The sequence below is a fragment of the Spirosoma endbachense genome (assembly GCF_010233585.1).
Lineage (GTDB): Bacteria > Bacteroidota > Bacteroidia > Cytophagales > Spirosomataceae > Spirosoma > Spirosoma endbachense.
In genome coordinates this window covers 8,751,696-8,809,366 of record NZ_CP045997.1, presented here as the reverse complement: position 1 = coordinate 8,809,366, position 57,671 = coordinate 8,751,696, and the positions used below count along the sequence as shown (strand labels likewise).

Here is a 57,671-nt window from a genome sequence, read left to right as displayed (position 1 = left end):
AGCTTCCGGAACATAGGAAATGGTTTGGTCAGTAAAGACGGGCAACCACTTACTGGCTTTACGGTTGCCGGGGCCAATGGCGTTTTTGTACCCGCACAGGCACGAATCGACGGCAGACACGTGCTCGTTTCGGCGGCTTCTGTGTCGAATCCGGTGGCTGTTCGCTTTGCCTGGGACGAAGCGGCCCAACCGAATCTGTTCAATAACGAAGGGCTGCCTGCCCGCCCGTTTCGAACCGATAATCCATTGAAGAATCAGCAGTATGAACTAGTACAACTTCCTGAACGCTCAAAATAGCCATGAAAAAAATTGTCAATACCTGTTTGTTCATAGCTGGCGTCCTGTCGGCAGCGCCTGTATTCAGCCAGACTCAATCCGTCATGCCAGTAGCCTCTGCCGAGACCAAAGCGAAAGCCGATGCTGAACAGGAGAAAAAAGCCGCCGAGTGGATTAGTTCACTGAACCTGAATGATCCGGATAAGGAAAAACGCCTGACCGGAGTGGTTGCTACGCACCTGAATGCCATACGCGACTGGCACAATGAACATCCCGTTGCTTCAGTTCCGGCCGGGATCAATCCCGTAACGGGCAAACCGCTGTCAGAGCTGGACCGCCAACTCATAGCCGACTCGGCCATTCCCAAAACCGTACACGAGGATCTGATGACTGGGCTGCAAAAAGACCTCGATAAAAAGCAGGTTGACGCCGTGCTGAATAAATACACGATTGGAAAAGTCGCGTTCACGATGAACGGTTACAGGGCCATCGTCCCCAACATAACCGCTCAGGAAGAAGAAACCATTCTGGGATTTCTGGAGCAGGCTCGGGAACAGGCTGTCGATTATAAAAGCATGAAAGAGATTTCGGCCATTTTCGAGATCTACAAAACCAAATCAGAGCAGTATCTCAATGCCAATGGCCGCAATTGGCGAGAAATGTACAATACCTATACGGCTGCAATCAAAGCAAAAAAAGCCGCTGAGAAGAAACAGGCGACAAATTGATAGTTCCGAATCAGCTTCTCGAAAGGGTAAAACCGTTGATCGGCTCCGTTTCGGAAAATTCTCCCGAAGAATGAAAAACAAACCCCTATACCTGACCCTGCTGACCAGTCTGACACTCTTCAGTACAACATTCGCCCAGTTGCCGAAATGGCAATCCGGATTGGTAGTCGATGAATTTGTGGTTGAAAAACCACCATTTCCGGAAAGCCATGCCGCCACCATTACCGAAACGCCGACCGGGTTGGTATCGGCTTGGTTTGGAGGGACTAAAGAACGGAACCCGGACGTATGCATCTGGATAAGCCGCCAGGAAAACGGCAAATGGATGGCTCCGCAAAACGTGGCCAATGGAATTATCAACGATACGCTCCGGTACGCCTGCTGGAATCCGGTTTTGTATCAGATTCCGAAGGGTGATCTGATGCTTTTCTACAAAGTTGGCCCAAGTCCGTCCAAATGGAAAGGCTGGCTGAAAACATCCTCAGATGGTGGTCGCATATGGTCGAAGGCCAAAGCTTTACCCGAAGGGTATATAGGACCAGTGAAAAACAAACCGGTATTGCTGGCCAATGGAAATCTGGTTTGCCCGTCCAGCACGGAGGGCGACGGCTGGAAACTGCATTTCGAAGTGACTCCGGATTTTGGAAAAACCTGGCGGATGGTCGGCCCGATCAATGACGGCAAAACGATCAATGCCATTCAGCCGAGCATTCTGAGTTACGGGAAGGGAAAACTCCAGATTCTGGCACGTAGTAGAGATCGCGCAATTGTCGAATCCTGGTCGACAGATAATGGAGAAACGTGGTCGCCATTGGCCAAATCGTCATTGCCCAATAACAATTCAGGAACCGATGCCGTAACGCTCAGCGATGGTCGGCAGGTGCTGGTCTATAACCACGTACTGCCACCGGGGGATCTGGCCAAAGGGCCGCGAACACCGCTGAATCTGGCCGTGTCGAACGATGGTAAAAACTGGTCGGCAGCGGTCATCCTGGAAGATTCACCCATCAGTCAGTATTCGTATCCATCCGTGATTCAAACGAGCGATGGGTTGATTCATGTGATTTATACATGGCGTCGGCAAAAGATCAAACACGCGGTCATTGATCCGAAGAAACTGAAGTTGAAACCTATTGAAAACGGCGTTTGGCCCACTCTGGCAGGCTATACGGCACCAATAGCAAAAGAAATAACGAAGGATTGAAACTGTTTTTTGTCATGCATTCGCTCCGGCGATCAGGCTACATCAGCAGGACAAAAACACTTTAGAAACAATGACTCAGGCTTTAAAAATACATTTTCCCGGCAAACTGGTTTTTGGTAAAGGCTCTCTGGGGAGCTTAGCTGATGAAATCAGTCAACTGTTTCCCCAACGGGTACTACTCATAACCATTAGCCCACTTCTGGGACAGTTGAAAAGCCTGATTGATAGCCTGGAAAGCAATGGAATTGCTGTTCGGGTCGATACCAGTATTGTTCAGGAGCCAACCTTCGATGATTTCGACGCATTACTACAAGCTGTCGCTCCGTTTAATCCCGACCTGGTGGTGGGTATTGGCGGAGGAAGCGTGCTGGATATTGCCAAACTGGTAGCGGCCCAACTCGACAATGACCAGGCTCTGGCTGAAATCGTTGGCATTGGAAACCTGAGCAGTAGGCGTAAAAAACTTATTTGTGTGCCTGCCACATCGGGAACGGGCAGTGAAGCGTCGCCAAACGCCATTTTAGTCGATACGGCCGATAATCAGAAGAAAGGCATCATCAGTCCGTTTCTGGTGCCCGACATCGTTTATGTCGATCCATTGTTGACCCTGAGTGTTCCTTCGGCCATTACCGCAGCTACCGGTATTGATGCACTAACGCATTGCCTGGAGGCTTACACCAACAAATTTGCCCAACCGTTCATCGACATGTACGCCTTTGAAGGCATGCGCCTGATTGCGGCCAATATCGTGCAGGCCGTACGGGATGGATCGGACGAAGAAGCGCGTACACAGGTCGCAATGGGTAGTTTGCTGGGTGGGTTTTGTCTGGGGCCTGTCAACACGGCCGGTGTTCATGCCCTGTCGTATCCGCTGGGGAGTATGTTTCATCTGGCCCACGGGCTCTCCAATGCCTTATTGCTGCCTTATGTGATGGAGTTCAACGCGTCGGCGTCGCTTTGCCGGCATGCACAGGTGGCCATCGCACTGGGGTGCGAGCGGGGTAGCACTGATGCCGAAACGGCAGCCCGCGGAGTGGCGAAAATCAATGAACTGATTCGCGATTGTGGCATTCCGGCCCGCCTTCGCGATGTGAATATTCCCCGAGAAGCCATTCCACAAATGGCAGAGGATGCTATGAAAATTACCCGGTTACTGAAAAATAATCCTCGTGAAATTACCCGTGAGGATGCCATTGCCATTTATACAGCCGCCTACTAATTATGAACCTAAAAAAGAAGTATCAGGGTGTTGTTGTTCCGCTTGTTACGCCCCTGACCGAAGCATACCAATTGGATAGGCCGGCGGTTGAGAAGATAGTGAGCAATCTTCAGGCGAATGAGGCTATGCCGTTTATTTTAGGAACAACAGGAGAGTCTGCTTCGCTGCCTACACCGATAAAAAAGGATTATGTGCGGGCGGTAGTACAGCTAAAATCAGCCGATATGATGGTATACGCCGGTATTTCGTCAAACTGTCTGGAAGAAACGATCGATTTTGCGAACTACTGTTTTGACTCGGGTATCGATGCGGTTGCGGCTACACTCCCTTCCTACTACAGCCTCTCAGAAAGTCAGATGAAGCGGTATTTCGAGCAACTGGCTAATCAGTTGAACGGACCGCTGATCATCTATAACATCTTTGCAACCACCCACATGTCGATTCCGCTGGCGGTGATTGACGAATTAAGTTACCACCCCAATATTGTCGGTACGAAGGACTCGGAGCGAAGCAGTGAACGACTGAACGAATCACTGTCTTTATGGGCAAATCGGGCTGATTTCAGCCATTTTATGGGATGGGCAGCAAAGTCGGCGCAGGCACTTTTGTATGGTTCCGATGGGCTGGTTCCCAGCACCGGCAATCTGTTTCCGGGTATCTACCGGGATATGATGAAGGCGGTTCGGGCTGGCGACGCCGATAAAGCCTATGGGTATCAAAATCAATCGGATGTATTTGGCCAGTTGTACCAATCGGGTCGGACACTGGGCGAATCATTATGGGCACTGAAAGTGTTGATGCAGGAATATGGTCTTTGTGATCCAACAATGATGCCTCCCCTGCAATCGCTTTCTGAGCGCGAAGCCACCGAACTGAAAACGACCCTGGCCGAACTGGTCGAAAAAGAAGAAATACAACTGTAAGCGAGCAGATGATGTATAAAGATGATAAACCAATTGTTGGCATCACGATGGGTGATCCGGCAAGCATTGGCCCCGAAATAGCGGTTAAAGCACTGCTCAATCCGGCCATCTACGAACTGTGCAAGCCTATTCTGGTGGGCGATGCGCATGTTTTTGCCGATATTGTTGCCCGGCTGAATCTGAACGCAGTGATCAGGCCGGTCAGATCAGTTCGGGACGCACACTATCAACTGGGTACAATTGATGTGTATGACCTCAACAATGTAGACATTGATCAGTTAAAGTTTGGTGAAATTTCGGCAATGGCCGGAGAAGCCGCTTTTGCAGCCGTAAAAACGGTGATCGAACTGGCCCTGGCCGATGAGATTGACGCTACGGTGACCGGCCCGATCAACAAGAAATCGATTAACGAAGCGGGTCATCATTTCGCAGGACACACCGAAATCTACGCCCATTATACCAATACCAAAAAGTATGGTATGTTGCTGGTTGAAGATCAGATGAAGGTCATTCATGTATCGACGCATGTGTCGCTTCGGCAGGCCTGCGATCTGGTCAAGAAAGACCGGATTCTGGAAGTAATTGAACTGCTGCATAATGGCTTGATTTCTCTGGGAGAAACCAATCTGAAAATTGGCGTAGCGGGCCTGAATCCGCACGCAGGCGATTCCGGTTTGTTCGGAACCGAAGATGATCAGGAAATCCTGCCTGCGGTTGAAGAGGCTAAACGACGGGGTTTCGACGTTGAAGGACCAGTACCGGCCGACACGCTCTTTGCGAAAGCAGCGACGGGTTATTATGGAGGAATTGTTGCCATGTATCACGATCAGGGCCACATTCCATTTAAGCTGACCGGTTTTAAATGGAATGCTGAAAAGAAACAGATGGATAGTGTGAAGGGCGTGAACATTACTATGGGCCTGCCAATCATTCGTACGTCTGTCGACCACGGAACGGCTTTTGAAATAGCGGGCAAAGGGGTTGCCAGCGCCGACGCGATGGTATTGGCGATTGAGTCGGCAGTCCAATTAGCGAAAAATAAAGAACTATTGAATGCATGATTGAATGATTGAGTTGTTGATTGCATAGGCAAGAACAACTCAATCATCCGATAATTAAAAAATGATCGCGGTTATTGCAGACGATTTAACGGGAGCCGCTGAGCTTGGAGGCATTGGTCTGACGTATGGGCTTCGTGTCGAAATTGCCATGTCGGTCAATCCACAATCTACCGCCGATTTGCTGGTAATCGCTACCGATGCCCGGTCGGTTTCGGAGCCGGACGCTGTGCAGGAAATGACCTGTTCCAGCAAAGCGTTACTTCCGATGAAGCCGCAATTGATTTTCAAGAAAGTCGATTCGGTGTTGCGAGGGTATGTTATTGCCGAAACACAGGCACAGCTGGCAGTTTTTGGGGTAGAAAAAGCCCTGATCGTTCCGGCTAATCCGGCGCTGGGCAGAACATTGATCAACGGTACGTATTATGTAAATGGCCAACCGATTGACCAGACGCATTTTTCTGAAGATCCGGAATTTCCGATAACCGATTCGGATGTATTGAGACGGCTCAGCGTTAATGTTGCCCAACTAACCGTGCAGCCGCATACCACAGCGTTGCCGAAGCAGGGAATTGTTATCGGTGAAGTCGCAACAACGGACGATTTACGGGCATGGGTAAAACGGGTCGATACCGAAACCATGATTGGGGGAGGTTCCGGATTTTTTACAGCCATACTCGATTCATTGCAACTGCCAGAATCAGGGAGACAAGAGCCTGCGAAATTGGGTGAAAACAGGCTTTATGTATGTGGAAGCGCATTTGGTGAGCGGGTTGCGCTGGTAAAGAAAGCGGCCGATGCTGGTCAGGCCGTCAGTTATATGCCGAATGCACTGACGCACATTTCCCGATTTAATGAGTCCGATCTGGCTGGTTGGGTGGCCGAAATCGTCGGGTGTTTTCAGCACCACAGTCAGGTCATTATCGCTATTGAGCCAGGTTTGATTGATGACAATAAGCGGGCGGCTATTCACCTGCGAACGGTAATGGCCAAGGCTGTGAGCCGGGTGCTGGCACAAACAAAAACCGATGAGCTGATTATTGAAGGAGGGTCAACCGCTTCGGCTGTGCTTCGGGCCATTGGTGTCACGCGGCTGGTTCCGGTTCAGGAGTTGGCCCCCGGTGTGGTCAGGAGCGATGCTATTGAAAAAGACAGCTTGCATATCACTGTAAAACCGGGAAGCTATCGATGGCCAGCGGACTTATGGACATGTTGATTAATTTCTAAACCTAATGCCAAACCCAACCCTGAGCGTACTCGATTATCTGATAATTGGTACGGTTTTATTCATCAACCTGTATTTTGGGTTGCGGTATGCCCGAAAACAGCAAACCACAGAATTATATTTTGCCGCTAAAGGTCGGGTTCCTGCCTGGGCCATCGGCATGTCATTGCTGGCGACATTAATCAGCAGCGTTACCTTTTTAGGATACCCCAGTGAAGGCTATTCGTCGAACTGGATCTTGCTGGTACAGGGCTTAATGGTACCTATTGTTTTGTTGGGAACGATCTGGTTTATTGTCCCTCTCTACCGGAAAGTAATTGGCCTGAGTACCTACGAATATTTTGAAAAACGCTTTGGCCGTTTTGCCCGCTATTACAGCTCAATCGCGTTCGTTCTCCGGCAATTTTCGTCCATGGGAACTGTTTTTTTCCTACTGGCGGTAGCCTTGACCAACATGACCGGTGTTGAAACATTCTACATCATTGTTGTCGTTGGGGCGATCATCATCACGGTCAACCTGTTAGGGGGTATTGAAGCCGTTATCTGGTTAGATGTTTTTCAGGGATTCATGCTGTTTGCCAGTGGTATTCTTTGCGTTACGGTCATCATTTTTTCGGTTAAGGGTGGCCTGCCGGAGATTCTGGATATTGCTTCAGTCAATGGTCGCACCGGATTTGGCCCTTACGATCTGGATTTTACCAAACTTACGTTCATCGTGATGGTCATCAATGGTGCCTTCTACGCCATTCAGAAATATGGTACCGACCAGACCGTTGTGCAGCGTTATCTGACCGCCAAAACGGATAAAGCAGCTATCAAAGCCTCAATTCTGGGCATCTCGCTAACGGTGCCGGTATGGGCACTATTCATGTTTATTGGTACGGCCCTGTTTGTCTATTACAAACAACAACCTTTACCGCCAACATTGCGGCCGGATGCGGTTTTCCCGTATTTCATCATGACCCGCTTCCCGACGGGCGTTGTTGGGTTTATTCTGGCAGCCATGATCTCGGCGGCTATCTGTAGTCTGAGTGCCGATCTGAATTCGCTGGCCGCTGTTGGATTAGAGGATTTCTATAAAAAAGCGCGCCCGGCAAGAACCGATAAAGAATACCTGACCGTCAGCAAGCTGATTGTCGTTTTTTCTGGTGTCATTGCCATTCTTATTGGAGCCATCTACCTGCAGGCGGGTAATGAAGGGGTTTTAGGAATCGTATTCACCTTATACGCTATTTTTTCGGGCGGGATCGTCGGTATTTTTCTGCTGGGTATTTTCAGCGCCCGAGCCAATAAAGAAGGGGTAAATATTGCCATCGTAATCTGTATTCTGTTTACGGCCTATGCGTTTCTGACGTCGACCAAAATCGGATACGGTGATAACAAAAAGCTGTTGCTCGACATGGGTGCCTACAATTTCACTCACCACAAACTGATGCTTGGTGTCTATAGCCACCTGATCGTTATTGGTGTCGGTTACATTGCCAGCCTTTTCTTCCCAAAGCCCGTGCTGGATACCAATCTGTTGTACAGCGGCTGGCGAAACGCATCCAGATCATCGGCAAAAGAGGAAACATCCACTTCCCGGAAATTCGAGGCAATGGGGAAGTTACAGGGAAAAGTATAACAAGATTGACTCGGTTAAGGCAGGCCCTTCGGTTAGAGCCGTGCACGGTTTTTAGGAACATCATTAGTAACCGTGCACGGCTCTAACCGAAAGGCCTGCCTTAACCGAAACCTGGTTCCTGGCTCAGATGAATACGAGATACCGTTACATTCTTTTCTTTCTACTCATTTCGGCAACGGGATTTTCGCAGGCGCTGACAGTTACGAACCTGCGTTGTGAATACCGTTCCAATCCACTTGGTGTACAGACCGCGAAGCCTGCGTTGAGCTGGCAGCTGGTTGCTCAGCAGCGTAATACGCTTCAGAAAGCCTATCAGATTCTGGTTGCCGATTCGCCGGAAGCGCTTGGTCAGAACAAAGGGAACATCTGGAATTCGGGCAGGGTTAATTCCGATGCCTCTATTCAGGTCAGCTATCAGGGTAAAGTACTGGAGCCAACCAAGTTCTACTACTGGAAAATTAAAGTCTGGGATACAAAAGATACCGAGTCGCCCTGGAGCCCGGTAGCGTCCTGGCAAATGGGCTTATTGACCAAAGTCGACTGGAAAGGTGCCGCCTGGATTGGCTACGAAAAACTACCCGATTCATTGGTCAATACGCTGCCGACCGATGGGAAGAAAGATAAGGTGCAGGGCGGGAATGTGTTGCCTTTAGTGCGAAAGAGCCTGACGATCACAAAATCGGTGCGAAAGGCTACCTTGTTTATATCGGGCCTGGGGCAATTCGATGCCCACCTGAATGGGCAAAAAATAGGTGACCATTTTCTGGACCCCGGCTGGACAAAATATGACAAACAGGCCCAGTACGTCACCTTCGATTTGACCGATAAGCTAAAGTCGGGTGAAAATGTCATCGGTGTCATGCTGGGTAATGGATTTTATTACGTGCCACCCGTTAAGGAGCGATACCGCAAATTGAAAGTCATGTTTGGCTATCCGAAGATGATTTGCCGGTTGTTTATCACCTATACAGACGGCTCAACGGATAACGTTGTCAGTGACGCATCCTGGAAAACGGCCCCTTCCCCAATTACGTTTTCGAGCATTTACGGGGGTGAAAATTACAACGCTACCCGCGAACAACCGGGTTGGGATGGCCCGGCTTTTACGGACAAATCCTGGAAAAATGCATTGATAGTCGATGGACCGCCCGTTTTAACGTCACAAATGCAGGAACCGCTGAAGGTGTTCGATACGTTTGCGCCAATCAGCAAAAAACGACTCGATTCCGGTGACTGGGTTTATGATTTAGGGCAAAATGCGTCGGGGATAATTAGCCTGACTGTCAACGGAAAGCAGGGCGATACAATCCGGATTTACCCGGCAGAATTGCTGAAAGCTGATGGATCGGTCAATCAGAAGGCGTCAGGAAGTCCGTTTTATTTTGAATACGTTCTGAAGGGAGGGAGAGCCGAAACCTGGCAACCCCGGTTCACGTATTATGGCTTCCGCTATTTGCAGCTAAAAGGTGGGGTGCCTCAGGGTGAGCAAAATCCAGTCCAAAAGCCACAGGTCATTGATCTTAAGGGCTTACACACGCGCAATGCGGCTGCAAGCGCTGGCCAGTTTTCGTGCTCGAATGAACTGTTCAATAAAGCGAGTACACTCATCGACTGGGGAATCAAAAGCAACATGGCGAGTGTGTTCACCGACTGTCCGCACCGCGAGAAGCTGGGCTGGCTGGAGGAGTTGCACTTGATGGGCGGCTCTGTTCGCTACCAGTACGATATAGCCAGTCTGCTCAAAAAAGTAATTCAGGATATGAAAGACTCGCAACTCGACAATCAATCTGCCGATGCGGGACTGGTTCCTGAGATTGCGCCGGAATATGTGAAATTTGACTGGGGAGGAGGCATCTTTCGTGATTCGCCCGAGTGGGGGAGCAGTGCGATTATTGTGCCCTGGTATCTGTATCAGTGGTATGGCGAGAAAGACGAACTGGCCGCTAGTTACACCATGATGCAGCGTTACATTGCCTATCTGGGGACGAAAGCGAAGAGCCATATCCTGGCTCAGGGGCTGGGCGATTGGTATGATCTGGGTCCGAAACCGCCGGGCGTATCGCAGTTGACGCCGATGGGCGTTACGGGTACGGCAATGTATTACTATGACCTGACCATTCTGGCAAAAATTGCCCGGATGCTAAACAAGTCTGATGATGCCTTGCAGTACGATAAACTCGCTGGTGAAGTCAAAGTCGCTTTTAATCAGGCGTTTTTCAACCACCAGACAAAGCAGTACGCAACCAATAGCCAGACCGCCAATGCAATGGCCCTCTACCTGAATTTGGTAGAACCGCAATACCGGGAAGCCGTTGTCGAAAACATCGTTCAGGATATTCGGAGCCGGAACAACAGCCTGACAGCCGGTGATATTGGGTATCGGTATCTGCTTCGGGCGTTGGAAGATGCCGGACGGTCGGATGTGATTTTTGATATGAATAGCCGCTCCGATGTGCCGGGTTATGGCTACCAGTTGGCTAAAGGAGCAACCGCCCTGACCGAATCGTGGCAGGCGTTGCCATCGGTGTCGAACAATCATTTCATGCTGGGGCATTTGCTTGAGTGGCTTTATGCCGGTCTGGCGGGAATCAAGCAGGCCGACACGTCAATTGCGTTCCGGAACAGCGTCATTTACCCGCAACCCGTTGGCGATGTTATGCAGGCAAAAGCTTCCTACGATTCACCTTACGGCCTGATTTCGAGTGATTGGAAAAAGGTAGGAACCCGCTTTGACTTAACCGTTCAGATTCCACCGAATACGTCGTCGGAGATCTACCTGCCTGCGTCGATAAGCAGCCCGATCACCGAAGGAGGGCAGCCAGTCGGTAAGCGCAAAGAAATAAAAGTGCTTGGTTTTGAGAAGGATAGAGCCAGGATTCTGGTTGGCTCTGGAACGTATCGATTTACGGTACAGGACTAAATTTTCTATATTATCCTGCTTCCGGCGAAATCTTCAGGAAGCTGAGATCGGGAAGCTGCTTCGGCCATCGATACGCGATAATTGGCTCACGCTAACATCATACAAACTTTAGGAAAAATAATAGATAGGTATAGGCTTTATCGCGGATAGATTTGCACTCAATGTTTCCAGATGCATTAATTAATCCGTGTAATGATTTCCCCGATCGTTCGAATTGTACTCTTTTGTCTTCTGGTTTTACCCCTATTTGCTCAATCCGTCCGTGTTTCTGACGCGCAGATGAAGCAGATTTATGAGGAAGTGAAAACGCCTTTCAAGTATGGTTTAGTCATAACACCGGCTGATAACTCGCAGAAGCTGGACTGCCCGACGGTTTTTCGAAAAGGCAAAAAATGGTACATGACCTACATCATCTATGGCGGCCGGGGCTACGAAACCTGGCTGGCCAATAGCAATGATTTATTGCACTGGGAAACGCAGGGCCGAATAATGTCCTTCTCTGATACAACACAGTGGGATGGCAATCAGAAAGCAGGCTATAATGCTTTGCAGGATTTTCAGTGGGGTGGGAGTTATGAACTGAAAAAATATCAGAATAAGTACTGGATGTCGTATATCGGCGGGGCCGCTCGCGGATACGAAGCCGGTGATTTGTCAATTGGGATTGCTTATACGGATCAGAACCCCACAAACGTGCACGAATGGCAACGTAAACCAACGCCTGTTCTAACCGCTAAAGACGCTGATACCCGCTGGTGGGAAAACCGAAAGCTTTATAAAAGTTCAGTCATCCACGATCCGAAAAAACGAACCGGTCATCCCTTTGTGATGTACTACAACGCCAATGGCGATACGACGGGCGTGAATAAAACGCGTTGGTTCGAGCGAATTGGTATGGCTGTTTCGGACGATATGCTGAACTGGAAACGTTTTGGAAACGAGCCGATTCTGCAACATCCGGTCGGCATTACAGGCGACGCCGTCATTCAGAAACTAGGCGACACCTGGGTGATGTTCTATTTTGGGGCTTTTTGGCAGGATCGGAAAGGAGCCTTCAACCGATTTGCCGCATCAACCGATCTGGTCAGCTGGACCGACTGGACAGGCGAAAACCTGATCGAACCGTCAGAGCCTTATGATGAACTGTATGCTCATAAGTCGTTCGTTGTCAAGCATAAAGGCGTCGTTTATCACTTCTATTGTGCTGTTAATAAGCAGGATCAACGGGGTATTGCAGTGGCTACGTCGGCCGATTTAGGAAAAAGTAAGAAGAATTTTGTCGCCATCAGCAAGAAGCAATGAGGAATGCATATACCTATATCAGCTTGTTGCTGGCCTTAGTAACCTCGCCCATTTTCGCGCAGAATGAGCCCCGAACAGCAGTTGATTTTAACCACAGCTGGAAGTTTTTTCCGGGCGATGAACCAACCGCGAAGGCCCCCGATTTTGCTGATGCCGACTGGCGAACGCTCAATCTGCCGCACGACTGGAGCATTGAAGGACAGTTTAGTGAACAACACCTGAGCACAACCCAGGAAGGAGCCCTGCCTACCGGAATTGGCTGGTATCGCAAAGCCTTTCTGATCCCGGTTTCATCAAAAACCAAACGTGTTTTTATTGAATTCGACGGTGTTTACCGAAACAGCGAAGTCTGGATTAACGGCCACCGGCTGGGCATTCGGCCGTACGGGTATAGTTCGTTTCGGTATGAACTTACGAAGCATCTGAAGTTCGGAAGTGAAAAAAATAGCATTGCCGTACGAGTCGATAATGCGGCCCAGCCCAATTCACGCTGGTATACGGGTTCGGGTATTTATCGGAATGTACGGTTAGTAACGACGTCAAAAATGGCGGTCGCCCAATGGGGAACCTTCGTGACAACCCCAACCGTAACGAGCCAGAAAGCGCAGGTTTTAGCCCAGATAAGCATCCAGAATCCGCTGGGGCGGGTAAAGGACGGTCGGCGCTCCGACGGAAAACCGGAAACGGTCGATGTGATCAGTACGGTCCTGGATGCGGCCGGAAATAAAGTAGCCACACAAACGTCATCGTCGGTCCAATTAACGGATACGCTGACTACGATAGCTCAGCAATTCGATCTTCAGAACCCAATACTTTGGTCGATTGAAAAACCCTACCTCTATAAAATTATAACCCGGATTTACAGCCAGAACCGTCTGGAAGACACTTACGAAACGCCATTCGGTATTCGGTATTTTAAGTTCGACTCTGCCACTGGATTTTCGTTGAATGGGCAGCCGATGAAGATTCTGGGAGTTTGTCTGCACCACGATTTAGGCGCTTTAGGCGCTGCCGTAAACCGACGGGCTATGCAGCGTCAGCTTGAACTGCTGAAGGCAATGGGTTGTAACGCGATCCGAACAGCCCACAACCCTCCCGCACCCGAGTTTCTGGACTTGTGTGATGAGATGGGCTTCCTCGTGATGGATGAAGCGTTCGACATGTGGAAAAAAAAGAAGTCGAAGCAGGATTACGGCCTCAACTGGGATGCCTGGCACAAAACCGACCTCGAAGACATGGTCCGTCGCGACCGAAATCATCCATCCATTTTTATGTGGAGCATTGGTAATGAGATTCGCGAACAGTTTGACTCAACGGGCATTACGATCACGAAAGAGTTAGCCGATATCGTTAAAAAGCTGGATTCAACCCGGCCTGTTACCTCGGCACTTACCGAGAATATCCCGGAGAAAAACTTCATTTATCGGTCAGGTGCGCTGGATATTTTAGGTTTCAATTATAAACACGAAGCTTACGGCGATTTCCCAAAAACGTTCCCGAATCAGTCTGTGATTGCCTCCGAAACAGGCTCGTCGCTGCAAACACGCGGGCATTATGACATGCCTTCTGACTCGGTGCGTATGTGGGGAAAGGGTGGGCCTGCCAAATTCAGGGATGGCAACCCCGACTGGACCGCTTCGGCCTATGATAACGAAGCGGCTTATTGGGGTTCAACGCACGAACAGACCTGGAAAGTTATCAGGAAATACCCGCATATGGCAGGGCTGTTCATCTGGACGGGTTTCGACTATCTCGGTGAACCCCATCCTTATCCGTGGCCTGCCCGAAGCTCGTATTTTGGCATTCTCGATCTGGCTGGTTTCCCGAAAGATGTGTATTATCTGTATCAGTCCGAGTGGACAGACAAGCCCGTGCTGCATCTGTTCCCCCACTGGAACTGGCCCAAAGGTGAAACCGTCGATGTCTGGGCCTATTACAGCCAGGCCGATGAAGTTGAGCTGTTTCTGAACGATAAATCGCTGGGAATCCGCCGGAAAAATGGTGATGATCTGCACGTCATGTGGCGCGTCAGTTACGAACCCGGTACGCTCAGGATAGTGTCTCGAAAGGGAGGTAAATCAGTACTTACCCGTACCGTTTCGACGGCAGGGAAGCCCGCTAAAATTCAACTGATCGCTGATAGAAACACGCTGAAAGCCGATGGAAAGGATCTGTCTTTTGTAACGGTAAATGTGCTCGATGAACAGGGTAATCTGGTACCCGATGCCAATCATTTGATCACGTTTGGTTTGAAAGGCTCCGGAACGCTGGCAGGAGTCGATAATGGCTATCAGGCTAGCCTTGAGCCGTTTAAAGCCAATTATCGAAAGGCGTATAATGGAAAATGCCTGGCCATTATTCAGACAACCGACAATACCGGTACGATTAGCCTGAAAGCTACTGCCGAAGGTTTGCAAAGTGCTGTTGTTGAGCTGATTAGTAAATAAGTTTGAGGTCTCCCTATAACTCGTCGCTCCGCGATACATAACCTGCACACTCCGGTTTGGGCATGATAAACGCTAACTATTGCTTACGATTTTTTGCTTTCCTGATTCCACTTTCACTATGGCTGGCTGGTGAAAAATCATTGGCGCAGTCGTCGGGTGGATTGGCAAAAATCGTTCCTCTGGCTAAACAGTCGGCTGATGCCAAACCGTGGGTGTTCTGGTACTGGATGCAGGGTGGCGTTTCGAAAGAGGGCATCACGGCCGATCTGGAAGCGATGAAAGAGGCTGGTATCGGTGGCGCTTACCTTATGCCTATAAAGGGTGTTACAGACCCGCCCCTGTATACGCCCGCTACCGCGCAACTTAGCCCGCGCTGGTGGGACATGGTGCGGTTTACGATGCAGGAGGCTAAACGGCTTGGACTGGAGATGGGCATGCACGTGAGCGATGGCTTTGCGCTGGCTGGCGGCCCCTGGATAACGCCCGCTTTGTCGATGCAGAAAGTAGTGTATTCATCGATGCAGGTTCGGGGCAATCAACCCGTTTCGGTTAAGCTCCCCCAACCACCGGCTAATGAAGGCTATTACAAAGACATTACCGTACTGGCTTTTCCATCGTTCAAGGGGTCGACCGATGGCCCGAACGGAAGCCCACAACCTAAAATAACATCGAGCAAGCCCGGTGTAAATCCGCAGTTTTTGATTGACCGAGCCAGTAAGGAAAGCTTTAAAAGTGACACTGCCTGCTGGATTCAATATGCGTATGATCAGCCATTTACGGGCCGTTCGATCCTCATCCGAACGGGTGGGAATAACTACCAGGCGCAGCGGTTACAGATCGAGGTCAGCAATGATGGCAAACTGTTTAGGCCAATACCTCGCCTTGAACCACCGCGTCATGGCTGGCAGGATACCGATGCCGACGTAACCCATGCCATCACACCGACCACTGCCCGCTATTTCCGATTTGTGTACGATAAAGCCGGTTCAGAACCGGGAGCTGAAGATCTGGATGCCGCCAAGTGGAAACCGGGGCTGAAACTCGTCGGTCTGGAACTCTCCGATGAACCCCGAATTAATCAGTTTGAAGGGAAGTCGGCAGTTGTTTGGCGGGTTGGCCAGCGAGCAATGCCTGCGATGAACGTCCCTAAGCAGGGTGGCCCCGCGAATTTGGCAAATCAGGACATTGACAGGTTAGCCATACCCCTCAACAACGTGATCAATCTGACCGACAAACTAACGGCAGACGGCCACCTGAACTGGGATGCGCCCGCTGGCTCCTGGACCATCATGCGCATCGGTCATACCTCTACGGGACACACGAATGCTACGGCCGGGGCGGGTAAAGGACTGGAGTGCGATAAGTTTAATCCTGAAGCAATTACCCTTCAGTTTACAAGCTGGTTTGGCGAAGCGCAGCGGCAAATGGGTCCTGACCTGAGCAAAAACGTTCTGAAAGTCTTCCATGTAGACAGTTGGGAGTGTGGTAGCCAGAACTGGTCAGCCAACTTTGCCCGCGAATTCAAAAAACGGCGGGGCTATGAATTAACACCTTATCTGCCGGTTATGGCGGGTATTCCCATCGAGAGCGTTGAGGTGTCGGAACAGGTGTTATATGATATTCGCCGGACGGTGGCCGATCTAATTGTCGATGTATTTTATAAAACACTGGCGGATTTGGCTCATGAAAAAGGAGTTACGTTCACTGCCGAGAGCGTAGCCCCAACCATGACCAGCGATGGACTGGCGCATTACAAACGGGTCGATGTGCCGATGGGTGAATTCTGGCTGAACAGCCCAACGCACGACAAACCGAACGACATGCTCGATGCGGTGTCGGCGGCTCATATCTATGGGAAAAATATCGTACAGGCCGAAGGATTTACCACCGTTCGGATGGCCTGGGACGAGCATCCGGGTATGTTGAAAACGCTTCAGGATCGTAACTACGCGTTGGGAATAAACAAGTTAGTTTACCACGTTTTCACTCATAACCCCTGGCTCGACCGCAAACCTGGCATGACACTCGACGGTGTTGGACTTTATTTTCAACGGGATCAGACCTGGTGGAAGTCAGCCCGCGCCTGGGTCGATTATGCCCGTCGATGTCAGACCCTCCTGCAAATCGGGAAACCAGTAGCGGATATTGCCGTTTTTACGGGCGAAGACATTCCCCGACGGGCCGTTCTACCGGATCGGCTGGTTTCGACCCTGCCCGGTATTTTCGGAAAAGAAGTCGTTGAAAAAGAAGCAAAGCGATTGGCCAATATCGGCGAACCCTTACGGCAGAAACCAGCAGGCGTAACGCATTCAGCGAATATGGCCGATCCTGAAAATTGGGTGGACCCCTTACGAGGGTATGCCTATGATTCGTTCAGCCCCGATGCGCTGAACACGCTGGCGACTGTGCAGGGAGGTAGCGTATCATTTGCACCGGGCGCGGCCTATGCGTTGCTTGTGCTGCCGGATAAGCACCCGCTAAACTTGAATAATCGGTTCATGACTCCCGAAACGGCCGGCAGGTTTCTCAAACTGGTGACTGAGGGTGCTACGGTACTCGTTGGTGAAAAACCTATTTTCTCGGCGGGTAAAGGCGCTGATAAACAAATTACTGCGTTGACCGATCAGCTGTGGGGCGGGTCATTTGACCAGGTATCTGACGGGAAGAGCTCCTTTCGGATGAAGCGACTTGGGAAAGGTAGGGTTATTCAAACACCTTTTCCGGTTGGTTCCTTTGAAAAGCTTGGCCTTTCACGGGATATGGATTTCACCGAAACGACCGGCGAGTACGCCCGCGATATTGCCTGGACACATCGAACCGATGGGCAGATGGATTTTTATTTCATTGCCAATCAGGAGGACCGACAACGCGACATCACGGTTTCGTTTCGACAAATGGGGAAAATACCAGAGCTTTACAACGCCGTTACGGATGAGCTAACCGAAGCGAAACAGTGGCGCAATCAACAGGGGCGAACGCAATTATCGGTACGGTTAGAACCCAACGCATCGCTGTTCGTACTCTTTCGAAAACCAGCTCAACAAGCTGCCTGTTCGGGTAAGAACTGGACCGATTTTCGGCCAGTAAAAACGCTGGAAGGTTCGTGGCAAGTGCAGTTTGATACGGCATATGGCGGCCCAAAACAACCCCAGACTTTCGCTCAACTCACCGACTGGAGCCAATTGGCTGACTCTGCTATCCGGTATTATTCCGGGACGGCAACGTATTCGAAAGTCGTTAACTGGTCTCCTCCATCAACGTCTTCTAAACAGCGTATCTGGCTCGATTTAGGCAAAATTGCCAACATCGCCGATGTCAAACTAAACGGTGTTTCCTGTGGTGTCGCATGGACGGCTCCGTATCGGGTTGAGATCACGCACGTACTCAAAACCGGCGAAAACAGGCTAACCATCGACGTTAGCAACACCTGGGCCAATCGCCTGATCGGCGATCAGTTGCGGCCCGAATCCAGGCGCATCACCCGCACCACAGCGCCTTTCCGATTACAGGGAAAACCGCTTCTGGAAGCGGGCATACTGGGGCCGGTACAGATTTTAGTGGATGCTCCTGATCAATCCCTTAAATAAGCTAAGATCCTACAATGGCTTGGGAAAATAGCATATTTTGTAGCGGTTTATTGCTATTAATTTTGAGCTTTCCGCTGAACCCTCCGATCCGATATGCTTTATAAGGTAATCGCTTTTTGTCTGCTTATTCCGGTCATTGGCAATGCCCAGTTAGTTGACAAGACTCCGGCGGCTATACCCAACCAACCGCGTATCTATCAGACTGAGCCATATGAAGATCCACTGGTTAGTGGTATCAATCGCGATGCCTCGCGGGCCACAGCTTATTCATTTGCTACGGTAAACGATGCGCTCAGCGTCAACCGGGATAAAACATCCCGATACCTCTCCCTGAACGGTGAATGGGATTTTGCATTTTCGCTAAAACCCGCCGATGCTCCATCTGATTTTTATACAAAACGGGTTAGTGGCTGGAAGAAAATTCCGGTGCCGTCGAGTTGGGAAATGCAGGGATATGATAAACCCATTTATAAAAGCGCCGTATATCCGTTTCGGCCCGTCAACCCGCCACACGTACCGCAGGATTACAACGGCGTAGGCTGTTACCAGCGCACCTTTACGGTCCCCGCCGATTGGAGCAACATGAATGTTACGCTTCATTTCGGGGGTGTCAGTTCGGCTTATAAGGTGTGGCTGAACGGGAAGTTCGTCGGCTATGCTGAAGATAGCTTTCTGTCGTCTGAATTTAATATCACCCCCTATTTACAGAAAGGCGAGAACGTGTTGTCGGTCTGGGTCATTCGCTGGAGCGACGGTTCGTTTCTGGAAGATCAGGATCAATGGCGCATGAGTGGTATTCACCGGGAAGTCATGCTGATGGCTGAACCTAAACTGCGGATTGCCGACTTCTTTTATCAGACCAAACTAGACGGCGATTACAAAGATGCGTTGCTCAGCATTCGGCCCCGCATCGAGAACCTGACCGGGAACGAAGTGCCTGGTTACCAGCTCAAAGCCCAACTGTACACCAAACAAAACGAACCTGTTTTTGAGAAGCCGCTACAGACTAGTGTTGAGTCGATTATCAATGAAATTTACCCACGGCTCGATAACGCCAAGTTCGGGATTCTGGAAGCCAAACTAAAAAATCCGGCCAAATGGAGCGATGAGGAACCGAACTTATACACGCTGGTTTTATCTCTGGAAGACAGTACCGGAAAACTGCTGGAAGCTAAAAGCTGTAAGCTCGGCTTTCGATCGATCGAGTTCTCCAAAGCCGATAGCAAGCTGTTGATCAATGGGAAAAAGACGTACCTCTACGGGGTCAATCGCCCCGATCATCATCCGACAAAAGGCAAAGCCCTGACTCGGGAGGATCTCCTGCAGGATGTGCTGACCATCAAACGGTTCAACTTCAACTGCATTCGCACCAGCCATTACCCCAGCGACCCTTACCTCTACGATCTCTGCGATGAATTTGGCATTCTGGTCATCGATGAGGCTAATCTCGAAACGCACGGCCTGGGCTCGAAACTCAGCAATGACGCCTTGTGGACAGGCGCGTATCTGGAACGAAGCAGCCGAATGGCATTGCGGGACAAAAACCATCCGTCGATCATTTTCTGGAGTTTAGGTAATGAAGCGGGCCGGGGGCCGAATCACGCGGCTATGGCGGCCTGGATTCATGATTTTGATATCACTCGCCCCGTTCATTACGAACCGGCAATGGGAAGCCCGGCTATGGCCGGCTATATGGATAACAAAGATCCACGTTATCTGAAACCAAATGACCATTCTCACCGTATTCAAAATCCGCAGGATCAGTATTATGTGGATATGGTAAGTCGGATGTATCCGGCAATGTACACGCCCGAATTATTAGCCAATCAGGCTAATGGCGATACCCGACCGATTTTCTTTTGTGAGTACGCCCACGCAATGGGTAACTCCGTCGGAAACATCAGGGAGTTCTGGGATTTATTCCGCCAGACGAAACGCATTATTGGCGGCTGTATCTGGGAGTTCAAAGATCAGGGATTGTTGAAAAAAGATGAGCAGGGAATGCCCTTTTTTGCCTATGGTGGCGACTTCGGAGAGAAATATTTCGACAACTTCACCATTAAGGGCGTTGTAGCAGCCGATGGTCGTCCTAAAGCGGCCATGTACGAATGCAAACGCGTTTTTCAGGGTATCGAATCCGAATGGCAGGATGCGCAAAAGGGGTTGATGCACATCACGAATCGTCATGCGGTGAAAAATGCCAGCGCCTATTCAGGCCAGATCAGTATTCGCGAAGATGGTCGTGTTATCGTAACGCAGCCACTGCCCATTCTGAATCTGGCTGCGGGTCACGACACGGTTATCAATATTTCGGCCTTCTTGCCGAAGCAGAAAAACGGTTCCGAATACCTGGCTGATATTCAGTTTTCGCTGGCGGCTGATGAGTCCTGGGCTGTGAAAGGATTTGACGTTGCCTCAAACCAGTTGCCAATTCCTCAAACGAGTACAGAACCCACCAGAAAACCATCGGGGGCAGTTGTTTCGCTGAGCGAAGATGGGAAAATTTATACCGTAAAAGGAGACGGTTTCGCCGTTGAAATCAATAAAATAAACGGTGCCTTAACGTCTTATAAAGTCGCCGGGAAAGAACAGATTTTTTCGCCGTTATTGCCCCATTTCTCGCGCCCATTGACCGATAATGACAAACGCGGCTGGAAGCCCCAGCGGAAGCTGAAACCGTGGTATGATCCTCAGTTGACGCTAAAAACACTCACCGCGCAGACAATCGACAAGGGCTCGATTAAGCTGACCAGTACGTACTCGCTCATGAACGACAGCGCCCAAGTTGAGGTCAATTATCTGGTTCGGGGCAATGGTGTCGTTGGCGTTGATTTTGCGATAAAACCAGCGTTCCCACTACCGAATATGCCTAAAGTCGGCATGCAGGGGGGCATCGAACGGAGCTATGAATCCATTACGTGGTATGGGCGTGGGCCGCTGGAAAATTATGTGGACCGGCGGTATGGTTTTGATGCGGGTGTTTATTCGAAAACGCTGACTGACTTTATGGAACCCTATGTTGTACCTCAGGAAAATGGGAACCGAACCGACGTAAGGTGGATGTATTTGAGTAATTCAGGCACTAAAAATGGCTTACTGGTAGTAGCGGATAGTTTGCTGAGCATGAGTGCGTGGCCATACACAGAAGCTAACATTCAGTCGGCGAAGCATACCAACAAACTACAGGATGCCGGTTATATTACTCTGAATATCGATTTGGTGCAGATGGGGGTAGGCGGTAATGACAGCTGGAGCGATGTGGCTGCCCCACTCGATCAGTATCAGATCAAGGCAAAACCATATCAGTATCGTTTTTACCTGTTACCGCTCACGAAGCCGAAAGAAGAACCGGGAGCAATAGCAAGGAAGATCAAAGACGTTCATAGAACATCCAGGACACAACTTCCTGATCGTTCTACACTAACAGGAAGTTTGAAATAATAGGCCCAATGAACCTGAAAAGAAAATTTCTGATAAACGCATTCGTGGGGCTGACCGCACTGACCGTCAGCCTGACCGTCTGTGCTCAACCCAAGGGATTGGTGAATACATCGCAGAGTAAGTTTGCCCGGTTGCAGGGGGTAAACATGAGCGATGTGACCTGGACAACGGGCTTCTGGGCGGATCGTTTTAAGGTGTGTCGCGACTCGATGGTGCCGCATCTGTGGCAAACCTATACCGACCCGAACCTTAGCCATTCGTTCGAGAACTTTAAAGTAGCGGCTGGCCTTAGCGCGGGCAACTTTAAAGGACCGTCGTTTCACGATGGCGATTTTTATAAAACACTGGAATCGCTGGCGGGCATGTATGCCCTGACCCGAGACAAAAAACTCGATGCGATGATGGACGAGGCCATTGCCGTTATCGGTAAGGCACAAACGCCCGATGGCTACATTTATACCAAAGCCATTATCCAGCAAAAGAAAACGGGTGAGAAAAAGATGTTCGATGATAAGCTCAGTTTCGAAGCCTATAATTTCGGCCATCTGATGACAGCCGCCTGTGTTCACTACCGGGCAACGGGAAAGACGTCATTGCTGGATATCGCAAAGAAGGCAACGAATTTCCTGATTGGCTTTTACAACAATGCAAGCCCCGAGCAGGCTCGGAACGCGATTTGTCCGTCACACTACATGGGCGTTATTGAAATGTATCGCACCACCCGCGATCCCGCTTATCTGGCGCTGGCTCAAAAGCTGATCGATATTCGCGGACTTTCGGAAGGTACTGACGATAATTCCGACCGGGTGCCATTCCGTAAAATGACAAAAGTGATCGGTCACGCAGTACGGGCGAATTACCTGTTTGCGGGCGCTGCCGATGTGTTTGCCGAAACAGGTGATAGTACGCTGCTGTCTACACTCGATCTGATGTGGGACGATGTGGTCAATCACAAAATGTACGTGACGGGCGGATGCGGTGCTTTGTACGATGGCGTTTCGCCGGAAGGCACTTCGTATAAACCCGATACCGTGCAGAAAATTCACCAGGCTTATGGGAAAGCGTATCAGTTGCCGAACCACTCGGCCCATAATGAAACCTGCGCCAACATTGGTAATCTGCTCTGGAATTACCGGATGCTACAAATTACCGGCAATGCCAAATATGCTGATGTGATGGAATTGGCGCTCTACAACAGCATTTTGTCGGGCATAAGCCTGGATGGGAACAAGTTCTTTTATACCAACCCACTAAGTGCATCAGACGATTATCCGTACCATATGCGCTGGATGGGAGGGCGGCAGAAATACATCCGATTGTCGAACTGTTGTCCGCCCAACACCGTGCGTACCCTTGCCGAAGTGAGCAACTATGCCTACAGCGTGTCGGACAAGGGGCTATGGCTGAATATATTCGGTGCTAACCAGTTGACAACTACCCTTGAAGATGGCTCACCCATTCGGTTGACGCAGGAAACGGCTTACCCCTGGGATGGAGCCATCAAACTCAGTCTGGAGCAAGTACCCGCTAAATCGTTTTCGCTGTTTGTCCGGATACCGGGCTGGTGTCAGGGCGCAACAATAAAAATAAATGGTTCTCCGGCATCGACAATGATCAAATCGGGCGACTATGCTGAGCTAAACCGGAGCTGGAAGGCGGGCGATAAGGTAGAAATCAACCTGCCGATGCCGGTAAAACTGATTGAAGCGAATCCGCTGGTCGAGGAGACCCGCAATCAGGTGGCGGTTAAACGGGGCCCGGTTGTGTATTGCCTGGAATCGGTTGACAATCAGAATAAAAAGATAACCGGACTCGCTTTGTCGACCAGAAATAAGTTGAAGCCAACCCGCATCGTTATCGAAAATAGTGAGGTGATGGCACTGGAAGGCGAAGCCCAGCAGGTCGAAAATGGAGCCTGGTCGAACCAGCTTTACCGCGAAGTATCGGACAAAACACCGGCTTCAACGAACGTCCGGCTGATTCCATATTATGCCTGGAGCAACCGGGGCCGTTCCGAAATGTCGGTCTGGATTCCGTTGATTCGGTAGCAGATTGTGTGGGTTAATTCCCAATTTAGCATTAATCACCTTCCCGAAACGACCGCCAATGGCTTGTTGCTTTCGGGAAACAACAGCCATCAATGAAGTCAATTCAGCATTACATAGTCATCCTGACCCTATGCCTCCTGCAAACAACCCTTTGCCGGGCACAGTCGGCCAATGTGCTGTCTACAGATAATCTCAGGCAATACGTCAGCCTGTTTAACACCATCGATCAGGAAGAGGCCGTAAAAAACTACGTGCCAAATGACCAGTCATTTGAGTGGCTTGCCAAAAATATTCCACTTTTCGACTGTCCCGATTCGGCCTTGCGGGAGATCTACTACTACCGCTGGTGGGCCTTTCGGAAGCATCTGAAAGAAACGCCGGAGGGGTATATCTTCACGGAGTTTATTACGAAAATGAACCATGCTGGTAAATACAACGCCATCAGCAGTGCATTGGGTCATCATATTTACGAAGGTCGCTGGCTACACAATCCGCAGTATATCGACGATTACATTTCGTTCTGGCTCTATGTCGATCCGAAACATACGGTCCAGCGATTTCATGCGTTCAGCAGCTGGGTAGACGATGCGGTCTATAACCGCTACCTCGTCAATCTGGACAAGCCTTTTATCCAGAAAAACCTGCTGGCTTTAGACGCTGACTACCGCAAATGGCAGCAGGAAAAACAGCTATCGGAAGGTCTGTTCTGGCAATTTGACGTACGCGATGCGATGGAAGAATCAATCAGCGGATCGCGGAAAGAGAAAAACCGCCGACCTACCATTAACAGCTACATGTACGGCAATGCCAAAGCGTTAGCGGAAATGGCTGCGTTGGTTAAGAACGATACGCTTCAACGGCGGTATCAACGGCAGGCTGCTGAACTGAAAAAGCTGACACTCGACAGTTTGTGGAACAAGGACGACCTTTTTTTTGAAGTAAAGCATGAAAATGGCAGCTTTGCCAAAGCCCGCGAAGCCATTGGATTTATTCCCTGGTATTTTAACCTGCCCGACGACAAAGCGGAGTATGCCCGTCAATGGGATCAACTGACCGATACAACGGGTTTCGATGCTCCCTGGGGCATCACGACGGCCGAACGAAGGCACCCGCTTTTCCGAACACATGGGTCTGGGCATGGGTGCGAGTGGGATGGACCTGTCTGGCCGTTTGCCACCACGCAAACCCTGAAAGGACTGGCCAACCTGCTCACGGATTACAGAAACCAGGGCCGAATGACAAATTCCGTTTTTTACGATGAGTTGCAGAAATACACCCGGTCGCATACCATGAACGGCCATTTGTATCTGGGCGAATATCAGGACGAAAAAACGGGTGAATGGCTCAAAGGCGATAACCCAAGGAGTAAATTTTACAATCATTCGGGCTTTGCCGATTTAATTATCAGTGACCTGATCGGTTTGAAACCACGCGCCGACAATGCGCTGGAAATCCATCCGCTAATTCCTGAGGGTAAATGGGATTGGTTTTGCCTCGACAATGTTCTGTATCACGGAAAAATTCTAACCATCCTGTTCGATAAAACCGGAACCCATTACGGAAAAGGCAAAGGCTTCATAGTCTTTTCTGATGGGAAACCAGTACTAAAGAGAGAAAAGCCAGCGCCAGTAACGATTCGAAAGTTCTAGAGAACGCCCGTGCGTTTGCCATTCGACCCCGTGTTCTGATTGGAATGGTAAAAAAATAAACCCATGAAAAACCTGCCCTTATTTGATCTTGCCATTATTGCCGCTTACCTCGTAGCGATGGTTTTAGTTGGGCTTTATTTCGCCCGCAAAAACCACAGTGCCGCTCAATTCACGAAAGCATCGGGCCTGATTCCGGGTTGGGCGACGGGTCTGTCCATCTACGCTACGTTCCTGAGCAGCAATACGTTTCTTGGCGTTCCGGGCAAAGCATTTGGTGGCAACTGGAATTCATTTGTCTTTAGTTTATCGATGCCATTGGCCGCTTACATGGCCGCCCGCTTTTTTGTGCCGTTCTACCGTCGTACCGGCGAAATTTCGGCCTATACGCACCTCGAGCATCGATTTGGCCCCTGGGCCAGAACCTACGCCGTTGTTTGTTTTCTGCTCACCCAACTGGCCCGGATGGGGTCGATTTTTCTGGGAATTGCTCTGAGTTTACAGGCCCTGACGGGTTATTCGATGCAAATGATCATGATCGTGATGGGCGTTTGCATTATCTTCTACACCGTTTTGGGCGGCATGGAAGCCGTTATCTGGACGGAGGTTGTGCAGGCGGTCATTAAAACCTTTGGCGCACTCCTGATCCTTTACCTGATTGTTGAGGAAATGCCGGGAGGAGTGTCCGAGATCGTAACCATCGGCAAAGCCAACGACAAATTCAGCCTGGGTAGTTATTCCCTCGATTTTACCCAGTCGACGTTCTGGGTCGTGTTGCTCTATGGCTTCTTCATCAACCTGAATAATTTTGGTATGGATCAGAATTATATCCAGCGTTATCATACAACGGCTTCCGAGAAAGAAGCATCGAAGTCGCTGTGGCTCTGCGTGTGGTTGTATGTACCGGCCTCGTTGCTGTTTTTTGTGATTGGCTCCTGTCTGTTTGCCTACTACCAGCTGCACCCCGAATTTATTGAAGCCATTAAGCAAAAAGTGGCGCTGGATCGTTTGCCCGCAACGGCGTCGGCGGCCGAAGTTTCCCGATTGATAGCGACCTTACAACCCGCTGATTATGGCGATAAAGTGATGCCTCATTTTATGGTGACCAAAGTGCCGCCGGGCCTGATGGGACTGATCGTGTCAGCAATTCTGTCGGCAGCCATGAGTACGATCAGTTCGGGAATGAACGCATCGGCCACCGTATTTACCGAAGATATTTACAAACGATACGTCAATGCTCACGTATCGGATCGGAAACTGCTCACCCTGTTGCACCTGACAACGGTAGTGGTTGGTTTACTGGGCCTGGGAACAGGGCTGGCCATGATCGGTGTCAAAAGCATTCTGGACGCCTGGTGGACCTTATCCGGCATTTTTGCGGCTGGCATGCTTGGCCTCTTTTTGCTGGGTCTGATCAGCCGACAGACCAAAAGCCACGAAGCCCTGACGGCCACCGCTATTGGCGTTCTGGTCATTCTCTGGATGACCTTTTCGAGTAATCTCCCCGATGAATACAGCTACCTCCGCAATCCGCTTCACAGTAACATGATTATTGTGGTGGGTACGCTTACCATATTTCTGACGGGATTAGTATTGACAAAACGTAAAGGCCATCGGCCCGAATCAACCCGCAAAATTTCGTCTGTACCCCAATGACCAATACCATCGTGAAAACATCTTCGAAAGGCTTTATTCCTGTCATGCTTACGCCATTTACCGACAGTGGCGCTATTGATTTCGATACCCTTACCCGGCTGACAGAGTTTTATCTGGAAGCGGGCGCGGCTGGTCTCTTTGCCAATTGCCTGTCGAGCGAAATGTTTGAATTGACCGAAGCCGAGCGACTGGCGATCATTGCTCATGTAATAAAAACCACGAATGGCGCGGTGCCCGTTGTGGCTACGGGCACTTTCGGCGGACCTATTCAGCAACAGGCTGATTTTGTTAAGCGCGTAAACGATACGGGTACTGACGCCGTCATTCTGATCACGGGCCTGCTGGCCGATGAAACCGATTCCGACGATGTATTCAATGAGCGGGTTTATCAGCTATTAGATCAGACTGACAGCATTCCGGTTGGTTTTTATGAATGCCCTGTTCCCTACAAGCGCCTGCTTTCGCCCCGGCAGCTTCAGCAATTTGTGGCGACCGGACGTGTTATTTACCATAAGGATACCTGTCTGGACCTGCAACAGATCAAGGAAAAACTGCGACTGGCATCCGGCCCCGGTTTCGGGCTTTATGATGCCTACATGGTTCATGCTGTAGAGTCGCTGAAAGCCGGTTCGGCGGGCCTTTCCTGTATTCAGGGTAATTACTTTCCGGAACTCATCGTCTGGATCTGCCAAAACTACGATAATGCCGATCAACAGGAGGAAGTCGCTATGGTTCAGCAGTTTCTGATCGATCATATGGATGTCATGCACAATGTCTATCCGATTGTCTCAAAATACTTTTTGCAGCTCCGGGGATTCGATATTTCGACCTTTACCCGGCGGAATGTGGGCACGTTTACGCCGGATATAGCCCAGCAGGTCGACGGCTTATTTGCGGCCTATACGCGTTTGCAGGAGCAACTGGCGTTGCGAGTTGCCTAGGGTTGGGTCATGCATTCGTAAGCTGTTGGCGGTTGTCTCCGGCCGAGGCTGAATAGTGCAGAACCGTTCGCCAAACTCCCTGCCACGGTTAACTACACAAAAGAGCCGTGGTACGACGTTTGGCGAACGGCCTGAGTTCCAGAATTTGAATACAATGACGTATAGATTTTTAACTGCATTCCTGTTGTTGGTTTTACCTGGGCTACCCGTAGTAGCGCAGCAAACCGAAAAGCGCTATCTGTCGGGTACGGGAAATGACAACACTGTGAACTGGCAGTTTTACTGTACCGCAGGCCAGAATTCGGGCAAATGGACGACCATTCCGGTACCCTCGAACTGGGAATTACAGGGTTTTGGGAAGTACAATTATGGCTTTGCCAAAGATAGTGCCCGCGGGAAAGAGCAGGGTTTATACAAGCACGAATTTCAGGTTCCGGCGTCGTGGAAAGGTAAACGAATAAACCTTGTCTTTGAAGGGGCCATGACCGATACAGACGTCAAAATAAACGGCAAGTCGGCGGGCCAAACGCATCAGGGCTCGTACTATGCCTTCAAATACGATGTTTCAGCTTTGCTCAACTATGGTTCGGGTAATTTGCTGGAAGCTACCGTATCGAAACATTCAGCGAATGCGTCCGTAAATGAAGCCGAGCGTAAAGGCGATTTCTGGATTTTTGGCGGCATTTTTCGCCCTGTTTATCTCGAAATTCTCCCCGCCGACCATATTGCCCACGTCGCAATAGATGCGAAAGCAAACGGTACGTTTTCGGCTCAGGTTCAGCTTAACACGGAGGGCAAAGCAACTGACGTTTTAGCGCAGATTTATACCCTGTCCGGTCAAAAAGTTGGAACGCCATTTACGGCAAAAACTGGGAACGAAAACCAGTCCGTTACATTGGCGAAAACGATTCAGAACCCGTTGCTCTGGACGTCGGAAACACCCAATCGATACAAGGTAGAGTTCAGGCTATTGCAGGCAGGGAAACCCGTTCATGTACTAAGCCGGTATTTCGGTTTCCGAACCGTTGAGGTGAAGCAACGGGATGGCATCTACGTCAATGGCACGAAGATTAAACTCAAGGGCGTCAATCGTCATTCGTTCTGGCCGGCATCGGGTCGGGCGCTCAGCAAAAAGCTGAGTGTGCTCGATGTGAATCTGATGAAAGACATGAACATGAATGCGGTTCGGATGTCGCACTATCCACCCGATGATCATTTTCTGGACGTCTGCGATTCGCTGGGACTGTATGTATTCGATGAGCTGGCAGGCTGGCACGGCCACTACGACACGCCAACGGGCACTAAACTGCTTAAGGAACTCATCACGCACGACGTCAATCACCCGTCGGTTATTTTCTGGATCAACGGCAACGAGGGTGGTCATAACTACGACCTCGACCCGCTGTTTGCCAAAGAAGACATTCAGAAACGGCATGTGATTCATGCCTGGGAAGATTTTGGCGGTTTCGATACGCAGCATTACCGGGAGTACAACTACGGCATCGGCAACTACAATCACGGCCATTCGATGACGCTGCCAACTGAATTCCTGCATGGTCTTTACGACGGCGGGCATGGTGCCGGTCTGGAAGATTATTGGGAAGCTATGTGGCATGATCCGCTGGCGGCTGGTGGCTTCCTGTGGGATTTCTCAGACGAAGGTGTGGTCCGTACGGATCGAAACGGCGCTATCGATACCGATGGCAATCGCGGAGCCGATGGTATTGTAGGGCCATACCGCGAAAAAGAAGGGAGCTTTTTTACCGTCAAGGAAGTATGGTCGCCGATTAAGCTGGAGCGTCGCGAAATTACGCCAACCTTCGACGGGAATTTTCCGATTGAGAACCGTTATTATTTTACCAACACCACCCAATGCTCTTTTACAGGAAAACTGACCCGTGTTAACGGTCCCTATACCCTAGCAAAGCCGCTCGAAAAGACATTCACCGTGTCGGCACCGAATCTGAAACCGTCCGAGAAAGGGGCCTTGAAAGCAATCTTCCCCGCCGACTGGAAAGACTACGATTTTCTGTACATAACCGCCATCGATCCGCATAAACGGGAGCTGTTTACGTGGAGTTTTCCGATTTCGTTACCGAACAAAATTGCGTCGTCGCTCATCAAAACAGAGGGCGCCAATGAGGTAGTTTTAACCGAAGCCGATTCGCTCTATACCATAACAGCGAACAACATTCATCTGTCATTCAGCAAACAAACTGGTATCTTAAAACAGGTCGCGAACAGCGCTGGAACAATTCCGTTTACGAATGGCCCCATTTTACAGGAGGGTGTCAATAATTTCAAAAACGTCACACATCGTAATGACGGTAAGGCTGTCATCCTCGAATCGACCTTCGACCGGAAAACGAGCTATAATACATTGCAATGGACTATTTACCCGTCAGGCTGGGTCAAAATGCGGGTTCGCTATTTCCCCGACGGTTATTTTACCATGATGGATGGCGTTAATTTCTCGTTTCCGGAAGCGAGCATAAAGGGTGTGAAATGGATGGGAAAAGGCCCGTATCGGGTCTGGAAAAATCGGATGAAAGGGGGCGCGTTGGGGGTTTGGAACAAAGCCTATAACAACACAGAAACGGGCGAGGCTCCCTTTGTTTATCCCGAATTCAAGGGATACCACGCCAATATGTACTGGTGCCGGTTTGAGGTAACGGGTAATCCATTTACCGTTGTAACCGAAAATGAGGACGTTTTCTTTCGCCTGTTCACCCCCGCCTGGAAAACCGATCAGTGGCACAATTACGAACCGATTTTTCCATCCGGCGACATTTCCTTCATGCAGGGAATCAGTAGTATTGGCACCAAAACGCAGCGCAACGAAACGACTGGCCCAATGGGCATGAAAAACATTTTTTACGACTATGAAAAAGAACCAGCTCGTGCCAAAGAGCTGACGTTGTTTTTTGATTTTTCGGGGCGGTGAAACTGTTTTTGAAATTTCTCTTTTGACAGTATGACAAAAATGTGCTCAACCGCCACTTGTTAATGCAAACCGGATTTTCGCCTGGAGATGTGCCACCGCACGGCGGACCGCGGTTTCTATTTGTGGGCAGCAACCGTGGCACATCTCCAGGCGAAAATCCTGGCAAATAATCTCTGCATGAATCGAGCCTTAACTACGTTTTTACTCTCCTGCCTGTCTCCGCTCATTTTCGCACAACAGACCGAAATCTGGGTTGCACCGGGTGGGTCGGATGCGAACGCCGGAACGAAAGAAAAACCGTTGGCCAGTTTGCCGATGGCGCTTCGCAAGGTTCGTGAACTACGTCGGCTTGCCGATCCGGGTATTGCGGATGGGGCACACATCTATTTGAAAAACGGTCTGTACGCGTTGGCCGAGCCAGTTTTTATTCGTCCGGAAGATTCTGGCACAGCCGCTAGTCCAACGATCATAGAAGCGGCTCCGAATGAAAGCCCCATTTTAAGCGGTGGAATACCAATTACAAACTGGCAAAAGGGTAAGGGCAACGTGACTGGTTTGCCAAAAGAAGCTGTCGGAAAGGTATGGGTAGCCGATGCGCCGAGAGTTGGAGGGCGATTGGTCGAATTCCGGCAGCTCTGGGTAAACGGAGAGAAAGCAACTCGGGCAAAAGACACGCCTTACCCATTGATGAACCGCATCTTATCGTGGAACAAACAGGAACAAACCTGCTGGATTCCGGCTCCTAAATTTGGTGATTTGTCGAAAGCCGATGGCCTTGAGATGCTCATTCATCAATGGTGGGCAGTTGCCAGTTTGCGCGTCAAACGAATTGAGGTACAGGAAGATAGCGCTAAGTTAAGTTTTCATCAGCCCGAAAGTCGCATTCAATCCGAGCACCCCTGGCCCGCCCCCTGGATGTCGAAAGAAACCGGGAATTCGGCATTTTACCTTAGCAATGCGATCCAGTTTCTGGATCAGGCGGGGGAGTGGTTTTTAGATACCAAAGCCGAAAAGATCTACTATATTCCTGATCCTACCGACAACCTGGCTACTGCCCAGGTCATGGTGCCTGTACTCGAAACGCTGGTGCGTATCGCAGGAACGGTCGATAGTCCGGTGTCAAATGTAATTTTTAAGGGTATCGCATTTCAGCATACGGGCTGGCTCAGGCCCTCGCAGCAGGGGCACGTTCCGCACCAGGCAGGGTTGTATATGCTGGACGCCTACAAACTGAAAATTCCGGGTACACCCGACAAAAAGTCGTTGGAAAACCAAGCATGGGTGGGCCGTCCGGCAGCGGCTGTGGAGGTGTCATTTGCCAACCATACCAGTTTCGACAATTGCCGGTTTGAGCATCTGGCGGCAACCGGGCTGGATTACAACAAAGGCGTACAGGACAATGCCATTCGCGGGAATCTCTTCAAAGACATTGGTGGTACCGGCATTATGGCAGGTGTTTTTGCGGACGAAGCGACGGAGATCCATCGCCCTTATAACCCCACCGATGAGCGGGAAGTGTGTAGCAATATGCTCATTAGCAACAACCTGATTACCAATGTAACGAATGAAGATTGGGGTTGCGTCGGCATTGGGGCGGGCTATGTTCGGGGAATCACCATCAAACATAACGAAATCAGTGATGTCGCCTACAGTGGTATCAGCATGGGGTGGGGGTGGACTAAAACCATTAATGCCATGCGGAATAATAAAGTGGTAGCGAACAGGATTCATCACTTCGCCAAACACATGTACGATGCCGCGGCCATTTATACGTTGTCGGCACAACCGGGTTCAACCATTACCGAAAACTACATTGACAGTGTCTACAAAGCGCCGTATGCCCATCTGCCTGCTCACTGGTTTTACCTGTATACCGACGAAGGTTCGTCTTATTTTACGATAAAAGAAAACTGGACACCCTCGGAAAAATACCTGCAAAACGCCAATGGCCCGAACAATGTCTGGGAGCACAATGGTCCGCAGGTCGCCGATAGCTTAAAGACAAAAGCTGGCATTCAGCCGCCCTATCAGTATTTGATCAAGGACAGGGTTAAGCCAGATTCGAAGTGGGGTATCAATAAAGAAAATCCGGTCATCGTCGAGTTGGTTGCGAACCCCGACAAGCCAATTGATAAACAACGGCTCCGGGAAGTGCTGATTCGGGCTAAAGTAAATCCCAATGCGCTGTATCAGTGGGAGAACCACTACGTTATTTTCGATAAAGTGCAGGACGTTTTCGTATTGAGTGAACGGCTGAAGTCGGCCTTCCCAACCACGAAGGTTAAGACCTATTATGATCTATTTTACGAATTCAACCGCAAACGATGCGATGGTGGCCAGAAAACGGGCGAGTTGGAGCATACAATTTTAACCACTAATCTGGTCGCTGACCCTGTCCTTCAGAACGATTACCTGGCCTATCATGCAAACCAGTTTGAGCAATGGCCCGAAGTTGCCAGAGGATTCTGCAATGCGCAGTTTCAACAAGTGTTGCTATACAGGAACGGGCGGCAATTGATGCTGGTGATCAGTCTTCCCAAAGGCGAACGTTTAGACAAACTCAACCCGAAAACCACCGAAAATAACCCCCGCGTCGAGGAGTGGAACGCCCGGATGAAAAAGTATCAGGAAGGGATTTCGGGTACAAAGCCGGGCGAGGTATGGGTTGAATTGAAAGCGATTCGATAGTTGTCCCGATGCCGCAGAGATGCCAAACCACGAACAAACCATGGTACGAGTAAGCACCTTATTATTAATGACTATCCTGGCCGCTCAGGCTCAGCCTCCAGTTCGTCAGCCGCTTACGCTCTGGTACCGGCAACCTGCCCGTCAGTGGGTGGAAGCACTTCCTATTGGCAATGGGCGACTGGGTGGTATGGTATTTGGCGGTGTTGAAACGGACCATATTCAGTTCAATGAAGAAACGCTCTGGACGGGCGGTCCGCGTGAGTATCAGCGGGAAGGAGCGGCTCAATACCTGCCCCAGATTCGTCAGCTACTTGTCGATGGCAAACAGGCTGAAGCGGAAAAAGTGGCCCAGGAGCATTTTATGGGCAAACAAAGCAACGAAGAAGGATACGAACAGAAGAAAACGGCATGGTTGGCAAGCGTCCGTAATCTGACCAGTGCCCGTGCGAACCCGGCAGCTACTGCGTTTGATGATCGTGCCTGGAAAACAATGACCGTTCCAACAGCTGATGGTTGGGAAAAGGCCGGATTGGAAGGGCTGGACGGTGCCCTTTGGTTCCGGACCTCATTTGACTTACCACAGGCCTGGGTAGGGAAAGATGTGGTATTGGATATGGGGCGTATTCGTGATCAGGATTTTACCTATCTCAATGGAGAGCTGGTCGGCTCCGACGAAGGCATCGCCAAGAACCGACGTTACAAAATTCCGGCGGCTAAGCTGCACGCTGGTAAAAATCAACTAGCGATTCAGGTCATTAATCTGTTCGATAAAGGAGGCTTTATTGGCGTCAAAACCAGCCAGCCGACATTTGTTGTTTATCCGGAAGGGCAACAACCGGCTGAGGGTGTTCCGCTGGCAAAACCGTTTAAATACTGGGTTCAGGATGAGACTCCCCCGGCTTCGCCCCGTTACCAGGCCGATTATCAGCCATTTGGTGATTTGTGGCTACAGTTTAAAAACACGGCACCAGCCACAGATTATCATCGGGAACTGGACCTAATGACCGCGATTTCCCGCGTTACGTACGCTGCCAATGGCGTGAATTTTACCCGTGAATACCTGGTGAATGCACCTGATCAGGTTATGGCTGTTCATCTGACGGCCAGCCAGCCGGGTAAAATCGGCTTCGAGGCTACACTGAATAGTCCACATCGGGGAGCGTCCGTTCGGAAAATTGATGACCAGACCATTGCGTTGGCGGTTCAGGTACGAGATGGTGCGTTAAAAGGCGAAAGCTTACTTCATATCCAAACGAAGAAGGGAAAAATAGCCGTGGTTGGCAATAAACTGACTGTGTCGGGCGCTGACGAAGCAACTCTGTACCTAACGGCGGGGACTAATTTTAAAAACTACAATGACGTTTCGGGCGATCCCGCCACCCTGAGCCAGCGACCGTTGGAGGCCATCCGTACCAAAGGCTTCGATGCGATCAAAGCGGCTCATAGCCGGGAGTATCAGACGTACTTCAATACCCTGACACTCGATTTGGGCCACTCGGCCAACGAACAGCTTCCAACCGACGAACGGCTTCAGCGTTTCGAGAAATCACCGGACCCGGCACTGGCTGCGCTTTATCTCCAATATGGTCGGTATTTGCTGATTTCGAGTTCGCGACCCGGTACACGTCCGGGCAATTTGCAGGGTATCTGGAACGATCTGCTTACTCCGCCCTGGGGTAGTAAATACACCACGAACATCAACCTGGAGATGAACTACTGGCCCGCCGAAATGCTGAATCTATCGGCCTGTCATGAACCGATGTTTGCTGCCATCGAAGAGCTGGCCGAAGCCGGGCGAAAAACGGCTAAAGCGCACTACAACGCCCGTGGTTGGGTGCTGCACCACAATACCGATCTCTGGCGCGGTACGGCTCCCATCAACGCATCGAATCACGGTATCTGGGTGAGTGGTGGAGCCTGGGTGTCGCACCATCTCTGGGAACATTATCGCTACACACAGGACCGAATTTTTCTGCATGATCGTGCCTATCCGATCATGAAAGAAGCCGCTCGTTTTTTCGTGGATTTTCTTGTTAAAGATCCCAAAACCGGCTGGCTCATCAGTACCCCTTCCAACTCGCCGGAGCATGGTGGTTTAGTCGCGGGGCCGACGATGGATCACCAGCTAATCCGCGATCTGGTTAAAAACTGCATTGCGGCTAGTGAAATCCTCGGTACCGATGCTGCGTTCCGCGACACACTTCAGACAATGTATCGCCAGATTGCCCCGAACCAGATTGGTAAACGTGGGCAATTGCAGGAGTGGTTACAGGACGTCGATGATCCTAAAGACACCCATCGACACGTTTCTCACCTCTGGGGTGTTCATCCCGGCACGGATATCACCTGGGATGAGACGCCCGATCTGATGAAAGCTGCCCGGCAGTCGCTTTTGGAGCGTGGCGATGAAGGGACGGGTTGGAGCCTGGCCTGGAAAATTAACTTCTGGGCACGTTTTCGTGATGGAAATCATTCGTACAACATGCTCAAGTTGCTGTTTCGTCCCGCCATTTCGCCGGAAGGAACAACGGGTGGAGGGTCTTACCCGAACCTCTTCGATGCGCACCCGCCCTTTCAGATCGATGGAAATTTTGGCGGTTCCAGCGGCATTGCTGAAATGCTGTTACAGAGTCAGGGGAAAACGATTGATCTGCTCCCGGCGCTTCCAACGGCACTCCCGACCGGATTTGTCAACGGTATCTGTGCACAGGGCGGTTTTGTATTGAACATCCGCTGGCAAAATGGGCGTCTGAGCGGGGTTGAGGTTACCTCCAAAGCTGGGCAACCCTGCGTACTTCGCTACGGTGATAAGGAAGCTCGCTTTACAACCGAAAAAGGGAAAACGTACCGATTGAATCAGGATTTGAACGTATTGTAACGTTTAATTTAGTTACGTCAATGTAGGCCGAAACCAATGCTTTAATGCGTATCTGGATCTGGCCAGATGCGGTTGGTTTATAGCTGTTAGGCCTGGCGGGTAACTGGGTTATTATCTGGCAAATTGCCCCATTGGAATGGCAAAATCCGGGTGGACGTTTACCTGACATCCGGGGCTGATCGGGTGACGAGAATAGCCGTAAATAGGGTCGTTTACTCCTGCAATTCTGGCGGTAAAATGGGTGGAAAATAATGTCGCAAATCACCCTTTTTTTGCCGGTTATACCCCCTGTCGAAGTCGGTTGTGGGTGGTAAATTTGTTCTGTTAATCAACGGAACAACATCTACAAAATGACACAACTCCATTCAGTAAACGCAACGCAAAAAACCATGAAAAAGACAAAAATCACGTACTGGGTATTGACAGGATTATTCGCTTTTGTTATGGCGGGCTCGGCCATTCCCAATATTATGGTCAATCCAATGTCGGTGCAGGGTTTTCATGAAATGGGTTATCCGACCTATATAATCCCGTTTCTGGGCTGGGCCAAACTTCTTGGTGTGGTGGCCATACTGGTTCCGGGCTTTCCGCGTATTAAAGAATGGGCGTATGCCGGACTCATTTTTGATTTGCTGGGTGCTACCTATTCCGTCGCGAATAGCGGTAAGACTCTCGGCGAATGGTCGCCTATTTTTATCTTTGTTGCGCTGGGTTTTGGTTCGTATTTTTTCTATCATAAACGGCTGAAAGAATCCGCTTTGCGAACCTCTGAAACCGTTCAGAACGACTTTCGAATAGCTGTGTAGGCTGAATCAAAAACGAAGATTAACGTCCCGGAAGGTCAACCCTTTCGGGACGTTTCGTTGGTAGCTAGTACTCTTTCAGTTTATATTTTATACATAATAGTCATGGATGTGCTTGATTATAAATCTATAAGGTTTTTGACACCGCATCGGCGGCCCGGCGCATCGGCGGCCCGGCTTATGGGTTTAAATTGGCCGGGCACTAGTTCGGGTCAATTTTCAGACTTTCGAGCTTGTCATCTTTCTGTACGGGCGTTTTAACGTGCCGAAAGTTGTTGCCACTCACCGTGATATTCTGGGTTTTCCCGCCGTTAAGTTTCAAAAATACATCGGTGCCCACTTTCGGAAAACAGTCGTAAATGAAGGCATCGTCTACGTCGTTTAACGCCACCACAGGCGTGTTGGCGTGCGGGGTGCGGCTTGTTACACCGTCGATTTCCAGATCATGCACGTTGTCAGCTTTGATAGACGGCCCACTCGCCGTATTGACTGTTACGTTATGAAACGCCACCTGCCGGGATTGATTGATCACAAATCCCGTTTTCGCCCGGAATTCCAGCCCGCTGAAGCTAATGTTTTCGATGGGCATTTCCTCCAGGCCGTTCAGAAAACCAGCCTGATTGGTTTCGGCGGTGATGTTGCTGAAATGAATATTCCGAAAGGCCGGTGTCCGCTCTGAAACGGGTTCAGGGTTTGTTTTTGCATACTGCATATCGAGCACAATAGCCTGTTCGCGGATGTTTTTCATGATGATGTTGTCCACCCGAATATCCTCAACGACGCCACCGCGGCCACGTGCGGTTTTGATGCGAATCCCGCGATCGGTACCGTCGAAAACACAGTTCGAAATCACTATTTTTTTAACACCCCCCGACATCTCACTACCAATCACTACGCCCCCGTGTCCGGCCAGCATGGTACAGTTCGTGATGGTGTAATTTTCTGCCGGTGCGTTCATTTTTCGACCCGCCCGATCCTTACCCGATTTGATGGTGATGCAATCGTCGCCCACGCTGATGTGACAGTTGGAAATATGCACGTATCGGCACGATTCGGGGTTAATGCCGTCGGTATTGGGCGAATGCGGGTTGTTGATGGTCACACCGGTCACGGTCACGTTTTCGCAGAACTCCGGATTGACCGTCCAAAAGGGCGAATTGCGAATCGTAATGCCTTCGATGAGCACGTTTTTGCAATGCATTGGCTGAATGAAGGGTGGCCGAAGAAACCCTTTTTCGACCCAGCCCGGCAAATCGGGACGCAGAATGTCTTTGTTCAGGCGATAAAATTCATCCTGCCATCTTGAACCGGGCGATGTCTTGACGGTAACTTCTGAATAACCCCACCATTTTTTGCCGTGTCCATCAATGATTCCTCGTCCCCGAATGGCAATATTTTCGGCTTTATAGGCATAAAACAAGGGCGAAAAATTCGTCACATCGGTTCCTTCCCAGCGTGAGGGAACCATCGGCAGGTAATCGTCGAAATTGTCGCTAAAATGCAGTTCGGCACCCGCGTCGATCAGGATGGTAATGTTGCTTTTGAGGTGAATGGGTCCCGTCAGATACTTGCCCGGTGGGAAATAGATCGTCCCTCCGCCTACTTTCACGGCCGCATCAATGGCCTTTTTGATGGATGCTGTCGCGATTTTGCTGCTATCGTTCTTCGCTCCATACTGCAGGACATTGAAATAGAGTGATTGTTGTCCTGATGCAGTGATCGTTCCAAAGGCAGTCAGACAAAATACAAGTAATAGCGAATAGATCGTAGTGGTTTTCATGCGGTTGCTTCGTTGAACTTTCGGAATGATGCATTCCGGCTGGGGTTACTGCAATCCGGCAAGTATTTCTTCCGAGACCGGAAAGGCGGTACCATGCCGAACACCCACCGGAAAATGAATTTTATCGGAAATGTCTTCCCAATGTTCCAGATCTTTCGATTGGATGGCACCGTATCGATGGTCCCGATAGCGATCGAAATAAACCATCCAGTTGCCGTTGATTTTCAGAACAGTGGGTCCTTCAGCCCAGAAATTGCCGGTAATCGATGCCGATGGCGCACTATAGGGTCCTTCTGCTTTATCGCTAAAGGCTAAATGCAGGTTCTTTTGGGGCGTAAACGGCTTGTCGGTTTCATCCTTCAGAAACAGTAGATAGCGTTTGCCATCTTTCAGGAGCGTAGCGTCAATAACGCTGAACCCATGATTATAGAATAGCCGGGCTTTGCTAAATGTCTTCAGGTCTTTACTGGCCACGTAATAAATGCGATGATTCCGGTTCGATTCTGTAGAACCCGGCTGGCGATCATTGTCTGTTTCTGGATACCGGCCAGGAATGCTGGTTGCCCAGAAAATGAAAAACTGACGACTGGCATCATCATAGAAGATTTCAGGAGCCCAGCAGTTTTTTGCGTTCGGCTCATGCGCCATCACAGGAAGGTTCTGTTGGTCCGACCAGTGAATCAAGTCTTTGGATGAAGCATAACCTATGCTTTTCTCCTTCCAGCTCACCGTCCACACCATATGGAATGTACCATCAGGCCCCTGGGTAATACACGGGTCGCGCATTAGTTTATCCTGTCCAACGGCGGGTTTTAGAAACGACTGATCGTTTCTAAGAGTCTTCCAGGTTAATCCGTCGGAACTGCTCGCGAAATGCAGCCCATCTTCGCCATTACCCTTGAAATAGGAAAATAAATAAGCAGTTTTCTTTTCTGGCTCTGGATTGGGCGGAACTGGTTTCATGCCCGTAAACAGGCAGATAATAGCGAATATGAGTAGCGTTTTTGACATGATTGAGGAGAAATCAGCCAAGTTCTACCATTGCTTTGATAACGCCGGTAGTTGGATTGAGCCAGGTTTCGAAACTGTCTTTAGCCTGACCAAAATCAACCCGATGCGTAATGTAGGTTGTGGGATTAACCAGTCCTTTTTGCATACAGGTAATGACGTGTTCGAAGTCGGCACGGGTTGCATTCCGACTGCTCATGAGCGTTGCTTCACGCTTGTGAAACTCCGGATGGCTAAAGGAGATATCGCCCTTCTGGAGGCCGACCAGCACATAACGTGCTCCATGTGCCATGAACCGAAAGGAATTATTGATCGCATGTCGGCTCCCGGTCGCGTCAATGACTACAGTCGGCATATCACCATCAGTAATGAGCTGAAGTTGTTCCATAATTGTTTCCGAACTGGCATTGACGGTATAGTTAATGTGAAGCCTATCGCGGCAAAAAGCGAGTCTGGATTCGTTAATATCCATGGCAATAACCCGGCCACCAGCAATTTGGGCAAATTCCATAATGCCCAGTCCGATGGGGCCTGCGCCGATCACCAGCACGAATTCGCCGGGTTCAATACCCGCTCGCCAAACGCCGTGAGCACCAATGGCCAGCGGCTCCACCAAAGCCAGCTCATCGAACGTCAGGCCCTGACCACGCACCAGTGAATAGGAGGGAACTGACAGGTATTCGGCCATGCCACCGTCGATATGAACACCACTGACCTGCATCTGCGTGCAGCAATTCGGTTTGCCAGATCGACAGGCGATGCACCGGCCACAGTGAAAATAAGGAATGATTGTAACCCGCTCGCCCGGCCGGAAACCCGGAGCATCGTCGGCCTCAATAAGTTCGCCCGCCAGCTCATGTCCCAAAATTCGTGGATACGCAAAAAACGGCTGTGTACCCTCGTAAGCGTGTAGATCCGTTCCGCAAATCCCGATTCGCCGGATATCAATGATGGCTCTTCCGGGAGCCGGTTTGGGTTTTACACCCTGTTGGTAGTCCAGTTGTCCGGGAGTGGTACAAACTAACGTTTTCATAGCGTGAGTAAAAGAGGGTAGCACTGCCAACAGGCAATGCTACCGATTAGAAAACAAACCAACCTATTACTATTTTATTTCAGCGGATCGAATGCGCCACCCCAGGTGGTATTCTGAATTAATTTAGGGTTGTTATCGATGGCAGACTGGGGTATTGCAAAGAAGTAATATTCTGGTTTCCAGGCGATGGAATACTTCGTGTCGAGCTGTTTGAAGGCCAGCGTAAAGTAGTTGGTGTACGCTACATCCAGATTGACATTGTCGCGATTGGTCGCAAAATCAGCGGGAACACCCGTTGTTTTCAGATTGATCGTGACGCCGGTTCTACGGGTTCCGTTCAGCGTTTTTTCGATCAGCTTCCAGCGACGTAAATCCCAGAATCGTTTGCCTTCAAACGCAAATTCAATTTGCCGCTCGTACAGAATGGCATCGAAGAGTTCGGCACGGGACATGTTGGCTTTCAGACCGTATAGACCGTCGGTGCCTGCTTCAATCCCCGCCCGTTTGCGAACGGCTTTGAGTTGTGTATAGGCTTCGTCGGGTTTATTGATCCCGACAGCACTTTCGGCCAGATTGAGCAGCACTTCAGCAAATCGAATCTCGATCCAGTCGGTTCCCGTATACTGTGCATCACCCGTGCTGACCGAAGGGTTTATGGCTTTACGGGTATAAAATCCGGTGTTGGACGCTTTCGATTCGATGGTTTTGCCGCCTACATAATACGTCCAAACCTTATAAGCCGTGTTACCATTCAATGGCCAGTTTGCGCCGTTATAAGCGATCGTTTTATCAAATCGCGGATCACGGTTTTTATAGAACAATTGTTCGGAGTAGGTGTATTTCGTTGACTCACCCGGCTTTTTGCCATCCAGCATTGGAAACGCTTTGACCATTTCCCACGAAGGCTGATTGGAGCCGCCAGCCGTTCCGGCATACGATGGTCGTGTGCTGTTATCGTAGCCGTTGCTTTTGGCCGTTTGAGTGCCGGTTGCCGTATTATAGCCAGTCAGAAAAACAGCTTCCGGGTTGTTGACTTCCTGAAACCATAGCTGATCGAACGATGCATGTAAACCATAGCCATTGGCGGTTAGCAGATCGTAAGCCTGCTTGTTGGCATCATAGGCAGCCTGCCATCTGGCCTGATCGTCGGTTGGGTTAAATTGCGGGCTGGCGGCATACAACAATGCCCGGCCTTTCAATGCGGCAGCGGTGCCCTTTGTAACCCGACCCCAATCATTGGAAGCACTCCAGCGACCCGGTACTGAGGCTATGGTTGAATCCAGATCTTTAACAATCTGGGCAAACGTTTCGGCAGTGGTATTTCTGGGTAAAAAGTCAAGCTGCTTGGCTTCGACACCAACGGCCGCCAGTGGCGTTAAAACCAGTGGTACGCCACCGTATAAACGAACGAGATCGAAATACCGCCAGGCCCGGAAAAACTGCGCCTGCGCCCGGAGCTTATTCTTGGTGTACTGTGGTAGCGGCCCTGCTTTTACATCATTCAGAAACATGTTGATGACCCGAATCTTACCGTAGTTGTTATCGGCCTTGAGGGCTGTGCCAAAATCGGTCACATCATTGACCAGTACCGTACCCTGCAACAGTTTGCTTTCGCCATACGATTCGTCTGACAAGCCGCTTATACCAAGTGGCTCCGGCCCTAAACTTCCGATTGGAGCGGGCAAATTCTGATCGTAGATGAAATCGAGGTTCATCTGGGTCAGCATCGAATCTTTAAAGATCAGCGCACCCTGAGTTGAACCCAGATCCGTTTTATCGAGCACGTCCATACAGCTTGTCAGCAGGAGCGATGAACAGAAAGCGACGAGTAATTTATTGGAAAGTTTCATGATATCGGATGGGGTTTACAAACCAAGATTCAGTCCCAGTGAAAACGACCGCAGCATGGGATAGGAATCGAAATTGCCCGAGTAGGATTTCCAGCTGTATGGATTGTATAGATTAAGCGGGTTCGTCGCTACCAGATAAGCACGCACACTGCTAAGCTTTAGTTTGCTGGCCAGAGCAGCAGGCAGCCCGTAGGAAAGGTTCAGATTTCGAACCGACAGTTGGGTAGAGCTGACGTACCAGAATTGCGAATCGACTGTGTAGGTGTCTTTATAATACGGGCTCGGGTAGGCCGCATTCGGATTCTCGGGTGTCCAGTGATCGGCCCAGAATACCGGACGATTCGACGTTAGTGTTCCTTGTGCCCGAGCGGTTCCTTCTACCATTGACTGGCCACCAAACGAACCGCCGATCACGGCTGCCAGCGAGAAATTTTTATACGAAGCCGAGAAATTAAACCCAATGCCGTAGTGATTGTTGGCTTTTTTGGTCAGGTAGTCTAAATCGGCATCGGTAATTTTTCCATCCGGTGCGGTGAACTGCCCCGAGGCATCTTTCGGCCCTCTGACATCCTGATAATAAAGCATTCCTGGTTTGGGCACAGCACCGAAGAGTGTATAGCCCGGATTCTTTTCCAGATATTGGTCAACATCCTGTTGCGTTCTGAACATACCCAGGTAATGGTAGCCCAATAAACCCATATCATTCGATTTTCCGGTTGGATCTAAATACGTACCAATTTTGCCCCGATCGACATCGACCAGCACCTGCTTGTTGTCATTCCAGGTAAAGAAGGTATTGACTTTATAGGACCAGTCGCTCCCGATTTTATCATTCCAGCCCAACGAAATCTCCGTCCCGAATCCATTGACGGTCGCGTAGTTTTCGGAGGGTAGGGTAGCGCCAACCAGTAAAGGCACCGACGAGCTTAACGTGGTCAACATGTTGTAGCGGTGGTCGTAGAAGGCATCAAGCGTAACCGACAGCCGATTTTTCAGGAATTGAGCGTCGATACCGACGTTGTATTTCGTATTGTCGTCCCAGCGAGCCTGACGGTTAGCCATCGCGTTGTTGGGTGTCACGACTAGCGGCCGGTCTGCATTGCCACCAAATACGGCCCCTTTTCCCTGCTGAATCGAGTAGCTGGTCAGCCAGTTATAGGCTCTTGTCGCATCACCGCCCAGAAAGCCCAGCGATCCACGCAGTTTCAGGAAGTCAATCCAGCGGACATTATCCCGAAAGAACCGTTCCTCCGATATAACCCATCCAAGCGAGAAGGATGGAAACAATCCCCAGCGATATTCAGGGGCAAAGTTGGTCGAAGCGTCATACCGAATGGCCGTTTCGAACAGGTATTTGTTGGCGTAGTTGTAATTGACCCGACCGGCGTAAGACAGGAATCCTGTTTCCGACTCGGTTTCTGAAGTTGTCTGGGTACCGGTTGCGTAGCGCATGTTGTCGAGGCCGCCGATGATGACGCCCTCAGCCATAGCCTGTACATTGTCGGCGTGGGTTTCGGCCTGCTCGAAGAAAGCGATAGCCGTTACCTGATGTTTGCCGAACTGACGATCATAGTTCAGGTAGCCGTTAAATTGGTATGTATCAATATAGCCCGGATTGAGTCGGACGCGGTCGCCATTGTTGAGCGAAGTTGTTTTGATGACATCTCCCCCGTAAATGTGCTTATGGTCGCCCAGCATCGAGAAACTATACACGTTGTATTTAGTGCCATACTGCTTCCCAAAGCTATTGTCGAATGTGCGGCTGTAGAGCACGCGGGCTTTCAGGCCTTTTACGAATGGAATTTCGTAGTCCAGATTAGCCGTTACGTTCAGTCCCGTGCTTTTGGTCTGGGTGTAGTTGTTTGAATTCTGAACCTCGAAGAAATTAAAGGCATCAATGGTATTCGTGTTGCCGGAATTAGACAGCAGTACCGGTAAGCCATTCACATAAGGTGGTGCAAACTGAGGAGTGTAGAGAAGGCCCTTCATGTCGTTCTCCGCGTTTTCGCCCCCCTGCTTCAGATAGTACATGCGTTTGTTGCCAATGTAGCTGCTCAACGAAAGAGCCGCTTTGAGGCCTTTCGTGACCTGCATATCAGCACTTGCCCGGAATGTCCACTTGTTGGTATTGATGTTGTCGAAGTTAGCGTTCTGAGCGTTGTAGCTGGCCCCGGCAAAATAGGTCGCTTTATCGTTACCCCCACTCACGTTGAGGGCATGACGCACAACGGTCGACTGCTGCCAGGCCTTACGTAACCAATCTGTATTGTTGTCCTTGAAATAAGCTAGTTCGTCGGGTGTGTAGATGAGCGGATCGGTCGCTGGTTTTCCGGCTGCGTAGTTCAGATCATTCAGGTAGGTCGCCTGCTGAACGCCATTCATCATTTTAGGCAGCGTTGCATTGGAAATACCCGTTGAGCCGCTATAACTGAATTTAGGGGTTCCGGCTTTCCCGCGTTTGGTTGTAACGACAACAACACCCTGGTTAGAACGGGCTCCGTAAATAGCGGCAGCGGCATCTTTCAGCACTGAAATCGCATCCACTTCCGATACATCGAGTGCATTGAAATCATCAGACGACCTGACTACGTTATCGATGACGTAGAGTGGTTGAAGCGTTCCGCCATCTTTGGAGAGGATAATTGGGTTACGAACCGTGATCTGGGCATTATCGCCGGGGCGACTCGTACCCCCCGAAACACCAACGCCGGGCAACTGACCTGCCAGCACGGCTGAGAGGTTGTTGACTGGCAGATCCTGCACCGCTTTCATGTCGACCGATGCAACGGCTCCCGTTAAGCTTACTTTTTTCTGTACGCCATAGCCGACAACAACGACTTCACCCAGGGCAGCCGCATCTTCCTCTAATTGAACGGTAAACGTAGTCTGCCCACTTACCGGAACTTCCTGCGTTTTGAAACCAATATAGCTGAAAATTAAGGTTTCATTTCCTTTGGGCAGGTTCAGCCTGAACGTACCTTTTATGTCGGTAACGGTACCGGTTTTGGTGCCTTTGATCAAGACGTTAACGCCAGGTAACGGATCACCTTTCGCATCTTTAACGGTACCGGTAACATTTTCCAGGGGTGCTATCCATTCAGGCGAACCCATAAATAGACTCGCCCGGCCTTTTTCTGCGTAACAGATCTCTTCCGTAACCAGTCCCAGCATTAGCGCACAAGCCAGTTTTATGGTGCTGCTGAAGAGTTTTTGAGTTCGTAAAGCCAATGTCATGGTGATTGGTTTAATTAAAAAGTTTAGGGAAAAGCAGGATAGTTGAGTAGGAATACATTAAAAAATACCCGAAAAATATAGTAAAAACTACCCTTCTTTTTTCGGCTTTTCAGCCTCCTTTGCAATGCGTTCTTCCCACTCTTTACTTGCTTTTTTCATGTCTATTCCTGCCGCTGATAAAAAGTTATTGATCCGGCCTTTATATTTTCCGAAAACGGCGTGTTTTTTCTCAGATGATTCGGCATCCATTGCTAGTTCACGCGCTTCGGTTAAATAAGCAAGTATTTGTGTTTTTTGCGGATCGGTTAAATCCGGTAACATCGACTGATATCCTTTATACGTAAGCGGCAAAACACCGTAGGTCATTCCATCTTTTACTTTCTCGACCTGTGTCGAATTTAAATCGGTTGCCAGATTTGCTAAGTACGCTTCATGTAATTTTTTTAGCTTATCTGTTGACTCCGCTTCAATTTTATTTTTTTCAGCCTCTGCGGTTTCTTTCTCCGTTATACTTTTGAGGGCATTGAGTGCCTCTTTCCGGCTTTCGTGAATAGCGTTGAGGCTTCGATACTGCTGAGTAATTGTTTGTTGAACATGCGCCGAAGCCCGTTCGTCGATGATACCAAGAACGGCTACAATCTTGGCGGCCCGTTCGTTGATCACCCGCGTGTAGGCTGCTTCTTTACTTTCGGGGGTCTGTTCCTGCCCCAATGCTGAACCTATGGCAACGATACAGGTAATAACCACAGTCAGGAAGCGTTTCAACGTGATAGCCATTTGTGCAAATTTAGAGTCAGAAACCGTGTCAGTTTATTTGCCTTGCCGGGCATAAGATCTGCTATTAATCGATCAGGAGTGCCTTATTAAATGCCCCTTAAAAGCAGAAAAAACCTATATTAAACTATACTTTTCTATAATACAGTACAAAAATATGGTACATTACAGGGCTACAACTGCATTTTTTTGTCAATTTATTGTAGGAAATTATCATAGAACAAATATGAATAATTCAGGTTCTTTCGTTTATATACTAATAGAAGGGTAACTTTCGGTTCAGACTCGCTCTGATGAGGATAGAAGGTTGAAACCAGATAGATAGTGAGCGACTTTGCCGGTGGTGATATTTACTCATTTCTGATCAATAGCTGTTCAGTAGACAAGCCGGACGAACTGCTTCTATAACCATAAGTAGCTTGTCCCGAAGGAGAGTCAGTTGTAGCTTTGAACCGTTTTTAGCGTTTATTTTGAATGACTTATCAGTGGAGAATCGACAGGAATAGCTGTCAACTGCACTGAATCTTATTTGTTAATAGTATGAAGCCATTATTTCGCAAAGTGACCGTAAAACTGGAGAGCTCGTTTACGGTTCGACATGATACCTTACCGCATTTTAAGAATATATGGCATTACCATCCTGAGCTTGAACTGCATTACATTGTCAAGGGGGAAGGCGTCCGATTTATTGGCGATAAAATCAGCAATTTCTCGCACGGTGAAGTTGTATTGGTCGGTGAAAATTTGCCGCATACCTGGCGCAGTAATGAACAATATTTTCACAACGATCCGGACTTAGCTATTGAGGTTATTGTTATTCAGTTTTTGCCGGATTGTTTAGGCGAACATTTGCTGAAATTACCGGAGGCTTATTTAATTCCAAAGCTCTACGAAAAAGCCAAGAGTGGCATGGTTATTACCGGCAAAACAAATCAAAAACTTGTTGAGCTAATGCGCCAGGCCGTGCATGCCACTAATCTTGATAAAATTATTATTCTGCTCTCTATTCTTAAGACGCTGGCTGAAACCGATGAATACGAGATGATTGTTAGCGGCCGGGCCGAATTTTATCAGTCCAATGAAACCGATACACTCCGGTTGAATAAGGTTTGTAACTATACGCTAACAAATTATAAAAAAGATATCACCCTGGAAGAAATCTCGGCAATCAGCAATTTAAGTGTTACGTCATTTTGCCGCTATTTTAAATTGATGACCAATAAGACGTATTACGACTTTTTGATTGAAATACGAATTAGTCATGCCTGCCGGGCATTAATCGAGGATAAAACGCCAACCGAGGTGATCTGCTTCGATTGCGGCTTCAATAACGTGTCGAATTTTTACCGCCACTTCAAAAAAGTGACAGGACTGACTCCGCTGGAATACAAGCGTAAATATTTGAATAAAGGACGGGTTTTGGTCGCCTGAGTCGATGGGTTGTCATTCAGTAGACATGACAACCCATCGATTTTATTTCAACAATGCCTTCAAAACACGCTTTTTTACCTTGAAAATGGTGCCGTGTTTATGACCCTCCGGAATTGACGTTTGGGCGGACACATCCGTGAAGGTTTTGAAATCAGCGGTTTTTACCGCACCATACTTTTTGTCCTGATACGAGTCAAAATAAATTAGCCAGTTGTCGCCGACTTTAGCCACGGATGGGCCTTCAGTAAATTTCTTCGTGAAGGGTTCCGATACATTGGTAAAGGGCCCGGTTGCGCTGTTGCCAAAGGCTACTTTCAGGTTCCGCTCCGGACGGGTATTGTCTTTCAGAACCAATACATAATCAGCCGCTTTACGTTTTACAATTACCGCATCGATCACACTGAACTTAGGGTCGAGAAAGAGCTTTGTCGGAGCGAAAGTTTTGAAGTCTTTCGTGGTCGTGTAATACATACGATGGTTGTTCTTCTCCTCCTCAATACCCCGCTCAAACCGATCTGGAATCGTTGACGCCCAGATGATAACAAACTGGTCGGTTTCATCATCATAGAGCAGTTCGGGCGCCCACACATTTACCGTTGTCGGCTCATGGTCCATAACCGGGATGAACTGCTCTGCCGACCAGTGAATCAGATCTTTTGAACTGGCATAACCGAACCCTTTGTCGTCCTTCCAGCTGCTCGTCCAGACCAGATGAAATGTCCCGTCTTTCCCTTGGGCAATCGACGGGTCGCGCATGACTTTCTGATTGCCAATTTCGGGCTTCAGATACGTGTGATTCAGGTCTGTCCATTTATAACCATCATGGCTGTAGAGCAATCGAAGTCCTTCATTCGCTGGCTCATGAAAAGAGCTAAACAGATAGACGCTCTTTGAGCAGGAGCAGAAGAACAGGGTAATGAAGAGTAAACAGATGATCCGGTTCATTTTTTCTGAATGATTAAGACCCAATCATTGCCTGCTTTGGGTTCGGCGGGTGGGTTAAATTCCTGAACACCTTTGTTCGGTCTATCGCCGATTGGGGCTGTTTTTCCATCGCGTGGATTGAACCACGAGGCAACTACGGTATTGCCCGGAAGTTTACCCATGTTTAGCCTGATGTTTCGACCCGTGTAGGTATAGACTAATGCGTAATCCGGACCCCGACTGGCAACCAGATAGTCATATCGATTCCCCTGGTTGGCGATCAGTGACTGGTCGGGCACACGGTCGAAAAAAGAGTACGCGAGCAGCAGATTTTTCAGGTAAATCATCTGTCCGGCTCCGGGTGCGTCAAGGGCTTTGTCCCAGGTTTCGAGGGGACCAAACGAGGTGTCCTGATCGCCCAACTTATACATCTGCATCACCGAATTATGCCCATAAGTGTACCCGAATGCCCCGGCCAGCACAGACCAGTAGCCATATCGGCGCACCTCATCGGCCGTCCAGCGGGGCAGGTTAACATCGTGCAGTCCGTGCGGAATACCTTCGTACGAGGGTTCACCATCGATAGTCGGTTTGAGCGGTTTTAACGCTAAATCAGTCTGAATGTATCGCCAGTTGTCTTCGCCGTAATGCAGTGTTTCGTTTGCTGCCGTATCCTGAGCATACGTCTTATGGCCGGACTGGATCATGTTGAAATCCAGCCAGTCTTCGTTGTGAAACCACTCCGACGAGGACGACCGACCCCGTGGATGAAACGTGATGAGATGCGTTGAATCGGTTTGATTGATGGCTCGGCCGATGGTTTTCCAGACATCCAGTGAATCGCTTCCTTTAATATCACCGCCATTCAGCCAGATGATATTTGGCCGGTTTTTGTAGCGATTGGCTAAAAATTCAGCATACGTTTGGGCCTGCTGCTGACTCACCCCGCCTTTTTTTACATTGTTACCCCAAACGGGAACAAGCGCCATGTAGATGCCTTTTTCGGCTGCTTTATCAATAACAAAATCGACATGGTCCCAGTAGTCATAGGCGAGGCTGTCGCTGAACGAACCACCTTCAGTAACCAATGGCGAGGCAACATTCCGATCGATCAATGCCGAGTCACCATAGGCATTGGTGGCCGCAAGGGTATGCAATACCATCACCTGAATGACATTAAAGCCCTTTTGTTTTCTGTTTTCCAGATACGTCTCGACTTCTTCACGCTTTAACCGGCTGAACAATAACCAGCCTGTATCGCCCAGCCAGAAGAAGGGTTTGTTGTCACCGGTGGATAGGAATCGGCCGTTCGATGTAACAAGAAGCCGACTTGCTTCCAACTCTTTTTCGGTTGGGCTACAGGCAACCAGTGTGGCTGCTACGAGAATAAAAAAGATGGTTCGTTTGATTATTAAATTTAGCATTTACAAAGAATGGACTTTTTGAGGGCGGTAATGTGTATGATTTTTTCGGCGGTTTGTATGATTTTATCAACCCTGTATGGCCAAAAAAAAGACCTTCCCGAAAGCACTAAAGCTTTCGGGAAGGTGAAGGGATAAACAGGTGATTAACGGGAGCTAACGCCAGTTCTCTACCGTAAACAAAAATTCCAGTTGCGTCCTGTCAATACCCTGCATTCTGGGTAATGGCGTCATTTTGTGAGCGAACAATCTGCGGGATAGGCCACAGCAGTTTGTTCTGATTGATGGCTTTCCCTTTGGCCGTTAGTACCGGAATCGCCCGGTTTGTTCGCTTCAGATCGAACCAGCGGTTGAATTCAATGGCTAATTCTGTACGACGTTCGTGTTCGAGGGCTAAATCAAGCGACGCGTATTTTGCCGATGGATACGTTGCATCGCCATACTTGGGCAGCTTGGCCCGTGTCCGTACCAGATTGAGGTAGGTTGCATCGCCGGTTGCTTCGGTCAACAGCAGCAGCACATCAGCATAACGTAAAACCATAAAGTTGTTGTTAGCCAGTGGGTTGCCGCCAACCTGAGTTGCTTTCGTGTCGGTCCATTTGATCGGGTATTTCTGATTGATGAACGTCCCGGAGTTGTTGTAGCCAAGCGCAATTGAAACGTCCCGGCGGGTATCGCCCGTTTCGTATTCATTGTACAAATCGTCCGTAACCTGGTTCATACCTCCTCCGTAAAAGCCCAGAAAATTGTTGTTTGGGTAAAACGTCTGGTAATACCGGCTAAAGGGTGCAGAGGCATTGCCGCCCAGAAACTGAATCTCGAAAATAGATTCTTTCGTGTTTTTTACGTTCGGACCCCACAAATCGACATAATTGGGCAGCAACGAATACTGATTACTGTTATAAACTTCTTTCAGTACGGTTGCGGCTGAGGCTTTATCGCCTAGTGTCAAATACACTTTTCCAAGCAAGGTCTGCGCAGTTCCTTTTGAAACCCGGCCAGGAATGGTGATGGCTGAAGCTAATGGCAGTTTATCGGCCGCATAAATGAGGTCTTTTTTAATCTGATCATAAACGGCAGCTTGCGGAGAACGCAGCACTTTATAACTGTCTTCGCCGGTGAGGGGTGTCGTCACGATGGGCACATCGCCCCAAAGCTGGACCATGTTAAAATAGTACAATCCCCGTAAGAACATCATCTGGGCTTTGACACCTTCTTTGTAGGGCGTGCCTAGATTAGCCGCTTCAATTTTGTCCAGAACAATGTTGGCGTTAAAAATGGCTTTGTAATATTCCTGCCAAAACTGATAAACCATGGTGTTAGAGGTGGCCAGGCTGTAATCTTTAAACTGCCACTTATCGGCCTGAATGCCCGAGATATTAAACACGATGGCATTATCGCTCATTTGCTCGTTCGCATACGAGACCGATCCTTCAGGATGGTAAACCGTGTAGAGCGAGGCATAAGCCGCATTGACGGCCAGTTCGAAATCATCCTGGGTTTTGAAATTATCGGCCGTAGGGTTGGAGATCGGCGTTAAATTCAGAAACGATTCTTTGCAGCCTGATGCCAGCAGCCAGATGCAGAAGAGGGTTAGAGTATGTTTTATAGCTTTCATGAGTTCGCTTTTAACTAACTAAAAATCAACCTTAAGCCCGACTGTAACAACGCGTGGTAATGGATACGATCCGTAATCGACCCCGATAAAAGCACCATTTGGCGCGTTTCCTGAGGCATTCAGCCCATTGCCGCCACTGGCGTAGTTGCTGGCTCCGTAGGTCGTGTTTTCGGGGTCGTAATTGGTGTATTTACTCCACAGGTAAACGTTTTCCGCATTCACGTACAACCGGGTGACCTTGAACGGCGTTTTGCTGGTAAGCGACGCGGGCAAGGTGTAGGATATGCGGATATTTTTCAGGCGTGTGAACGACGCATCTTCAACCCAAAGGCTATGGAACTGATCCTGCAAACCCGTCAGGCCGAGCGTTGCCCGGAAGTGCTTGCCATCGCCTGGATCGGATTCTGACCGCCAGCGGTTGTCGACATTGGCGAACATGTTGCGACCATTGTTCCAGAACCCTAAATAGCGGAAGTTCTGATTCACAATTTCACCCCCATACGAACCCTGGAGCATGAACGAAAAATCGAAGCCTTTGTAAGAGAACGTGTTAGTAAGACCGGCAATGAAGTCGGGCTGGTAGTTCCCTAAGGTCGTGCGGTCGTCCGGGGTAATTTTTCCGTCACCGTTCACATCCCGAATAATCGGATCGCCTGGTTTCGTGGAGCTGTAGTGCGGAGCCGCATCGACAGCCGCCTGGTTTTTAAAGACACCATCGACAACATAGCCGTAGAAATTCGAGATTGGCTGGCCTACTTCGGTTTTAACCGCTACAACAAAATCGGTGTAGATGATCGGTGCGTTTCCTGGCCCCAGCTGTAACACCTTGTTGCGGTTAATGCTGAAATTGAAATCAGTCGTCCAGAGTAATTTGCCGGTTGTATTTTTGGTATTCAGATTGAGTTCAATCCCCCGGTTCTGCATCCGGCCAATGTTGGTCAGCTGCGTCGAAAAGCCCGAAATGTCGGGTATCGGTACGTTCAGCAGCATGTCGCGGGTAACCGAATTGTAAAACTCGGCCGAAACCCCAATGCGATCGTTCAGCATTCGCAGATCGATACCAATGTTCAACTGGTTGGTCCGTTCCCATTTCAGGTTCGTATTGGCGATGTTGCCAATGGTAAGGCCCGAGGCTAACGCTGAGCCGGAAACGTAATTGGACGAACCGAGCAGGCTGATAGCGCCGTAGTTGGGAATCTGGTTGTTACCCGCTACACCATAGCTGGCGCGTAGTTTCAGGCTGGAAACGAATTTGATATTTTTCATAAACGTCTCATCCGAAATCAGCCAGCCCGCCGATACGGATGGGAAGTAACCCCAGCGCGTGTCGGCCCCAAATCTAGAGCTACCATCCCGCCGAATGGCTGCCGTAAAGAAATATTTGTTTTGGTAGTTGTATTGAGCCCGCGCCAGATACGAAATCATCGACCATTCGGTCGCGGTACTGGAGCCGCTGGTTACGACCCCGGCATTCAGCGTTTCGACCAGATCGTTGGGAAAGCTACCCGAGGTAACCGTTGCAAACTCATCCCGCTGTTTCTGGACCGAATAACCGGCCAGCAGATTCAGGCTATGATCGCCAAACAACTTGTCATACGTCAGGGTGTTTTCCGACAGCCAGTTCAGCGAGTATGTGCTCTGGGTGTTCCCTTCAGCCGGGAGCAGGCCCGAATAGCCATAGCCCTGATTTTTAATGCGATATGAATTCAACCGGGTATTGAACAGGTTCCCGCTGATGCTCGTCCGAAACTTAAGGTCGTCGGTAATGTAATAATCGGCAAATGCCGTTCCGAGGGTGTTAAACGATTTGTTCTGCTTGTGATAAAACCGAGTCAGCGAATACGGATGCCACAGATTCAGGTCGTTATAAGCGACATATTTATTCCAGACCGAGTTTGGGTCGCGATAACCCAGATTTCCGTTTTCATTATAAATCGGAAAAATCGGGTCACTTTGCTGAGCCAAACTGATCACATCACTTTTGCCTTGTGTGCCCTCCGTACGGTCAAAAATAGTGGTAGCTCCCAGATTCAAACCAAGCGAAAACTTGTCGGAAACCTTGTGTTTGATGTTGGTGCGAATGGCCAGACGTTTGTAATAGTTCTGATCCAGAACCGCCTGCTGATCGAGATAAGCCCCCGAGAATAAAAATTGCGTTTTTTCGGTACCGCCCGAAACCGACAACTGTGCGTTGTGCGACGGAGCCACCCGAAACATGACATCCTGCCAGTCGGTGCCGTTACCAAACTGCTGGGGATTGGTGATAAAATCGTCGGGGATACGATACGTTGATGGGCGAGCGCTATTGGGGTCGGTCGCTTTATTGACGCCCGGATTCAAATCGACCCACGCATTATTGTGCGCGTCGATGTAATAACCAATCCACTGTTGAGCATTCATCAGCGGAACCTTCCGCGCTACGGTTTGAGTGCCATATTCATAACCCGCACTAATGGTTGTTTTGCCTGGCTTCCCTAATTTAGTGGTGATAAGTATAACACCGCTGGCTCCTCTAGATCCATAAATAGCAGCCGACGACGCATCTTTCAATACATCGACCGATTCGATATCCTGCGGGTTAATCAGGTTAAGGTTAAAGTTTTCGAGTGGAACGCCGTCTACCACGAATAAGGGGTTCGTACCCGCCGTAATGGAACTAACGCCCCGTATGCGGATAATCGGAGAAACACCCGGCGCCCCCTGCGACTGGGTGATGTTTACACCCGCAATTTTACCCGCCAGAGACTGGGTGACGTTGCTGAACGAACGGTCTTTCAGTTCGTTGAAGCCAACCGATGCAACAGCTCCGGTTATAGCCCGTTTGCTCTGGGTTCCGTAACCGACTACAACAACCTCATTGAGCGTTTTATTCGATGGTAGCATGCTCACATCGATGACCGAACGATTGCTGACAGCGATTTCCTGGGAATCGAAACTAATAGAGCTAAACACCAGAATGGCATCCGCATCGGTAGCAATCGAGTAAAGACCATCCTGGTTGGAGATCGTTCCGGTCTTGGCCGATTTTACCAGTACTGAAACGCCGGGTAATGGTTTTCCACTCTCATCCGTAATTTTACCTGTTACAGTAACCGGCTTTACCTGTCCAATAGCTGGAAGGAAAATAAAACAAAGTAAAGTAAATAAGAGGCTGGCCAATAGCGACCGCGGCAGCGATAGGGTAGGGTTCATTTCAATAGCGTTATCGGTAAATTAGCTAATCAAATCATGAAAAACTACTAAAAATAATGTGTGAAGTTAAGCTGATGCCGGTACGTCACTCTCCTGTACTGTCCTGTTCTATTACCTAATTCGAAAGAAAACGAAAGTCTATTTTTCCTCTTTTTATCGGTAAATAGGGCCTTGTTAAACTATAATCGAAAGCTTTGAGATTAATGTCGTACGAAGAAAAATTATAAATTATTAAGTAATTTAACTTAAATAATAGCCAACGTGCCGCTGAAAAGTCGTAACCGAAACGCAAATAGCCCATTCGAATCAGTTAGTAATTGTTTGTAGCAGCCAATGGGGTTTATTTCCTTTTGTTTCCTTTACTTTTGTTTTTAGCTGTTTAAAGTGATTTTGTCATAAAGTCCCATATTATATACTGAATACACTGATTGGGGATCTGCCTGGGAGCGCTTTGTTATTCAATAGCACCACGACCCATTGTATCAGGTAAAGACAACACCCGAGAAAAAACAAAACGTATAGAGAATAGATAGCGGGATGCATCTTTTCTAATTTTTGATTGTCATTCATGCGATCAACACCTCTTCCCGAAAGGATCTATGAACAATGGTAACGCGCGAGCGATTTGGCTGGACTATTTACGTTCGTTTGTTACTCTGTTAGTCGTCGCTCATCATGCGGCTCTGGCTTATCCAACGTTCGCCCATTTTGACCCTGCTCATTATATCTACTCGACCGCGCCGATTGTGGATGATAATCGGTGGAAAGGCATGGATTATTTCATTGGCTTTAATGACCTGTTTTTCATGCCGTTGATGTTCCTGATTAGCGGTTTATTCGTCTACCGGGGTCTTGCCAAAAAAGGAGTAAAAGCGTATTTAAGGGATCGATTCATCCGGTTGGGTGTTCCCTTTCTAATTGCCGAAGTGTTGCTAATTCCATTGGCCTATGTCCCTTCTTTCTATGAAGCGACGCATTCCACTGATGTTGCAACGTTTGTACGTGATTACATTATGACCCAGCAATGGCCAGTGGGACCACCCTGGTTTATCTGGTTATTGTTAGCGTTTGATGGGATCGGAGGGCTTATTTTTAAATACTTGCCCTCTTTTTTTCTGACCGTTGGCAACGGGTTCGCCGACCTGAGCAAACGCCCAGTTCGCCTGTTCGCGGTAATTTATGCCCTGGTTGCCCTTAGCCTGATTCCCTTGAGCCTGTGGGTAGGTCAATATACGTGGGTGGGGCACTGGGGGCCGTTTGATTTTCAGCTTAACCGGCTTTTTTTTTATTGGTTGTTCTTTCTGGCGGGCAGTTGTTTAGGGGCTACAGATTGGCAGAACTATCTTTTTAAACAAAATAAGCTCTTCGGTAAGGGCTGGCCGTTTTGGTTTGGGCTGAGCCTGGTCTGTTATGTACTATTTGTCATGATCTCGCGGCTGGGAGAGGTTTGGGTTCGACAGGGAAAGTTATCCGCTACGGAAGGCTATTTTATGTATGACCTTTTCTTTGTTGCCAGTTGTCTGACCAGTATGAGTGCCTGTTTGAGCTACTTCAAACAAACGATTACCCGGCCAATTAAAGGCTGGTCCAGTTTATCCGCGAATGCATACGGCATCTATGTTGTGCATTATGGATTTGTTACCTGGCTACAGTTTGCTTTGTTAAACATTGACTTGCCCGTAGTCGTAAAATTCCTTATTGTCTTTTCAGGAGCCTTGATTCTGAGTTGGTTATGTAGTCGTTTAGCCCGACGAAGCTCATTTGTCGCCCAGATACTCTAATCGTTGTGAGTAGCCCCAGGTTATTATTACTGGAATATTGCTGGCTGAAATAGCCGCTGTCCTGTTA

Annotated in this window: 33 protein-coding genes (1 of these 33 only partly in view); 23 read left to right on the top strand and 10 right to left on the bottom strand. The window is 49.3% G+C overall.

Going from position 1 to position 57,671, the window contains the following annotated elements:
* From GJR95_RS35565 to GJR95_RS35465, 21 genes are all read left to right on the top strand, one after another.
* Positions 1-297: the final stretch of a sialate O-acetylesterase gene (locus tag GJR95_RS35565; protein WP_198424771.1), read on the top strand. The gene continues 1,179 nt to the left of window position 1, outside the view; the window shows 297 of its 1,476 coding nt (coding positions 1,180-1,476); its start codon lies off the left edge, out of view; its stop codon occupies positions 295-297.
* 2 nt (positions 298-299) lie between these two features.
* On the top strand, positions 300-1,004 hold the full coding sequence (locus tag GJR95_RS35560; protein WP_162390379.1) for a DUF3826 domain-containing protein: 705 nt from the start codon (positions 300-302) through the stop codon (positions 1,002-1,004).
* A gap of 70 nt (positions 1,005-1,074) precedes the next feature.
* A complete protein-coding gene (locus tag GJR95_RS35555) occupies positions 1,075-2,208 on the top strand; it encodes a sialidase family protein (RefSeq protein WP_162390378.1) in 1,134 nt (377 codons plus the stop codon).
* Between the two features lie 70 nt (positions 2,209-2,278).
* Positions 2,279-3,427 carry an iron-containing alcohol dehydrogenase gene (locus GJR95_RS35550; protein ID WP_162390377.1) on the top strand — a complete coding sequence of 383 codons (1,149 nt, stop codon included), beginning with the start codon at positions 2,279-2,281 and terminating at the stop codon, positions 3,425-3,427.
* A gap of 2 nt (positions 3,428-3,429) precedes the next feature.
* Positions 3,430-4,350 carry a dihydrodipicolinate synthase family protein gene (locus GJR95_RS35545; RefSeq protein ID WP_162390376.1) on the top strand — a complete coding sequence of 307 codons (921 nt, stop codon included), beginning with the start codon at positions 3,430-3,432 and terminating at the stop codon, positions 4,348-4,350.
* Between the two features lie 8 nt (positions 4,351-4,358).
* Positions 4,359-5,411 carry a 4-hydroxythreonine-4-phosphate dehydrogenase PdxA gene (gene pdxA / locus GJR95_RS35540; RefSeq protein ID WP_162390375.1) on the top strand — a complete coding sequence of 351 codons (1,053 nt, stop codon included), beginning with the start codon at positions 4,359-4,361 and terminating at the stop codon, positions 5,409-5,411.
* Positions 5,412-5,472: 61 nt separating this feature from the next.
* Complete coding sequence (locus tag GJR95_RS35535) at positions 5,473-6,624, top strand: four-carbon acid sugar kinase family protein (RefSeq protein WP_162390374.1); 1,152 nt, start codon at positions 5,473-5,475, stop codon at positions 6,622-6,624.
* 16 nt (positions 6,625-6,640) lie between these two features.
* Positions 6,641-8,257 carry a sodium:solute symporter gene (locus GJR95_RS35530; RefSeq protein WP_162390373.1) on the top strand — a complete coding sequence of 539 codons (1,617 nt, stop codon included), beginning with the start codon at positions 6,641-6,643 and terminating at the stop codon, positions 8,255-8,257.
* A gap of 127 nt (positions 8,258-8,384) precedes the next feature.
* Entirely contained in the window at positions 8,385-11,177 is a 2,793-nt protein-coding gene (locus tag GJR95_RS35525) for a family 78 glycoside hydrolase catalytic domain (protein ID WP_162390372.1), read from the top strand.
* Positions 11,178-11,369: 192 nt separating this feature from the next.
* Positions 11,370-12,479: a glycoside hydrolase family protein gene (locus tag GJR95_RS35520; RefSeq protein WP_162390371.1), complete on the top strand. Its 1,110-nt coding sequence runs from the start codon at positions 11,370-11,372 to the stop codon at positions 12,477-12,479.
* Positions 12,476-14,926, top strand: coding sequence for a beta-galactosidase GalB (gene galB / locus GJR95_RS35515; protein WP_162390370.1), 2,451 nt, complete (start codon positions 12,476-12,478; stop codon positions 14,924-14,926). The genes GJR95_RS35520 and galB overlap by 4 nt, the downstream gene beginning before the upstream one ends.
* A 62-nt stretch (positions 14,927-14,988) precedes the next feature.
* On the top strand, positions 14,989-18,513 hold the full coding sequence (locus GJR95_RS35510) for a glycosyl hydrolase (RefSeq protein ID WP_162390369.1): 3,525 nt from the start codon (positions 14,989-14,991) through the stop codon (positions 18,511-18,513).
* Positions 18,514-18,606: 93 nt separating this feature from the next.
* Positions 18,607-21,954 carry a glycoside hydrolase family 2 TIM barrel-domain containing protein gene (locus GJR95_RS35505; protein ID WP_162390368.1) on the top strand — a complete coding sequence of 1,116 codons (3,348 nt, stop codon included), beginning with the start codon at positions 18,607-18,609 and terminating at the stop codon, positions 21,952-21,954.
* Positions 21,955-21,962: 8 nt separating this feature from the next.
* Positions 21,963-24,002, top strand: coding sequence for an aceric acid hydrolase (locus tag GJR95_RS35500; RefSeq protein ID WP_162390367.1), 2,040 nt, complete (start codon positions 21,963-21,965; stop codon positions 24,000-24,002).
* Between the two features lie 92 nt (positions 24,003-24,094).
* Positions 24,095-25,651 carry an MGH1-like glycoside hydrolase domain-containing protein gene (locus GJR95_RS35495; RefSeq protein ID WP_162390366.1) on the top strand — a complete coding sequence of 519 codons (1,557 nt, stop codon included), beginning with the start codon at positions 24,095-24,097 and terminating at the stop codon, positions 25,649-25,651.
* A gap of 63 nt (positions 25,652-25,714) precedes the next feature.
* Entirely contained in the window at positions 25,715-27,304 is a 1,590-nt protein-coding gene (locus GJR95_RS35490) for a sodium:solute symporter (protein WP_162390365.1), read from the top strand.
* On the top strand, positions 27,301-28,245 hold the full coding sequence (locus GJR95_RS35485; RefSeq protein WP_162390364.1) for a dihydrodipicolinate synthase family protein: 945 nt from the start codon (positions 27,301-27,303) through the stop codon (positions 28,243-28,245). The genes GJR95_RS35490 and GJR95_RS35485 overlap by 4 nt, the downstream gene beginning before the upstream one ends.
* A 154-nt stretch (positions 28,246-28,399) precedes the next feature.
* Positions 28,400-31,189 (top strand): glycoside hydrolase family 2 TIM barrel-domain containing protein, encoded by a 2,790-nt coding sequence (locus tag GJR95_RS35480; protein WP_162390363.1) that lies wholly within the window; start codon positions 28,400-28,402, stop codon positions 31,187-31,189.
* A 177-nt stretch (positions 31,190-31,366) separates the two neighbouring features.
* On the top strand, positions 31,367-33,877 hold the full coding sequence (locus GJR95_RS35475; protein WP_162390362.1) for an L-rhamnose mutarotase: 2,511 nt from the start codon (positions 31,367-31,369) through the stop codon (positions 33,875-33,877).
* Between the two features lie 40 nt (positions 33,878-33,917).
* Positions 33,918-36,755, top strand: a complete 2,838-nt coding sequence (locus GJR95_RS35470; RefSeq protein WP_162390361.1) for a glycoside hydrolase family 95 protein — start codon at positions 33,918-33,920, stop codon at positions 36,753-36,755.
* Between the two features lie 389 nt (positions 36,756-37,144).
* On the top strand, positions 37,145-37,561 hold the full coding sequence (locus tag GJR95_RS35465) for a DoxX family protein (RefSeq protein WP_162390360.1): 417 nt from the start codon (positions 37,145-37,147) through the stop codon (positions 37,559-37,561).
* Between the two features lie 199 nt (positions 37,562-37,760).
* Here the strand turns inward: GJR95_RS35465 and GJR95_RS35460 are convergent, their stop codons facing one another.
* The 6 genes from GJR95_RS35460 to GJR95_RS35435 form a co-directional block, all read right to left on the bottom strand.
* Entirely contained in the window at positions 37,761-39,338 is a 1,578-nt protein-coding gene (locus GJR95_RS35460) for a glycoside hydrolase family 28 protein (protein ID WP_162390359.1), read from the bottom strand.
* A 45-nt stretch (positions 39,339-39,383) separates the two neighbouring features.
* On the bottom strand, positions 39,384-40,349 hold the full coding sequence (locus GJR95_RS35455; protein WP_162390358.1) for a glycoside hydrolase family 43 protein: 966 nt from the start codon (positions 40,347-40,349) through the stop codon (positions 39,384-39,386).
* Positions 40,350-40,362: 13 nt separating this feature from the next.
* Positions 40,363-41,379: a zinc-binding alcohol dehydrogenase family protein gene (locus tag GJR95_RS35450; RefSeq protein WP_162390357.1), complete on the bottom strand. Its 1,017-nt coding sequence runs from the start codon at positions 41,377-41,379 to the stop codon at positions 40,363-40,365.
* Between the two features lie 74 nt (positions 41,380-41,453).
* Positions 41,454-43,229 carry a RagB/SusD family nutrient uptake outer membrane protein gene (locus tag GJR95_RS35445; RefSeq protein WP_162390356.1) on the bottom strand — a complete coding sequence of 592 codons (1,776 nt, stop codon included), beginning with the start codon at positions 43,227-43,229 and terminating at the stop codon, positions 41,454-41,456.
* A gap of 15 nt (positions 43,230-43,244) precedes the next feature.
* On the bottom strand, positions 43,245-46,463 hold the full coding sequence (locus GJR95_RS35440) for a SusC/RagA family TonB-linked outer membrane protein (protein WP_162390355.1): 3,219 nt from the start codon (positions 46,461-46,463) through the stop codon (positions 43,245-43,247).
* An 87-nt stretch (positions 46,464-46,550) separates the two neighbouring features.
* Positions 46,551-47,240, bottom strand: coding sequence for a DUF3826 domain-containing protein (locus GJR95_RS35435; RefSeq protein WP_162390354.1), 690 nt, complete (start codon positions 47,238-47,240; stop codon positions 46,551-46,553).
* A 537-nt stretch (positions 47,241-47,777) separates the two neighbouring features.
* On the opposite strand from GJR95_RS35435, the gene GJR95_RS35430 reads away from it, so the two are divergent.
* Complete coding sequence (locus GJR95_RS35430) at positions 47,778-48,668, top strand: AraC family transcriptional regulator (RefSeq protein WP_162390353.1); 891 nt, start codon at positions 47,778-47,780, stop codon at positions 48,666-48,668.
* A gap of 42 nt (positions 48,669-48,710) precedes the next feature.
* Here GJR95_RS35430 and GJR95_RS35425 read toward each other — a convergent pair whose 3' ends face one another.
* The 4 genes from GJR95_RS35425 to GJR95_RS35410 all read right to left on the bottom strand — a co-directional run bounded on the left by GJR95_RS35425 (position 48,711) and on the right by GJR95_RS35410 (position 55,823).
* Positions 48,711-49,613 (bottom strand): glycoside hydrolase family 43 protein, encoded by a 903-nt coding sequence (locus tag GJR95_RS35425; RefSeq protein ID WP_162390352.1) that lies wholly within the window; start codon positions 49,611-49,613, stop codon positions 48,711-48,713.
* Complete coding sequence (locus GJR95_RS35420; protein WP_162390351.1) at positions 49,610-51,016, bottom strand: glycoside hydrolase family 140 protein; 1,407 nt, start codon at positions 51,014-51,016, stop codon at positions 49,610-49,612. The genes GJR95_RS35425 and GJR95_RS35420 overlap by 4 nt, the downstream gene beginning before the upstream one ends.
* Positions 51,017-51,215: 199 nt before the next feature.
* Positions 51,216-52,631: a RagB/SusD family nutrient uptake outer membrane protein gene (locus tag GJR95_RS35415; protein WP_162390350.1), complete on the bottom strand. Its 1,416-nt coding sequence runs from the start codon at positions 52,629-52,631 to the stop codon at positions 51,216-51,218.
* Positions 52,632-52,649: 18 nt separating this feature from the next.
* Complete coding sequence (locus tag GJR95_RS35410) at positions 52,650-55,823, bottom strand: SusC/RagA family TonB-linked outer membrane protein (RefSeq protein WP_162390349.1); 3,174 nt, start codon at positions 55,821-55,823, stop codon at positions 52,650-52,652.
* 599 nt (positions 55,824-56,422) lie between these two features.
* On the opposite strand from GJR95_RS35410, the gene GJR95_RS35405 reads away from it, so the two are divergent.
* The gene (locus GJR95_RS35405; RefSeq protein WP_162390348.1) at positions 56,423-57,604 is read left to right on the top strand and encodes an acyltransferase family protein; all 1,182 of its coding nucleotides are present in this window, start codon (positions 56,423-56,425) and stop codon (positions 57,602-57,604) included.
* Positions 57,605-57,671 lie beyond the last annotated feature (67 nt).

Excerpts from the sequence above, each read along its gene's own strand:
- GJR95_RS35560 (WP_162390379.1), top strand. The coding sequence starts at position 300 with ATGAAAAAAATTGTCAATACCTGTTTGTTCATAGCTGGCGTCCTGTCG.
- GJR95_RS35555 (WP_162390378.1), top strand. The coding sequence starts at position 1,075 with ATGAAAAACAAACCCCTATACCTGACCCTGCTGACCAGTCTGACACTC.
- GJR95_RS35550 (WP_162390377.1), top strand. The coding sequence starts at position 2,279 with ATGACTCAGGCTTTAAAAATACATTTTCCCGGCAAACTGGTTTTTGGT.
- GJR95_RS35545 (WP_162390376.1), top strand. The coding sequence starts at position 3,430 with ATGAACCTAAAAAAGAAGTATCAGGGTGTTGTTGTTCCGCTTGTTACG.
- pdxA (WP_162390375.1), top strand. The coding sequence starts at position 4,359 with ATGATGTATAAAGATGATAAACCAATTGTTGGCATCACGATGGGTGAT.
- GJR95_RS35535 (WP_162390374.1), top strand. The coding sequence starts at position 5,473 with ATGATCGCGGTTATTGCAGACGATTTAACGGGAGCCGCTGAGCTTGGA.
- GJR95_RS35530 (WP_162390373.1), top strand. The coding sequence starts at position 6,641 with ATGCCAAACCCAACCCTGAGCGTACTCGATTATCTGATAATTGGTACG.
- GJR95_RS35525 (WP_162390372.1), top strand. The coding sequence starts at position 8,385 with ATGAATACGAGATACCGTTACATTCTTTTCTTTCTACTCATTTCGGCA.
- GJR95_RS35520 (WP_162390371.1), top strand. The coding sequence starts at position 11,370 with ATGATTTCCCCGATCGTTCGAATTGTACTCTTTTGTCTTCTGGTTTTA.
- galB (WP_162390370.1), top strand. The coding sequence starts at position 12,476 with ATGAGGAATGCATATACCTATATCAGCTTGTTGCTGGCCTTAGTAACC.
- GJR95_RS35510 (WP_162390369.1), top strand. The coding sequence starts at position 14,989 with ATGATAAACGCTAACTATTGCTTACGATTTTTTGCTTTCCTGATTCCA.
- GJR95_RS35505 (WP_162390368.1), top strand. The coding sequence starts at position 18,607 with ATGCTTTATAAGGTAATCGCTTTTTGTCTGCTTATTCCGGTCATTGGC.
- GJR95_RS35500 (WP_162390367.1), top strand. The coding sequence starts at position 21,963 with ATGAACCTGAAAAGAAAATTTCTGATAAACGCATTCGTGGGGCTGACC.
- GJR95_RS35495 (WP_162390366.1), top strand. The coding sequence starts at position 24,095 with ATGAAGTCAATTCAGCATTACATAGTCATCCTGACCCTATGCCTCCTG.
- GJR95_RS35490 (WP_162390365.1), top strand. The coding sequence starts at position 25,715 with ATGAAAAACCTGCCCTTATTTGATCTTGCCATTATTGCCGCTTACCTC.
- GJR95_RS35485 (WP_162390364.1), top strand. The coding sequence starts at position 27,301 with ATGACCAATACCATCGTGAAAACATCTTCGAAAGGCTTTATTCCTGTC.
- GJR95_RS35480 (WP_162390363.1), top strand. The coding sequence starts at position 28,400 with ATGACGTATAGATTTTTAACTGCATTCCTGTTGTTGGTTTTACCTGGG.
- GJR95_RS35475 (WP_162390362.1), top strand. The coding sequence starts at position 31,367 with ATGAATCGAGCCTTAACTACGTTTTTACTCTCCTGCCTGTCTCCGCTC.
- GJR95_RS35470 (WP_162390361.1), top strand. The coding sequence starts at position 33,918 with ATGGTACGAGTAAGCACCTTATTATTAATGACTATCCTGGCCGCTCAG.
- GJR95_RS35465 (WP_162390360.1), top strand. The coding sequence starts at position 37,145 with ATGAAAAAGACAAAAATCACGTACTGGGTATTGACAGGATTATTCGCT.
- GJR95_RS35460 (WP_162390359.1), bottom strand. The coding sequence starts at position 39,338 with ATGAAAACCACTACGATCTATTCGCTATTACTTGTATTTTGTCTGACT.
- GJR95_RS35455 (WP_162390358.1), bottom strand. The coding sequence starts at position 40,349 with ATGTCAAAAACGCTACTCATATTCGCTATTATCTGCCTGTTTACGGGC.
- GJR95_RS35450 (WP_162390357.1), bottom strand. The coding sequence starts at position 41,379 with ATGAAAACGTTAGTTTGTACCACTCCCGGACAACTGGACTACCAACAG.
- GJR95_RS35445 (WP_162390356.1), bottom strand. The coding sequence starts at position 43,229 with ATGAAACTTTCCAATAAATTACTCGTCGCTTTCTGTTCATCGCTCCTG.
- GJR95_RS35440 (WP_162390355.1), bottom strand. The coding sequence starts at position 46,463 with ATGACATTGGCTTTACGAACTCAAAAACTCTTCAGCAGCACCATAAAA.
- GJR95_RS35435 (WP_162390354.1), bottom strand. The coding sequence starts at position 47,240 with ATGGCTATCACGTTGAAACGCTTCCTGACTGTGGTTATTACCTGTATC.
- GJR95_RS35430 (WP_162390353.1), top strand. The coding sequence starts at position 47,778 with ATGAAGCCATTATTTCGCAAAGTGACCGTAAAACTGGAGAGCTCGTTT.
- GJR95_RS35425 (WP_162390352.1), bottom strand. The coding sequence starts at position 49,613 with ATGAACCGGATCATCTGTTTACTCTTCATTACCCTGTTCTTCTGCTCC.
- GJR95_RS35420 (WP_162390351.1), bottom strand. The coding sequence starts at position 51,016 with ATGCTAAATTTAATAATCAAACGAACCATCTTTTTTATTCTCGTAGCA.
- GJR95_RS35415 (WP_162390350.1), bottom strand. The coding sequence starts at position 52,631 with ATGAAAGCTATAAAACATACTCTAACCCTCTTCTGCATCTGGCTGCTG.
- GJR95_RS35410 (WP_162390349.1), bottom strand. The coding sequence starts at position 55,823 with ATGAACCCTACCCTATCGCTGCCGCGGTCGCTATTGGCCAGCCTCTTA.
- GJR95_RS35405 (WP_162390348.1), top strand. The coding sequence starts at position 56,423 with ATGAACAATGGTAACGCGCGAGCGATTTGGCTGGACTATTTACGTTCG.